Source organism: Prevotella sp. oral taxon 317 str. F0108 (assembly GCF_000162415.1).
Taxonomy (GTDB): Bacteria; Bacteroidota; Bacteroidia; order Bacteroidales; family Bacteroidaceae; genus Prevotella; species Prevotella conceptionensis.
Genome location: NZ_GG740077.1, coordinates 64,667 through 121,825 on the forward strand (window position 1 = coordinate 64,667; position 57,159 = coordinate 121,825).

The window sequence follows — 57,159 nt, forward strand, 5'->3', positions numbered from 1 at the left end:
AGCAACACATCACATTTATAACTATGGAAAGAGACGTAAACATTATGCTTGCTACCTATGGCAAGTACTTCCCAGAAACTAGTTTGCCACAAGTGCGCGAGATTTTCGAGCACATGGACGACTCACAAGCCGCTACTTTGGCTTGCATCCAGTTTAAAGACCCCATCACTTCGCTTATTATCTCGATATTGGCTGGAACATTAGGCGTAGATCGTTTCTATCTAGAACAGATTGGCATCGGTATTGCAAAACTACTTACTTGTGGTGGCTTGGGCGTATGGGCACTTATCGATCTGTTCCTTATCATGGATGCAACGCGCCAGCAGAATCTGCAAAAGCTGATGAGCATCATCTAATCGTTGACGGCAAGGAAAGAATTTAAAATCCTCACCTTATTATATATATTAGGTGTGGCTTGGCTGTTGCTGAACGTGGTTTGGCCGACAAATGTAGTTGTCTGTCCGATACGTTCAGTAACAGGTATGCCATGTCCCGCCTGCGGAACAACGCGCGGATTGGTGCATTTGCTGCATGGCGAGCCGTGGCAAGCAGTGGTTTCCAATCCCAATGTGCTGCTTGTTGCGCCTGCCGCCTTGGTTTTTACGCTCAGTCTTGTGGTCGGTTGGTTGTGCCGAAAGCCTTTTGCGCAACAGATTTATGCACAAGTACAGCAGGTTTTAAGTCGCAAGCGTGTGTTTGCCGCGTTTGTGGCGTGGGAGTTATGTGTTTGGGCGTTCCTCCTTTTCAGGCATTTCAACTAGAACATTGGGGCGTTTCAATAAGATGTTCTCGCACTTTTATGTACCTTGAAAGACGTAAACTTGGGGCGTTGGCCACTTGAAAGTGTGGCGCAGCGCACACATTATTAGGCAATTACCCAGCAGCAGGCCCTGCATTTCCCATTATTTTTTGTTATCTTTGCAAGGCAATTAAACCCAACAAAGAGATGAAAGAACTTGCCTTGAAGTATGGTTGCAACCCCAACCAAAAGCCGTCGCGCATCTTTATGGCCGACGGCAACTTGCCCATTAAGGTGTTAAGCGGCCGCCCCGGATACATCAATTTCCTTGATGCGCTTAACAGTTGGCAGCTAGTAAAGGAACTGAAAGCGGCCATCGGACTGCCTGCCGCGGCCAGTTTCAAACACGTGTCGCCTGCCGGAGCAGCCGTTGGCCTGCCGCTTACCGACACGCTGAAACGCATTTACTTTGTAAACGATGCACAAATGCCGCTCTCGCCCTTGGCATGCGCATACGCTAGGGCGCGCGGAGCCGACCGAATGAGTAGCTTTGGCGACTTTATCGCGCTGAGCGACACATGCGATGAGTCGACGGCTTTGCTCATCAAACCCGAAGTTTCGGATGGCGTAATCGCTCCCGACTATACCCCAGAGGCGTTGGCCATACTGAAAGAGAAGCGGAAGGGTACGTACAACGTGTTGCAGATAGACCCTGCCTACACGCCCGAACCGCTTGAACGGAAACAAGTGTTTGGCATAACCTTCGAGCAGCGACGTAACGACATAAAGTTAGACGACCCGAAATTGTTTGAGAACATCCCCACACGGAACAAACATTTTACGCCAGAGGCTCTTCGCGACCTCATCATTGCGCTTATCACCCTTAAATATACGCAAAGCAATTCGGTGTGTTATGTTAAGGACGGGCAAGCCATCGGCATTGGTGCCGGTCAGCAAAGTCGCATACATTGCACGCGCTTGGCAGGCAGCAAGGCAGATGCGTGGTGGCTGCGCCAACATCCCAAGGTGATGAATTTGCCCTTTGTAGACGACATTAGGCGTGCCGACCGCGATAACACCATCGACCTTTACATCGGCGATGAGAGCGAAGACGTGTTGGCAGACGGTACGTGGCAGCAGTTCTTCAAAACCAAGCCCGAACCCCTTACGCTGCAAGAGAAACGCCAATGGATTGCCCAAAACCACGGCGTTTGCTTGGGTAGCGATGCTTTCTTCCCCTTCGGCGACAACATCGAGCGTGCCCACAAAAGCGGCGTAGACTTTATTGCGCAGGCTGGCGGCTCTGTTCGCGACGACCATGTTGTGGCCACTTGCGATAAGTATAACATCGCTATGGCTTTTACGGGCGTAAGACTTTTCCACCATTAATCCCCAAAACGTTTTGCACATGGACATCGACGAGATAATCTCTGGTGGCGGAATGACTTTCCGCAAGGGCTCTTCTGGCGGCGGCAAGAAGGAGGATAAGGTGAAGACCAAGGCCAAGAAGAAGAAATACATCACGGGCGCGCATGGCAGCGGTTCGGCCAAACAAAAGGCAAAGTATCGCGAACAACGCGCCAATAGGCATAAGAAACGGTAAAGGTGTGTTTCCTCGGGCGTAGAAAATCAAGGTGAGAAAGGCTGCCTCTCTGCAAACGGCGGACAGCTTAATCAACGAAATGTAGGAGTTAGAGAAACGAACAAAGCGCCATTCGATGGGCAACAAATCATTGTTGTCCCATCGAATGGAGCTTTGTTTCATTTTGCCAGCAAGGTGCTGCTTTGAGTTTATGCGGTGATTGAGGTGGTGAGTTGTTGAGCTTATTAAGTTCTTTTCTCGTTCCTCGAAAAGTGCGTTTTCTCGCCATGACCATGTTCGAGCAAGCTCGACATTGTTCATCTGGCTTAACGAAAACGTTCTTTTCTCGTTCCTTGAAAAGTGCGTTTTCTCGCCATGACAATGTTCGAGCAAGCTCGACATTGTTCATTTGGCTTAACGAAAACGTTCGTAGTATTTTAAGTGTTGGTGTTTGGCTGTCTTCCTAACTCACCAACTTAAAGCCTAAAAAACTTTAGAAACTCACCACCTCAAACCTCATCACTACTTTTCAGCGTGCGAACCAGCAGTCGTTGGCCAGTTCGCGTTCTGATACATGTTGCTGTTGGCCACGCTGCGATCGGGCGATGCCGTTTGCAAGTCGCCCACACCAATGGGGGCGAGGTAATAGGCCTCGTGCCATTTGTAGCCGTCTTTTAGTTCGTTGCTAGCCTGCATAGAGCGGCTGTACGGACGCAAATACTTGCTCAGATCTTTGGAAGACACCACTGCATCTGCCGTTCCGTCGGCCTTGGGTGCGTTGCCTTTCTTGTCAAGATAGCTCTTGTACATTTCGTCCCAGAAGTTGGCCCCTTCGGGAATCCACTTCGTTGTGAGCATCTTGTCGAACGAACGCCAGCGTATCAGGTCTTGATAACGGAGTCCTTCGCTGAAGAGTTCGTTCATGCGTTCGCGCCTGATGTTGTACAAAGTGGTTGAAACGGGCGTTGTGCCAGAGTAAACCGACCAGTCGCCTTCCTGACTCAAATCAGTAGCGTCGATGGTTGTTTGGTAGTTGGTATCAACACCTGCGCGTTTCCTGAGTGCTTTCCAATAGCCTTGTGCCGTGGCATCGAGTGCACCAGTTAGTTCGTAGCATGCCTCCATATAGTTGAGCATAGCCTCGGCTGTGCGGAAGATGGGACAAGCATTAGTGCCTCGCAACTCGTCGTTCATGCTTTGCGCATAGTCGTAGGTGTAGTACTTTCTGGGTTGGTAGCCTGTTATGCAACGCGTTTCAACCACCGATGTGGTGATGTAACTCAGTGTGTCGCCAGGTGCGGCATACAGTTTTCGGAGCTTGCCCGCAGCGGGGTCGGTGTCTACCTTGTTGCTCTCTCCCCAAACGAAAAGTTGCAAACGCTCGTCGCGGTTGCTCTTGACGGCATCCAAGGTGTTGTCGCCTTTGTAGCCAGAGCCCGCGGCATAGATGGGTTTGCCGTTGGCCATGAGGAACGACTGGGTGAAGGCACGCGTAAATCCATCGTTACATCCCACCTTCGTACGCATGGGCACGTCGTGTGTTATGCTTAATGCGCTGCTGTATTGTCTCCACAACAACACCTCTGGCACTTCGGCTAGCGAGGGTTGGCTGAACATTTCGAAGTAGTTGTTCCAGTTTGCGGTTTGTCCGTCGTTTGGATTCATCTGATGGTTGTTGGCAGTTAGCTCAACCTTATCGGCCACTTGCTTGGCTGCGTTCATGGCCTCTTGCAGGAAGAAAGAAATCTCGCCGTCGATGTTGAACGTCTTACCTTGGTTGTAAGTCATGCGTGCGCCAGGCCAATTGGCATCGCCCGGCACGCGGCCCGAGCCTTTATGGTATTTCTCGAACGTTGCTTCGAACAGGGCGATACGCGACTTTAACAGCAAGGCCGCTTCTTTATTGACGCGTTGCCCTTTAAACACACTTCTGTTGTAGAGGTTATTTATGGCCGAATCTAGGTCGGTAAGTATAAATCGAGCCACTTCGTTGCGGGGAGTGCGTACGCTGTTTTGTACGATGGCGCTGTTCTCATCGGGCAAAACTTCTTTCACCACAGGCACGTCTCCGTAATTGGCCAGCAAATTAAAGTACGACAGGGCACGGAAGAAATAGGCTTCGCCGAGATAATTCTTCACGGCCGCATCCTTAGCCAAGACTTTTGCGGCAAGGCTTTTGTTAATCTTGTCGAGCAGGAAATTGTAAATGCGCACGCCGCCATAGTAACCTTGCAGCACCTTGCCCGAAGGCACTTCCCAATGCTTGTCGCTGTAAAGTCTGGTGTTTCCGTTTCCTTGCACAAAGATGTCGGTGTTGGCGTCTGAATGTGCCATGCCGTCGTTGTAACGCCCTTCAACGTGGAACATGTCGGTATAGGGGTTAGACAAATAGCCGGCGTAATAATTGTTAAGATAGGCAGCCAGCTGGTCGGCCGACTTGTAAAAGTCGTCGGGCGTGATTTGGTTCACGGGCTTGAGGTCGAGCGCATCGTTACACGATGTAGTGCCAAAGCAGGCCAAAGCCAACGCTGCACATGCGCCAATACTCTTTATGTTGATTTTCATAATGATACTTCTTAATAATGATTTAGAAACTTACGTTTACTCCAAAGGCGAAGGTTCTTTGCAAGGGATAGAGTTTACCCGAACCCCATCCGCCGCCTAAGCCCTCGGGGTCGAACACGCTTGAGAGTTTCGTGATGGTGAACAGGTTGTCGCACGAGAAGTAAATGCGGCAGTTAGACAGGCCTGCACGGCTGATAAGCGAGGTGGGCAAGCTGTAACCCAACTGTATGTTCTTACAGCGCATGTAGGCAGCGTTCTGCAAATAACGTGTTTGCGGTTCTTGGTTCTTTGTTATTCCACCCTCTACATAAGGTTTGGGATAGTATGCGCCCTTGTTGTCTTTGCTCCAATAGTCTAGGTGCTCTTTGAAAACGGTAGACTGCCATACGTTACCTGTTGCGCCCCAGAAGTAGGGTTGGCCTGCGCCGAACATCCAATCGCGTTTCATCACGCCTTGGAAGAAGATGGAGAAGTCGAAACCTTTCCACTCGGCGTTGAGGGTAATGCCGAAGTTGTAGCGAGGCGTAGAGTTGCCTATCACCTTTTTGTCGCCATGATCGCCCAAAGTGTTGCTGCCGGCGTTAACCACCCCTTCGTCAATCTTGTTCCCATTTTCGTCTACGCGGTCAACAAGGTTCTTGTACATCACGTCGCCTTCTCCCCAGTTGCTGCCCCAGTTGGGCTTGTTGCCTTTGAGCCATTCGGCCATTTCCTCGTTAGATTGTGCCAAGCCAACACTTTCGTAGCCCCAAATTTCATTAAGTTGCTTACCGTTGTAGTAGCCGTTGATGTTTTGGTTCTCGAACTTACCTTCGTAGGGGTATCTCAATATCTTAGAGGTTGCATCGCTTAGGTTGAGTTTCACGCCGTATTTCACTTGTGCAATTTGGTCGCGCCAACCTAATTCAAGTTCCCAGCCAGTAGAACGCATGTCGCAGTTGTTGGTTTTAGGAGCATCTGTTCCCAATACCGAGCCCAGGATGGGAGCAGGGCCAATCATGTCTTTGGTGGTGCGCACATACCAATCGAACGAACCCGTGAGTCTGTTGTTGAATGCGGCCCAGTCTAAACCAACATCCCATGTCTCGATGGTTTCCCAGGTCAACGATCTGTTGACGATGCTGGGAAGTGAAGCCGTGTTCTGTTTTTGGCCGTTGATAAGCCACGAGCTGTTTTGCGAAGCGAGAGATTGCTGTTGATAGAAGGGGTACCACGCCCAGAACGAGTCGTATTTTGAGCTGGTGTTGCCAAGTTGTCCCCATGATGCGCGCAACTTAAGTGTGCTGAGCTTGTCGGTTAGCTTTTTGAAGAACTCTTCGCGAGCAACGTTCCAACCCAACGAAACCGAGGGAAACCATGCCCAACGCTTGTCGGAGGTGAAACGCGACGAGCCATCGTAACGCATGTTGAACTCCAACATGTAGATGTCGTTGTAGTTATAGTTAAGACGACCGAAGTAGCCAGCCGTTGCACGATGCCAGTATCCGTCGGATGCCTTAAAGTTCTTTTGTGTCTGGCTTAGGAAAGCTCGCTCGTTCATCGTGAGGTTTTCGCCATAGCCGTTAACGTGGTCTTGGTTGTAGCGTTCGAAGTTCAAACCCAGCAGTCCCTTTAAGTTGTGTGGGCCAAAGCTGCGTGCATAATCGGTGTATACGTTCACGGCGTAATAGTTTTCGCGCCAACGGTAGTCGGTATAGTTGCTCACCGTTCCATATCCGCTGTCGCGCAGCATGGGTTTGTTGTCTGCATCATAGTTGTAGATGGGTATTCTGCTCGTGGTGCTCTTGTAGTTGTCTACGCGCAATGCACCTTCTGCATAGATGTTCCAGCCCGCTAACGGGGTAAAGATGAACTTCATCTGCTGGGTGAACTGGTCGTCGTTGGTGCGATGTATGCCACCGTTTTCCAATTCCTCTATTTCCATCTCGGCCATCCAGTGCCCATTGGGGTCTACAACGGGGCTAGTGGGCCAGCGACGGGCAATGTTGTGGTAGAACAACTCAGACATATATTGCGGACGTTCGTAGTCTTTGCGCGTCCATTTGGTGGAGTATTCCATTCTTGCCCATTCGGCCAGCTGTGCGTTCATCTTGCCGTTGATGGTGTAACGGTTCAACTCGTCGTGTCCGTGGCGTATCAAACCGTTCTGTAACAAGTAGCCGGTGCTTACCAACCAGTTGAACTTGTCGTTTCCCCCACTCATGCTTAGGTTGTGTTGCGTAGAGGGAACATTGCTCTTATAGTGTTCCTTAAACCAGTCGGTATTGGCGAATGCGCCCATGTAGTTGGCCCATCTGCTGTCACTGGTAGACCTTATCGTACCATAATATTCGGGCTTTTTGGGGTCGGTGTACTCGCCGTTCATATATTTCTTTATTCGTTCAACAGTTTCGTCGCTGAACTGATGGGGCGCACCTGCGTTCTCGCTGCCCACGTTCATATAGTTGGCCCATTCCAAAGAGTTGGCCATTCGGGGTAGCTGTGTGGCTGTGCTGAAACGTAAGTCGCCCGAATAGTTCACCCTTACCTTACCGCTCTTGCCGCTCTTGGTTGTAATCAAGATAACACCGAAGGCGGCACGCGTACCATAGATGGATGCCGAGGCTGCGTCTTTAAGCACCGATACGCTCTCGATGTCGTTGGGGTTAAGGGCGTTGATGTCGCCCTCGATGCCGTCGATAAGTACCAACGGACTGTCCGAAGAACCATTGCCGATGGAGCCTGTTCCACGAATGCGGATGCCCATCGAGTTGTTCAGCTCGCCGCCGGCGTTGTTGGGCGAAAAGTTAAGGCCGGGAACTGCACCCTGCAAGGCCTGTGTGGCATTGGCTACGGGGCGGTTTTCGATAACCTCCGAACCAACCATGCTCACGGCTCCCGTTACGTTAACCTTCTTTTGAGTGCCGTAACCCACCACAACAACTTCGTTCAAGTCGGTGGAAAGCGACTTCAAGGCAACGTCTATCGACGTGCGTCCATGCACTGCCACCGTCTGCGTTTCGTACCCGATGTACTTAAATTCGAGCGTGGCGTTTGGCGAACACTGTATAGAATATTGTCCGTCAAGGTTGGTAACACTGCCTACTTTCGTCCCTTGCACTTGCACCGTGGCACCAACGGCAGGCTCACCGCTAGTGTCGGTCACCGTTCCTGTCACGGTGATATGCTGTGCATGAAGGATAAAACAGAAAAACATCAGCATCGCCGTAATGGTTAGGCGCGGGCTGAAATGCTTACTACTTTTGTTCATTGCTAATTAAATTTAGGATATTTGTTTAAGAAATAATTTAAGTTATTGTCGTGATTTGTTTACTCTGATTTTATTTCTTCTGGGTTGTTGATTGATGCTTTTTCGTTAGAATGCCCAAAGTTATAAAACATATTTAACAATTTAGGGGGGGGTTAACAATGTTTAACGAAATATTTGAGATTTGATGGCGTGCTCTTTGCCCCCACTTTGCTTGTAGGGGTTAATGCAAACGTTGGGAACAGCGTTTGCAAATGCTTGGCGCAAGTCTTCTCTCACGCGCGTTATGAATAATGTTCAAGGGAACGTTTTCGTTAAGCCAAATGAACAATGTCGAGCTTGCTCGTACATTGTCATGGCGAGAAAACGCACTTTTCAAGGAACGGGAAAAGAACGTTTTCGTTAAGCCAAATGAACAATGTCGAACTTGCTCGGACATTGTCATGGCGAGAAAACGCACTTTTCGAGAAACGAAGAAGAACGTTTTCGTTAAGCCAAACGAACAATGTCGAGCTTGCTCGGACATAGTCATGGCGAGAAAACACACTTTTCGAGGAACGAAAAAGAAGGTTAATAGTATGCCGAAGTGGGGGGATGCCAGATGTTTTCGGGCTGGCAATGTGAGGATGAAGGCACAATGAGGTGGGGCAAACAACAACAAATTGCCTCCCTTTTCTGCGTAGATGAATGAGATTAGCTTTTAGTTCAGGATGTTCTGGGTGAACAACGACGGAAGGGAACGGTCCCTATTCCTTATTTTGCGGCCTTCTTTGTCGTAGGCAATTGCGGTGGGATGAGGTCGTATTCGCGCAAGAGGCGTTGAGTGCGTTCGGCCTTCGTCTCGCGGTGTTGGCCTTTTCCTATCCATTTAAAAAGGTAGCCGAGGAAACCGAGGATGTTGAAGTTCAGGTCGGAGGGTCGAATGCTCATGAGTTGATACTCTACTGAGGAGAAATCTAGCTTGAACTTGATAGGTGGTCTGTAGCCGAACACCACCACTTCTTTCAGCATGCGGTTGGTTAGTAACAGTGGAACGCTATCCTTGGGCGTGGTTTGGGCGGTTTGGATAGTGTCTTTGGGCATCATGCTGTCGGGCTTTGCCGTTTGGCAAAGGGCAGTGATAGGGAGCAAGGCCGTGACGAAAAGGCTAATGGTAAGTAGCAGTTTACGCATAAATAACAGGTTTATGATTGTGCTGCAAATATAGTAAATTTATCAATAAGGTTTGCTTGTTGAATGTGTAAAAGATGTTATGGCGAGGTTGTGTTGGGCAGGCGCAGGTACAAATTATCGGCTGTAAGCTTGCCGTTTCTTATATTTTTGTGGTAATTTTGCAGCAATTAGGCTGCACTCGGCAAACTGAAAGCCACGGGAGGAAGGCTTAACAACAAAGACATGTTGAGAATAAAGAAACTAGACATATTTATCTGTAAGCAGTTCGGGATGTTGTTTCTCGGAACGTTCTTCATCTGCCTTTTCGTGCTGATGATGCAGTTCCTGTGGCGTTATGTAGACGAACTGGTGGGTAAGGGGCTGACGATAGAGGTTCTGGCACAATTCTTTTGGTGGATGGGATTGATGATGGTGCCGCAAGCTTTGCCGCTAGCCATATTGTTGTCGTCGCTCATCACCTTTGGAAACCTGGGCGAAAGTTCCGAACTAACCGCCATCAAGTCGGCCGGCATCTCGCTTACGCGCACTTTTAGCTCGTTGGTTGTGGTGAGTTGCTTTATCTCTGCCACGTCGTTTGTGTTCCAAAACAACATCGGCCCCTATTCAACCATCAAGCTTTCGCAGCTGCTTGTGTCGATGAAACAGAAGAACCCGGAGCTGGAAATACCCGAAGGGGTGTTCTACGATGGCATTCCTAACAGCAACATCTACGTGCAAAAGAAAGACGTAAAGACGGGTAAGTTCTATGGCATCATGATTTACCGCATGAGCAATAGCTACGAAGACTCGGAAATTATATTGGCCGACTCGGGCATGTTGCAGACAACGGCCGAGAAACAACACTTGTTGCTTACGTTGTGGAACGGCGAATGGTTCTCTAATCAAGCGCAAGAGGTGGGTAGGGATGCTGCCGCGCCCTTCCGAAGGGAGACTTTCTTGGAGAAGAAAACGCTCATAGACTTTAATGGCGACTTTGATATGACGGATGCCGCTTTGTTCTCGGGCGATGCTCGTGGAAAAGGATTGGCAAAGCTGTATCGCGACCTCGACTCGCTGCAACATAACAACGACAGTATTGGGCGCGTGTTTTATAATGAGGTGCAGATGAGCTATTACAACACGTCGGGCCTCAGTCGAACCGACACTTTGGCCGCCATAAAGGAGGCAGGAAAGAAGACTTTTAACGTGGATAGTGCCTTTGCCCGACTGAATAACGACGGAAAGCGAAGTGTGTTGGGCATAGCCCGTTCGCAAGTGCAGGCCGTGGATGCCGACTTGGAGTTTAAGGCGATGGTGACGGAAGATGCTAACCGCATGATAAGGCAGCACAAGATAGAGATGTACAAGAAGTTTGTGTTGTCCCTGTCGTGCCTAATCTTCTTCTTCATCGGCGCCCCGCTTGGCACAATCATCCGTAAGGGCGGGTTGGGAATACCCGTTATCGTGTCGGTGTTGGTGTTCATCGTGTATTACATCCTTGACAATTCGGGCTATCAGATGGCGCGCCGCGGCATCTGGGCCATTTGGTTTGGCGAACTGTTGGCCACGATGGTGCTTGTGCCGTTGGCTGTGTTTGTAACCTATAAGGCCAACAAAGACTCGGCGGTGTTTAACTTCGACGCTTACCGAAACTTGCTGATGAATCTTTTGGGCATGCGCCAGAAACGCAACATCATGGCGAAGGAGGTGATAATAAACGAGCCAGACTATGGCCGCGATGCAGAACTGTTGAGCGAAGTTACGGAAAGGGCGCAGGCCTATGCCGAGGCACATAGACTGAAAACGGCTCCTAATGTAAAGCGCGTGTTCTTCGAATATCAGGCGGATAACGAGATGGAGGAGATTAACAGACTGCTCGAAACGGCGATAGACGACTTGGGAAATACCCGCGATAAGACCATTTTAAACCTGCTGAACGAATATCCCATCATGTCGGTGAAGGCGCATACGCGGCCGTTTAACCGGCAATGGCTCAACACTGCGGCTGCCATATTGGTTCCCGTTGGTTTGGTGTTGTACATCAGAATGTGGCGATTTAGGCTGCGCTTGCTAAAAGACTTGCGCGTGGTGGTGCACAACAACAACCAAATTATCGCGCAGATAGGGAAACTTTGAGTAGTTAAGTAGTAAGGAGTAAGTGGTAAGGAGAAAGTAGTAAGGAGTAAGGAGTAGGGGGGAAAGTAGTAAGTTATATATATAAGGAGTAAGTTGTAAAAAGAGTAAGTAGTAAGGAGTGACCCCGTATTTTCCTTTGGAGAGCGTTGGGGAGTCTTTACAATAACGAAACAATATTAATATAAACAAACATGTCAGAAATAAAACTCAATAGCGTAGAAGAGGCAATAGCGGACTTTAAAGAAGGTAAGTTCGTGATTGTTGTAGACGATGAAGACCGCGAAAACGAAGGCGACCTCATCGTGGCTGCCGAAAAGATAACGCCCGAAATGGTGAACTTCATGCTGAAACATGCACGTGGCGTGTTGTGCGCACCCATCACCTTGTCGCGTTGCAAAGAGCTGAACCTGCCCCATCAGGTAAACGACAACACCTCGGTGCTGGGTACGCCGTTCACCGTTACGGTGGATAAGCTGGAAGGTTGCTCAACGGGCGTGTCGGCACACGACCGCGCAGAAACCATCAGAGCATTGGCCGACCCCAAGTCTACGCCCGAAACGTTCGGCCGACCGGGGCATATCAATCCCCTTTACGCCCAAGACAACGGCGTGCTGAGGCGCAGTGGGCACACCGAGGCGGCAATAGACCTTTGCCGAATGGCTGGCCTGTATCCCGCAGGAGCGTTGATGGAGATAATGAACGAAGACGGAACGATGGCCCGATTGCCCGAATTGAAGGTGATGGCGGATAAGTATGGCATGAAACTGATTAGCATCAAAGACATGATTGCCTATCGCCTAAGAACCGAATCGCTTATCGAAGTGGGGCTAACCGTAGACATGCCCACTAAGTATGGCCATTTCCAACTTACGCCTTTCCGACAGATTAGCAACGGATTGGAGCATTTCGCACTGACCAAAGGCGAATGGAAAGACGATGACGAGGTATTGGTTCGTGTGCATTCGTCGTGTGCCACGGGCGACATTCTTGGCAGTCTGCGTTGCGATTGCGGCGACCAACTGCACCATTCGCTTGAAATGATAGAGAAAGAAGGGCGTGGCGTGCTTATCTATATGCAGCAAGAGGGTAGGGGAATTGGACTGATGAACAAGATTGCCGCCTACAAACTGCAAGAGCAAGGTTACGACACGGTTGACGCGAACGTGCATTTGGGTTTCAAACCCGATGAACGCGACTATGGATGCGGTGCGCAAATGCTCCGTCATCTGCGTGTGCACAAAATGCGGCTTATCACCAACAACCCCGTAAAGCGCGTGGGATTGGAGGCTTATGGGTTGGAAATAACCGAGAATGTACCCGTTGAGGTGCATCCCAACAAGTACGATTACAAGTACCTTAAAACCAAACAAGAACGTATGGGCCACAACTTGCATTTGTAAGCAGAGGCGGCGTGTGCATGCCGTTTGCCTTTACGAAGAAAGCATTCTCCGTTCGGTTGTGCGGTTGTTCCCCCTTGCTTGTGGGGTTCCTCCCGCTTGCTTGTGGGGTAGCTCTCGCTTGCTTGCAGGTTGCTCTTTCTTGTTTGTGGGGCGTTCCCCCTTGCTTGTAGGTTGTTTCCTCTTGCTTGTGGGGCGTACCCTCAACTTTGGGTGACGTTACCGCAAGCTTGTGGGTTGTTCATTCATCCTTGAGTACCGCTCCCGCTCGGTTGTGCGGTTGTTCCCTCCTTGCTTGCAGGTCGCCCTTTCTTGTTTGAAAGTCGTTCTTCCTTGCTTAGGGGTAGTTTCTTTTCGTTTTGGCCGTTGCTCCCTCTTGCACAGGCATACAATTCGAACGTTTTCGATAAGCCGAACGAATAATGTCGAGCTTGTTCGAACATTGTCATGGTGAGAAAACGCACTTTTCGAGGAACGAGAGAAGAATGTTTTCGTTAAGCCGAACGAACAATGTCGAGCTTGTTCGAACATTGTCATGGTGAGTAAACGCACTTTTCGAGGAATGAGAGAAGAACGTTTTCGTTAATCCAAATGAACAACGTCAAACTTGTTCGAGCATAGTCATGATGAGAAAACGCACTTTTCGAGGAACGAGAAAGAACGTTTTCGTTAAGCCAAATGAACAACGTCGAGCTTGTTCGATCATTATCATGGTGAGAAAACGCACTTTTCGAGGAATGAGAGAAGAACGTTCCCATTAAGTCGAATGAACGATGTCGAGCTTGTTCGAACATTGTCATGGTGAGAAAACGCACTTTTCGAGGAACGAGAGAAGAACGTTTTCGTTAAGCCGAACGAATAATATCGAGCTTGTTCGAACATTGTCATGGCGAGTAAACGCACTTTTCGAGGAATGAGAAAGAACTCAAAAACTCATCAACTCGCCAAATCATCAATTCGAAAACTTAAAATCTTTGTTTTTTATTTTACAACGACACGTTATTTTCCACTTCGTTCTAGCGAAAATCGGGGTTAAAAAGTAGGTAAAACACTACTTTTTCTTACATTTCACTTCTCCCAGCGTGTCTGTTTTTAAGAAAAAACCTGCATTTTGCACGCTTTTGCCTTTCCAGAATGGTTGCCAACTCATCATTTTTCAGGTCCAATTACCCGCTTTTAGACCCTAAAATCCCACTTTTTAACCACTATTTTGCCCTTTTCAGCCATGTTTTTCATGATTCTAAAAGGTTTTGTTTATACCATTGCGGTGCATTTTTATGCGTTTTGCCTTGTATTTAGCACCATTTTACCTTGCATTTAGCATCAAAACGCACTACGTTTAGCACCAAAACGCACTGCATTTAGCACCAAAATACACTGCGTTTAGTAGCAAAACGCACTACGTTTTGCCGCAAAAAGCCCAAAAACGGGTGTTAATGGCGATGTCTTTAAATAAATATTCACTTTGACTGCATGTACAACCAGCCTCTTTTTGCACCAAAACAAACCTCCGCGAGAATCGATTTTTTGCGACAAGGTAAGCGATTGGTGGACAGAAAGGGCACTTATTGTGTTAAATTTTCTGCCGAAAACTAGACAAAAACAATTGTGCCGCGTACACGCGCGTAGGTAATGGAACGGAAAGAACGTACGCATACAACCAGCAGCGCAAGCGGTTGCAGGGCAGTCCACGCACGACCAACGAAGGCAGCATCATACAGAGGCAGAGGCATGCTGTCATCAACAGCCGACTTTCAACTTGTAGAAAACACACGGAACGACTTCCGCCCAACCCCTTGTTGATGCACAACCACATTTTGCCACATACAAATGGTGCAGCAATTAGCCAACAGCGATTGGAGCTCGAAAGCCATTTACTTTCAGCAACAACTGCGCAACGTTGCCATGCGCTTAAACTCAACAAATACACAAGCAGCATGGTGATGGCCTGCTTACCGGCGCATCAAACGCCGCCAAGATGCAAACTATCACAAGCTGTTTGCCCAATCAAGTTGGTATCTTTTATGGTTGCCAAGGTTTGGGCTGCCTAAACCAAACCCACCCAGCTAAGCGCAGGCAGGCCCCAAATCCACACAAGCGCGTAAGCTTTAAACGCACAAGTCCATTAACGAACGTTTTCGTTAAGCCAAATGAACAATGTCGAGCTTGCTCGAACATTGTCATGGCGAGAAAACGCACTTTTCGAGGAACGAGAAAAGAACGTTTTCGTTAAGCCAAATGAACAATGTCAAGCTTGTTCGAGCATTGTCATAGCGAGAAAACGCACTTTTCGAGGAACGAGAAAAGAACGTTCCCAACAAGTCAAATGAACAATGTCGAGAGCTTGCTCGAACATTGTCATGGCGACAAAACGCACTTTTGGGGGAACGAGAGAAGAACGTTTGACATGGCATCTCTACCAGTTGGTCATAATGCAAGGTGTTGTTTGCCCACCCAAATTCCAAGTGCTGTGTGCGTGATGCTTGCAAAACTTCTCATGGTTGTATGGATTGAAACAACGCTATGGTGCTGTGTCAAATCGTAACCGTTTGTCTTTGCAGGCCTGACAGTTTGTAAGCTTATCGCCTATTCCTGTCGTAATCATGTCGGTCGAAACTCCATCAAGTCTTAAAAAGTATAACCCCATGTCGGAATCCTCGTTCGGCATGAAACGATGACAAATAAAAGAAAAAACACTTTTTTTGTAAAATAAAGTTGCTTTTGTTTCGTTAGCTGTGATATAATAAGTACATTTGCAAAATAAACCTTCTAAACAAGAATATGTATGGCACAATTATCTGACAGACTTAATCGGCTATCGCCTTCGGCAACACTCGCTATGTCGCAAAAAAGTAGCGAAATGAAAGCTCAGGGTATCGACGTGATCAACTTGAGTGTGGGAGAGCCGGACTTTAATACACCCGACCACATCAAGGATGCGGCCAAAAAGGCTGTGGACGAGAACTATTCAAGATACTCGCCTGTACCTGGTTATCCCGAACTGAGAAAGGCTATAGTAACTAAGTTGCAGAAGGAGAACAATCTGGAATATGGTCTTAACGAGGTGATGGTGTCTAACGGGGCTAAACAATGCGTGTGCAACGCGGTGATGGCCTTGGTGAACAACGGCGATGAAGTGATTGTACCTGCACCATACTGGGTGAGCTATCCGCAAATGGTAAAGCTTGCCGGAGGTACACCCGTGTATGTGAACGCCGGTTTTGAACAGAACTTTAAGATTACGCCACAACAGTTGGAGGCTGCCATCACGCCTAAGACGAAGATGCTTATCTTGTGCTCGCCCAGCAACCCAACAGGTAGCGTATATTCTAAAGAGGAGTTGAAGGCTTTGGCAGAAGTGATACGCAGGCACGACGACCTATATGTGCTGGCCGACGAGATTTACGAACACATTAATTATGTGGGACGCCACGAAAGCATCGCCCAGTTCGACGGCATGAAAGAAAGGTGCATCATCGTTAATGGCGTTTCAAAGGCTTATGCCATGACGGGATGGCGCATTGGCTACATGGCCGCGCCCGAATGGATAATAAAAGGATGCAATAAGCTGCAAGGACAATATACTAGCGGCCCATGCTCGGTGAGCCAAAAGGCGGCTGAGGCTGCTTATACCCTAGACCAAGGTTGTGTGGAGGACATGCGCTTGGCTTTTGAAAGGCGTAGAAACCTCGTTGTGAAACTGGCAAAGGAGATAGAGGGCCTGGAGGTGAATGTTCCCGAAGGCGCGTTCTACCTCTTCCCCAAGTGTAGCAGCCTCTTTGGTAAGCATACCGATGGCTATGTGATAAACAACGCTACCGACTTGGCCATGTATCTGCTGGAAGTGGGCCATGTGGCAACCGTTTCGGGCGACGCGTTTGGCGATCCGGAGTGTATTCGGCTTAGCTATGCCACAAGCGACGACAATCTTCGCGAGGCAATGAGGCGAATTAAAGAAACGTTAGCAAGACTTGTATAATATTGAGAATTGTGACAAAAAGCCGTTTTTTTCCTTTATAATGGTGCGTTTATGCTATTTAGCAGACTTGTTGGTAACTTTTCGTCGTTAAAACTTCTTAATTGTATTTCATTTTATACATTAATGAGTATCTTTGCGTGACCATTAAGGACAAAAGCCCAACAACAAATCAGCATTTGGACGAACGTCTATACTATAAGGAACAAAATAAACTTAAATATTTATTAACAACTAAAATTTAAAAAATTCAATTATGGCAACACAGAAAACAGCCAGCCCTGCTAAAAAGTCTCAGGGCTTTCAAGGAATTAGAGCAGCATTTTGGGTAATCGTTTGCTGCTTCATCATCGCTGCATGCTTCTTCAAGTTCTACTTGGGTAGCCCGGCTCACTTCCAAGGTGGAGATAACGAAGGACACCCACTCGACATTTGGGGAACGATATACAAGGGCGGTCTTGTGGTTCCTGTAATCCAGACTTTGTTGCTCACCGTGCTCGCACTCTCTGTTGAGCGTTGGTTGGCATTGCGCACCGCATTTGGAACGGGTTCGCTCACCAAGTTCGTTGCTAACATCAAGGCAGCCCTTAACGCCAAGGACTTCAACCGCGCACAACAACTTTGCGACAAGCAAAAGGGTTCGGTAGCCAACGTTGTTTCGGCTTCGCTGCAAGCTTACAAAGCTATGGAAACCGTTCACGGCATTAAGCTTTCGCAGAAGATTGCTAAGATTCAACAAGCTCACGAAGAGGCTACACAACTTGAAATGCCTACCTTGCAGATGAACCTTCCCATCTTGGCAACCCTCGTAACGCTGGGTACACTTACCGGTCTTCTTGGTACGGTAACGGGTATGATCAAGTCGTTCCAGGCTCTGGCTGCCGGTGGCGGTGGAGACTCGCTGGCTCTGTCTGCTGGTATTTCTGAGGCTCTTATCAATACGGCCTTCGGTATTACCACTTCGTGGTTCGCTGTTATCTCTTACGGTTTCTTTACCAACAAGATCGATAAGCTGACCTACGCACTCGATGAGGTTGGTTATTCTATCGCTCAGACCTACGAAGCCAACCACGCAGACGAAGCTTAATTTTTTGCTAACCCTTTAAAATTTTATCACTATGGGTAAAGTAAAAATTAAGAAGAAATCCACTTGGATCGACATGACCCCGATGAGCGACGTCATGGTGCTCCTTCTAACGTTCTTCATGTTGACGTCTACTTTCGTCAAGAACGAACCCGTGAAGGTGGTTACCCCTGGCTCGGTGTCGGAGATTAAGGTGCCCGAGAAGAGTGTGCTGAATATCCTTGTCGATAAGACGGGCAAGATATTCATGAGTATGGACAACCAAAACGATACGCAGGCCGTACTCGAAGGCATGAGCGAGCTTTATGGAATGAAGTTCACACCACAGCAGGTGAAAAAGTTCAAGAAAGACGCCATGTGGGGAGTTCCGATGAACTCTATCCAACAATATCTCTCGCAATCGGAAACCGAAATGGCTCAAACACTCAAGAACTATGGCATTCCTACCGACAGTATCGACGGTAAGGAAAGCGAGTTCCAACTTTGGGTGAAAGAGGCACGTAAGGTTAATCCCGACGTGAAGCTAGCTATTAAGGCCGACGAGAAAACGCCCTACGCCTTGGTGAAGAAGGTGATGTCCGAACTCCAAGACTTAAGCGAAAACCGTTACTATCTCATTACATCGTATAAAAAGGTGGAGGATTAAAGAATGGCAGAATTAGTTGAACAAGGAAAAGGCGGCGGAAAACAAAAGAAAAAAGACGTCCGCGTCGACTTCACCCCTATGGTGGACATGATGATGCTTCTTATTACGTTCTTCATGCTCTGTACCTCTTTGGCCAAGCCGCAGACGATGGAATTGAGTATGCCTAGTAACGATAAGAATATCCAAGACGATGATAAAACCGTGACCAAAGCTTCGCAGACCATCACGATCTACGTGGCCGGTAACGACAAGATTTATCACGTGGATGGTTTGCCTAACTACAACGACCCTTCAACCATGAAGGAAACGACATGGGGGGCCAAAGGTATCCGTGACATATTGATTAACCATCAAACGGAAGACGGTACTATTCCTGTGAGGCAAATTATGGCTGCTAAACAGAAACTTGATAAGAAGAAACTTGAAAACCCCAAGTTCACCCAAGCCGAGTACGACAAGGAATTGTCTAAACTCAAAGCTGGTGAAGTGGATGGACAGAAAATACCAACGCTGACCATCATCATCAAAGCTACTGACAAGGCTTCTTATAAGAACTTGGTGGATGTTCTCGACGAAATGCAGATTTGCAGTATAGGTAAATACGTTATTGACAAAATCAATCCCCAAGACAGCGAACTGCTGAAGAAAAAGGGTATTGAATAAAACGATAGCCTATTAATGATTAATTAAGAAAGGAGAAAACTATGTCAAAGATTGATTTGGTTGACGGCGACTGGGTAGACCTCGTGTTTGAAGGCAAAAACCAAGCGTATGGTGCGTATAAGCTCCGTAAGGGAACCACCAAACGCAACATCCTCGCCATGATCTCTATCCTTGCTGCTGCAGTATTGGTGTTCTCGGTTGTTGCCATCAAAAGCGTAATCGAGGCTAGCCGAGGAAAGGTTGACGCCACTCAGGTTACGGAGTTGTCTGCTCTCAACCAGCCAAAGAAACAGGCTGAGGTGAAACAGAAACCCAAGGTTAATACCGAACCTGAGAAGGTTGTTGAGCGCGTGAAAAGTTCGGTGAAGTTCACCGCACCCGTAATTAAGCGAGACGACCAGGTGAAACCTGAGGATGAAATTAAAACACAAGAAGAAATCATGTCTACCAAGACAGCTATCGGTGCGCTCGACGTGAAGGGTAACGACGATGCTGCTGGTGAAGTGCTCAAGATTAAGGAAGCTGTGGCACAGCCCGAACCCAAACCCGAAGTTGAAACGAAGATCTTCGAGGTGGTTGAGCAGATGCCTCAATTCCCTGGTGGCGATGCCGCATTGATGAAATTCTTGTCGGACAACGTGAAGTACCCTGTCGTAGCACAGGAGAACGGCGTACAAGGACGTGTTGTTATCTCGTTCGTTGTGGAGCGCGACGGCTCTATCACCGACGTGAAGGTGGCTCGTTCGGTAGACCCCTCTCTAGACCGCGAGGCAGCTCGCGTTGTTAAGAGCATGCCCAACTGGATTCCAGGTAAGCAGAATGGTTCGGCTGTACGTGTTAAGTACAACGTTCCTGTTTCATTCAGACTGCAATAGCATTTTATGAGAAAAAGCATAACATCTTACACAATCGTAGGATTAGCACTGTGTAGCTTTGTTCTTGCCGCTTGTGGAGAAAGCAAGCGCAAGAACGGCCGCACGGACACATATTCGTCAGGGGTGATTAGTTTCGCCTCTGACGAAAGTTTTAGTCCCATCATCGACGAGGAACGCGAGGTGTTCCACGCTGTCTATCCTCAAGCTACGGTCAATCCCATTTACACAACCGAGGGCGAGGGTATCACACTTTTGCTTAAAGACAGCGTCAGCCTCGTAATCACTAGTCGTGATTTCAAGAAGAAGGAGTACCAGAGCCTTTACGATAAGCAGTTCCGTCCACAAACCATCAAGTTGGCTTACGACGGGTTGGCGCTCATCGTAAACAAGAACAATGTCGACACTTGCATTTCTGTTAAGGACATCGCACGTGTACTTCGCGGCGAGGCGAAGAATTGGAGCGACATCTTCCCCGGTTCAAAGCGGGGCACCATCACGGTGGTTTTCGACAATAAGCGGTCTAGCACCGTACACTTCGCCGAAGACTCCATACTTGGCGGAAAACCCATCACCAACCCCAATGTCGTTGCAACGAACAAAACGGCCGACGTGGTGGACTATGTTGAGAAGACCCCGAATGCCATCGGCATTATCGGCAGCAACTGGCTCAACGACAAACGAGATAGCACCAATCTCACTTTCAACAAGAATATTCGTGTAATGTCGGTAAGTAGAAAAGACAAAGGCACACCAGCCAACAGTTGGAAACCTTACCAATATTATATATATAACGGTAATTATCCATTGATACGCACCATCTACGCTCTTCTCAACGACCCTTATCATGGGCTACCTTGGGGATTTGCGCAGTTTATGGCATCGCCCAAAGGGCAGCTTATCATCCTTAAATCAGGATTGTTGCCTGTGCAAGGTAACATAACCATAAGGGATGTTAATGTTAATCAATAGATAAAACAATTGGAGCCTTCTGTCGTCTAAGAAGGTATAGGCATGCTTGCGGCAGGTTGCGAACTTGCCGTAACGCATCCTTTACGTTGAACTTTCTCATGTTGCTCGCAACGTATGCACAGGGGTAGAACAACGAACAACTGACAAATGCGCAAGCACTGATGCAAGGCATGCGCTAGCTGTCAGCTTAGAAAGTAACGAACGCAAACAGTAAAGCGTTTTGCAGAACACGCTAAGAGTATTATAAGAACGTAGGATTATGAAAACAGTTAAATATCTTTTACTAGGTGCGTTGGTGGTAGGTATCAGCGCGCCGCTCATGGCGCAAGACAACAAGTCTACCATCGACGCCATCTCTAAGGTAATTCTCGCCAACCCCGCTGCGGCAAAAGACCAAGTTAAAGAAGTGTTCAAAAAGAACAAGAAGAACGCCGAGGTGCTGGCTGGTATTGGACGCGCCTATTTCGAGGCCAAGGATACGGCAAATGCCAAGCAGTATGCCAACCTGGCTATCAAGGCCAACAAGAACTACGGTCAGGGTTACATCCTCTTGGGCGACATCGAGGTGTTGAAGGATGATGGCGGTGCCGCTGCTGCATGGTACCAACAAGCCATTTATTTCGACCCAAAGAACCCCGAAGGATACTTCAAGTATGCCAACATCTATCGCGGACGTAGTCCCGAAGAAGCTGTGGCAAAGCTTAACGACTTGCGTGCGCAACGCCCCGACGTGGCTGTTGATGCTTTAGCTGGCCGCATCCTCTATGCCTCTAACCGCATGGAGCAGAGCTTGCAATATTACGATAAGGTAACCGACAAGAGCAAACTCGAAGATGTGGATATTACCAACTATGCTACCGAGGCATGGATGCTGCAAAAGCGTGATAAGAGTTTGGAAATGGCGCTGTACGGACTTTCGCGCAACCCACGTAAGGCCGCCTGGAACCGTCTTGCTTTCTATAACCTTACCGACATGGAGCGCACCGCCGAGGCTTTGAAGTATGCCGATGCACTTTTCAACGCCTCTGACAGTTCTAAGTTCACGGGTTTCGACTACACCTATTATGGTACGGCTCTGAAGAACGACAAGCAATACGACAAGGCTATCGAGATGTTTAACAAGGCGATGGAAGAGAACAAGGGCAACGAGGAGTTGATAAACAGCAACCGCAAGGCTCTTTCCGACCTCTATCTGTCGAAAGAAGACTTTGATAAGGCCACCGCGTATTACGAGGAATACCTCAAACATGCCGCAAAGACTACGGCTAGCGACATGGCAGGATTGGCTACCATCTACATGAACTTGGCTGCAAAGCAGACGGGCGACGAGCAGAAAGCTTCGTTTAAGAAGGCCGATGATGTTTATGCGCGTCTGGGAGAGAAGTTCCCTGCCAACATCGACTTCGCCAACTTTATGCGTGCTCGCATCAATTCCAATCTCGACCCCGAAACCAAAGAAGGTCTTGCCAAGCCTTTCTACGAGGCTATCGTAAACTCTTTGGCTAGCAAAACCGACCGCGACAAGGCCGACAATGCCCGCTTGACTGAGGCTTATCGCTATCTGGGTTATTATTACCTTGTGAAGAACGATAAGGCAACGGCCGACGGATATTGGAAGAAGGTGTTGGAGATTGACCCTGAAAACGAAACGGCTAAGCAAGCTTTGGGCGTTAAGTAAGTATTTGTCAACAAGGGAGTGGTAAATAGGTTGTTTATAAAATGCTCAAGCGTAAGAAGTGAAATAATACTTACGCAGAAGTGTTCGATTTCTAGAACAAACTTATAGCCAAACTTATAAGTTATCATTGGGGTGTGTCACATTTGTGTGGCTTACCCCTTTTTCGTTTTATCCTTTTACTTTTAGGAGTTATGGAGTTAAGGAGTTAAGCCAAATGCTTTCTAGTGAGTAGTTAAGGAGTTAAGGAGTTAAGGAGTTAAGCCAAATGCATCGGTGGCGTTAGTCATCTTTCCACTTTTTAGGAATTAAGGAGTTATGGAGTTAAGCCAAATGCTTGGTTGCAGAGTGGATGATAATCCTTGTCAACTCGTTAACTTGTCAACTCGTTAACTAACATCCTGGTTAAGGAGTTAAGCCAAATGCTTTCTAGTGAGTAGTTAAGGAGTTAAGGAGTTAAGCCAAATGCTTTTTAATGAGTAGCAAAGGAGTAAGTGGGCAATGAAGTTATGCCAAATGCATCGGTGGCGTTAGCCATTTTTTCACCTTTTCACCTTTTCAACCTTTCACCCTTTCCCCTTTTGCCCCTTCACCTCTTACCAAGATTTTCCTCTTTAATATTGTTTCATATTTTATTTTTTTGTAACTTTGCTGCGACACCATAAACGTTTAATCCATTAAGCAAAAGCAAGTTTTTGCGTTGATTGTCAATGTAATCTGCCCACCAACATATACGCCAATGAAATCAAGATGCAGCATATTAGTCCTTTCTCTGTTTGCTTGTGCGCTTTCGTATGCACAAGGTAAAGTCAATACAAGCGACAGCTTGTCTATCGACTCGCTTTATCGCGACCTGCCCGAAGTGATTGTCAAAGGCGAACGCCCCACTGTTAAACTTGAAAGGGGCAAGCTAGTGTATAATATGCAGCTGCTTTTAGAGAAACTCCCTGCCGACAACGCCTACGATGCCATCACCAACATACCAGGCATTAGTGCAGCCGACGGCAGCCTAAGCTTGGTTGGCGCAAACGTAACACTCATTATCGACGGAAAGGCCAGCACCCTAAGCCAAGCCCAAGCCATAGCAAAACTTAAAAACATGCCTGCCTCGCGACTGTCCAAAGCCGAAGTAATGCTTTCGGCTCCTGCACAATATCATGTTCGCGGAGCTGCAATCAACATCATAACCAACGACTACGGCGGACAGCACCACACTTCGGGGCAGCTGCAAGCCACGCTCAACAAGTCGAAATATGCACGAGGCTATGGTCAGGGCAACCTGTTGTATGCCAACGGCCGCTTTACACTCGACCTGAATTATACCTTTACTGGCGGTAAAGGATATGCAGAGGCAGAACACTATGCCCAACATCCGCTGAACGGAACGCGCGTGGCCTACAACGACAAAACAAGCAACATCAGCAGCGGCACATCCCACGACATCGGCATTGAGCTTGGCTATCGCTTTGCCGAACGCCACAAGGTAGAAGTGGCCTACACCGCAGATGCTAACTTCATCGACAGCAATAACACGACAACGGGCAGCAGCGTATCTGCGCAAAGCAGCGAGGGACACAATCTGCTGCACAACATCGGCCTATATTACACCCTGCCTTTCGGACTGCGACTTAACGGAACATATACCTATTATAGTTCGCCACGCAACCAATCTCTCAATGGACAATTGGGCGCAGATAGGCGAGTGGTGGCTGCAAAGAGCGACCAAACTATCCGAAAATGGCTATTCACGGCCGACCAAGTACACACCTTAGGGCACGGATGGCAGTTAAGCTATGGTCTTGAATGGCAAACCACAAACAACAAAAGCTATCAAACCACACTCAACGATGCTGGCATAGTGATACCAGAGGCCACCAGCGAGGTGAACATTGATGAGCAACGTTTTAATGGTTACATAGGATTTAGCAAACAGTTTGGGAAAGGAGTCAGCCTAGAAACAACCCTAGCCATAGAGAACTATCATACGCCGCAATGGAACGACTGGCGTGTTTTCCCCACACTGAACGCGGCATGGCAGGTAAACAGCTACCATACGCTGAACCTATCGTTCAACTCTAACGCCACTTACCCAAGCTATTGGAGCACGATGAGCCAGATTTACTACTCCTCTGCCTATTCTGAGATATGGGGAAACCCCTTGTTAAGGCCCTCCAAAAGCTACGACACGTCGCTGTCTTGGCTCATCAAAGGCCGTTACACCCTTGTGGCATTTGCCCATATCTGCAACGATTACGCTATACAATTGCCCTATCAGCTTAGCAATCGCATGGCGGTGGTGATGCAGGATGTTAACTTCAACCACCGCAACATCTTTGGCTTGCAGGCAATGGCGCGTTTTTCGGCAGGCTCATGGCTCAATGGCAACGTTTATGTTACAGGCATGTTCATCAGCGATAAGAACAACCACTTCTTCGATTTGCCTTTCAATCGCCAACGTTTCTCCATGCGGGCGGGAGGCAATGTGTCGGCTCTGTTGAGCAAAAAAACTAATGTGCGCTTTTCCGTTAGTCCCACGTTCCAGTCCCGCGCCATTCAAGGGGTGTACGACATCAATGGCATGTTCTCCTTAAATGCCTCCATGCGGTGGGCATCTGCAAATGGAAAATGGAATGCAGTGTTGTCGGGGTATAACCTAACCAATCGCCGAATGGTCACACATTCGGGCTATGGCAACCAAGATTTCGGCTTGCGGGTGGTGCAAGATTGGACAACCCTTGCGCTCAGCGTTATTTATAAGTTCGGCAACTACAAGGCCAAAACGAAGAAAGAAGTTGATACTTCCAGGATGAGAAAGTAAACATCCGCCCGTCCCCCATACACTCTTCCAAGGGATAACGCCCCCTACATCCCCGCTCTGTGCGAATAGAGTAGGGGATAGGGTAGTTCTTTTACCAATTATAGTCAAACAGAATTGCTTTTGGAAAAATGTTGTTAGAAGAACGCAAGGCGTTCGTAGCATGGCATCAACAAAACCCGCACGCAGAGGAGAATGAGGACTTTTGTTTGCTTACGATGCAGTTGTGGCTTTCCAAATCCATTTCTCCATAAATAACCTTTTCATCGTCTTAACAATTTACGTAGTTCCTCTGCATCATATGTTGTTAGTCTGCATACTATCTATATAGCAATGGTATGCAAACCTTCTAATGCCCTTGCGCGGGTACGTATGCCGCACCCACGCAAGGTATTGTTTCGTTTTTATACATACGGCACCATATATCTCACTTTACTTTTTGCGCCAATATGTATCAAACGTGTTGGCTTTACTTCTCACTCGATGTCGTTCGTTCGGGTATATAGAAGTGTTCCCAAGACACATCCAACACTTTCACATCAAGACACTTACGTACAATGGCCTCCATCCATGCAGGCCCAGCATGGCTGGCAGCATCCCAGAAGGCACTTGACTCCCAACGAACGTCTAAGATTATGCGTATGATATAAACCTCCTTATCCTTCATCGCTTGCTGAACGGGCTTGTTAAAGAGAGATAGACCATAGACGTAGGTCTTTCCCTTATACTCTGCCCATGGGCTCGTGCTCTCTGTCCCAATGTTCCTTATTTTAAAGGCACTACCCCTTATAACATCAAATAGCTTTTTGGCGGGTTGGCCAACAAATTCGTTTCTCCGTGCATCTAAGATAGGCAAGAAAGCCTCGAGCATCTTATTTTCCCTTTCGCGTTCTGCATCCGTTTGCGTGTTTTGAGCGTACATGGTTATGCCAAAGCATAACGATACCATCAATAAAAATAACCTTTTCATCGTCTTAACATTTAATGGGTTTGTAACTAACCTTCTCCGAACCGTATGTGGTATAGTCGGGTTTATCTGTTATATGGCATTTCACGATACTGATACCACCATCGAAGTGGTTAATGATTGTACTTAATCTGGCAATGGCTGTTTCATTACTTGATTTAAAGGTATTAAGATGTTCATACTGTTTCAATATCCTATCACATTTTCCGCCCATTTTAAAATCATTATTTTCTGCCACTTCGTACTCAATCTCCTTGAACATGGCTGCCGCTTTCTTTCTATCGTTGATAATCAATGCGTAATAGGTGTTCTCGTCTATGAAAACAAATGAACCACGCATATTAGGACACTCTTGACTAGCCGCGTCGGAACAGAGATTTAACAAATCCTTAGCTGATGGAGGAGTAAGATTAGGATGGTTGTGGAGCGTATATTTCGTGTAGAAATTTGCAGTGTATGGCGCACGATCTACAAGTCCTCCTCCTTCGGGCTCCAACATGTAATGACGATTATCATCATAAACATTAATAACACAAACATGCTCCACATTACCATGTTCTTTAACAAGCTTTTTAAACTGAGACAGGTCTATGTAGTTCTTTTTCTGCCCTTTATAAGGCTTCAGTGAGAACAAACTGTCCAACATTTCCTTCATGGCTCTCTTAGCCTCGTTGGAATAAGGTAGTGAGTCGCACTCTTCTGGAATCTTACTCTTCGGAAATATTCCTAAACCCAAGTTACCTGTATAGGGTCCATTATTGGTTTCAGGTCTACTTTCACCAACAATTCCTATCGTTCCACCACGCCGGTCCCAATAAGTAGCTCCATCCACACGATAAGTTGCCTGAAGAAAAAAAGAGAAAGAGTGTGTAATAGCTATACCCCGAAGTATATTTCCATAGTACATAACATAGCTCCTGGGGTCTGAACTTACATTATAAAGCTGTTCACAAGGTATGGTTATCTCTATCTTATTAAGATACCATCCTTTCTCAATCCTACAAACATAAGGATTAATCATTGTTTGTCTCAAAGCTTCTTCCGCCCATCGTTCCACGGTATAATGGTATAAACCATGACTATCTCCATCCGGTTGCCCAACATAGTTCGCCGAATAGTCTATTGTAATAATAACTCTAGAGCCATTAAGGTAAGGATTGTAATAACGCGTTTCAGGCAACTGTTCCTGCGTTAATGGCATCATGCTGTCTTTAAGAAACTCGTACGCTTTAAGGCTATCGTCTACTTGCAATCCCTTATCAGATAAGATAGTAAAATCATTAGAATAGAGGAAACGCTGCGTTATTGGGATGTCGTTGTTGAGCGTTTCAGCAGTAACCACTTGTGGGCTTTTAAGTTTGTTGTTCAGTTCAACGCGTTCGTCATCCAGCTGTGTAAAACCAACAGGATAATACAGCGCACCACTTATCGTTCCTTCCGTGCCGAAAGGTACAATAAACACCATGCCGTGCATCGAACTGTTGCACAAGCGAACGTCCTCGAAGTACACCTGCTTGCCTTTTGTCAAGCTTTGAAACACTGGTTGCTGGTCGGTCGAGGCGTTTAATGCGTCAATAAACCGTTGGGCCTCTCTGTTTGTCACCTCATCTGGCAACGACAACCCCGCATCGTTTTCTAATTGGTTGCAGGCGCAAACCAACAAGACGCATAACCAAATCATTGGCGAAACAATGTTCGTCTTCTTTACGTTTCGTGTCATCATAACTGCTTCATTTAGATTTCATGTTAATGTTAGTGAGATATATTTGCATTAACTTATGCTCCAACTCACCCCTTTAAAGAACATTTTAATCAGGAGAAGTACAAGTTGTTACTCCTTATTATAGATGTTGCTTAATTGTTGGGATAACTCTCTTGCAATAAAACAATTGATGATTATACCGCTGTATAAGCTTGAGGTTGACTAACAAGCTACTTATGTCTGCAAATTTAAGAAAAATATCGGTTCGTTTTACAAATGCGCTTATGTTTCTTAACATAAAAAGAAAGGCCATGCCCACATCCTCTTATGAGTATGGCCATGGCCTTTAAGCATGTGTTTCGCAACTTGCAAATAGCTAAGTTGCAATATAAAAAGATGTGAACGAATCTAAGAAACCCTACATCTTGGTAACAATACCCCCCTCTGTCGCCTCGATAAACTGCACGAGGTTGCGTATTTCAGGGCCGTCGGGCACTTGCTCTTTCACCTGGAGCACCGAGTCGAACACGCTTGTTTGCCCGTGGAACACCAGTCGGTAGGCGTTAGCGATGTGCTTAATGTTCTTCGGGTCTACGCCATCGGCTTTCAGCATCACGGTGTTTACCCCGCCATAAGCCAGCGGTTTGCCGCCAAGGATGATGTAAGGGGGCACGTCTTTCGAGAAAGTTGTGCCTGCTTGTATCATGGCGCGGTCGCCAACACGCGTCTTGGCGTTCTCGATAACGCCCGTAGAGAATATCACGCCGTTGCCAATTTCGCAGTCGCCGGCAATCTTAGTGCCGTAGCCGAACACGCAATCGTTGCCCACCTGCGTATCGTGCGAGATGTGCGCACCCTCCATCAAGAAGTTGTGATTGCCGATAACGGTTTTGCAACCCTCGTGCGTAGCGCGGTTGATAACCACGTTTTCGCGGATGGTGTTGTCGTTGCCGATGATGAGGAACGACCTTTCGCCCACGAAATTGAAGTCTTGGGGCAACGCTCCCAACACCGAACATTGATAAACACTGTTTCCACTGCCCATGCGTGTGCCGTTAAGTATGCTTACGAAGGGGTGGATAACGCAGTTGTCGCCTATCTCCACATCGTCTTCTATGTAGACGAAGGGGTAAATTTTGCAGTTGTCGCCTATCTTGGCGCGTGGCGACACCTCTGCTCTTGAACTTATATCGCTTGACATCTGTATGAGTTTTAATTAGTTAACGAGTGGACAAGTTGATGAGTGGACAAGTCAATAAATTAACTTGCATCCCGCTACCTCACACTCCTACTTTCCACCTCCCAACGCCATGTAGAGGTTTACAACCGCTTGCATCTTATAAAAGTCGTCTTGAACCTTCGAGAGTTCCACTTTCAGCAAGGTTTGTTGGGCGGTAATCACTTCGAGATAGCTACCTCTGCTCTCGGTGAGTAGCATCTTAGTATCTTCCACATTCTGACGGAGCGTAACGATTTGCTTGGCCTCTATGTCGCTCTTTTCGGCCGATGCGTTGTACAACACCAAGGCGTTGCTCACCTCGTTGCCTGCACTTAACACCATCTGTTGCCAAGTGTTGTAGGCACGTTCGTATTGTATCTTGGCCACTTTAAGGCCCGCGATAAGCTGTCCGCGCTGGAAAATGGGCTGCGTTAAGCTACCCACAGCCGAGAGCAACAGCTTGGCCGGGTTGGTTATACCCATGCCGCCGCTGTTGGTATAGCCGCCTTGCGCACTCAATGTGAGCGTTGGATAGAAACGGCTGCGGGCTGTTTGCACATTGTAGAAACACTGTGCCAAGCTCATTTCGGCAGCATGAACGTCGGGACGGTTGTTAAGCATCTGCAAAGAGATGCCCGTTGAGAAGTTGGTTGGCAGACTCTGACCATCGAATTTGCCGCGGGCAATGGTGCGCGCCGACTGTCCGAGGAGCAGCGAGAGGGCGTTTTCGGCCTCGCGCAGCTGACGTTTCAGCCCCACCTTTTGTGCCTGAACCGAGTAGTAATTGCTCTCGGCACTCTGCACACCCGTAGAACGAACGTTGCCATATTCCTTTTGCAGTTTCATGGTTTCCCATGTATCCTTGGCCAATACCTCCATTTCGTCTATCAGTTCCAGCTCCTTATCGAGCATCAACAGCGTGTAATAGAGGTTGGCTACGTTGGAAATAAGCCTTGTACGAGCGGCAAGTTGATAGTCTTTCATGCCTATCAAGGCCATTTGCGAACTGCGCTTGGCCGAGAGAAGTGTGCCGAAGAGGTCGATGGTCCAACTGGCCGACACGGGCAACGAGTAGGTTTTCACGGCCGCATGGCCGTCCCACGAGCTGATAGTTCCCTGCGGAGTGAAGGCAAACGAGGGCAAGAAAGACAGCTGTGCCGACTTTAATTGCGCCTCGGCCATCTTTACATTGAGGGCCGCATTCAGCAAGTCGTAGTTGTTTTCAAGTGCCGTGGCGATGTGCGACTGCAACTGCGGGTCGGTAAACACGCTACGCCAGGGCAGGTTTCCAAAGCTAGCCGTATCGCTAACGGCCAGCGTGTCGGTATCTGAAAGGGGCGAGCGAACCACGCCTGCGGCCTTAACCGCAGGGCGTTCGTACTTGCCATAGAGGCTCTTGCAGCCCGTTAGGGCTAGGGCTGCAAGTGCCAGGAGGATGAAATTCTTTATCTTCATTGTTTTGCTTTCACGTCTTTTTCTATCGCCATTTGGCGTGCATACTGTTTCAACTCGTTCTTTACCTCGCGGTTTTCTTCGTCGCCAAACTCCAAGGGTGTGAACTTCTCTTGCAAGTATTGGAAGATAACGAAGAGCGCGGGCACAACAAATATCTGCAACATCATACCGATGAGCATACCGCCAACGGCAGCCGCACCAAGCGTTTGGTTTCCGTTTTTGCCTACACCGCTGGCAAACATCATAGGCAAAAGACCGATAACCATAGCTAAACCGGTCATCAAGATGGGTCGCAAACGCGATGCCGCACCCAAAATGGCACTGTACTTAATGGCCATACCCGTGCGCCGGCGTTCCAAAGCGAACTCAACGATAAGGATAGCGTTCTTTGCCAAAAGGCCTATCAGCATGATAAGCGCAATCTGCATGTAGATGTCGTTCTGATGTCCGAAGAGTTGCGTAAAGATAAACGCACCCGCTAAACCGAAGGGCAACGAAAGAATTACCGACAAAGGCAGCAGATAACTTTCGTATTGGGCGGAGAGGATGAGGTAAACGAACACCAAACAGAGGGCGAATATAAGCGCCGTGGTGTTGCTTTGCTCGTGTTCCGAACGCGTCAGACCTGAGAAGTCGTAGCCATAACCCGTTGGCAGGTTCTGTGCAGCCACCTCTTCAATGGCTTTGATAACCTCGCCCGAAGAATATCCGTCGGCAGGTGTTACGTTGACGTTGATGCTGGTGAAGAGGTTGAAACGCCGCACGTTAGATGGGCCATACACACGTGTAAGTGTGCAATACTCGCTTACGGGAACCATGCCTTGTGCTGTGCGCACGTAGATGTTGGTGATGTCGCTGGGTTTCATCCTACTGGCAACATCGCCCTGAATCATTACGCGATACAGCTTACCAAAGCTGTTGAAGTTGGATGCGTACATACCGCCATAGTAGCCTTGCAGCGTTGAAAGCACCACGCGCGGGCTAATGCCGCTTTGCTTACACTTGGCTACGTCCACGTCTACCATATACTGCGGGTAGTTGGGGTTGTAGGTAGTCATGGCGTTCATCACCTCGGGCCGTTCGTTCAGTGCTTTCAGATAGTCTTGTGTCACCTTAAAAAAGTGGTCCAAGCTGCCGCCCGTCTTGTCTTGCACGGTGAAAGTAACGCTGTTGGCAAGTCCGTAACCAGGAATCATCGGCGCACCGAAGGCTATAATTTGTGCGCCTTTGATGCTCGAAATCTGCTTATAGATGGTGCCAAGAATCATGTTAGAGCTGCGCACGTCTATAAAGAAACGCATAATGCCGTCGCCCTGCCACAAGCCCGAAAGCTTATAGAAGAACCCGCCCGTACGTTCTTCAAACGGTTTAAGCTTAAGCACGAACGTAGCTTGGTCGGAACCTTGGCCTGCGATGAAGTTATAGCCCGCAATTTGTTCGCGACTCTGTATCATGGGGTTGTTGGCCAGCATCTCATCCACTTGGTTAACCACCTCTTGCGTACGCTCTTGGCTTGTGGCCGGCGGCAGCGAGATGGTTACAAAGAGCGTTCCTGTGTCTTCGTTAGGCACAAGACCCGTCTTGGTTGTGCTCATTGTGAACACCAAAACCACAATACCCACCAACACGGCCACACCAGTAACGATGCGATGCCTGATGATGTTCTCTACACCCTTGCGGTATTTGCCCAACACCTTGTTGAAAGCCACGTTGAAACCAGCATGGAAACGGTCTACAAAACTCGTCTTCCGCCCATGTTCGCCCTCGGCATGGGGCTTCAAGAAGATGGCGCAAAGCGCAGGCGAAAGGGTAAGGGCGTTGATGGCCGAGATGATGATAGACACGGCCATCGTTACACCGAACTCGCGATAGAACGTTCCCGACGTGCCGCTGATAAACGAAACGGGGATAAACACGCAGGCCATAACCAGCGTAATGGAGATAATGGCGCCCGAAATCTCGTTCATGGCGTCGATGGCGGCCACCTTCGAACTCTTATAGCCCATATCCAGCTTGGCGTGCACGGCCTCAACCACCACAATGGCATCGTCTACCACGATGGCAATGGCCAGCAACAGGGCCGAGAGCGTTAGCAAGTTGATGGAGAAACCGAACATCCACAAGAAGAGGAACGTACCAATGAGCGACACGGGCACGGCGATAAGCGGGATGAGCGTTGAGCGGAAGTCTTGCAAGAAGACGTAAACCACGAAGAACACCAGCACAAAGGTGATGATCAGGGTCATTACCACCTCTTCTATTGCGGCGAAAAGGAATTCGGTAACGTCGTAGTTTATCTTATATTCAAGACCTGGGGGGAAGGTTTTGGATTGCTCTTCCAACACCTTCTTCACGTCTTGGGCAATCTGTGTGGCGTTAGAACCGGCAATCTGTTGCACCATACCCATCACCGAGGGGTAGCCGTTGTTCTTCATCGTTACAGAATAACCCAGTGCGCCCAGCTCAACCTTGGCCACGTCTTTCAAGTAAAGCGTCTGGCCTTGCGTATTGTTGCTGATGATGATGTTGCCGTATTCTTCGGGCGTTTTGAGCCTTCCCTTATAGCGCATCACGTATTCGAAGGCCACGTTGCTTTGCTCGCCAAACGAACCTGGCGCGGCCTGAATGTTCTGTTCGGCAAGGGCAGCCGTTATGTCGCTAGGCATCAGCCCGTATTGTTTCATCTTGTCGGGCTGCAACCAGATGCGCATAGAATAGGTACCCGAACTAAACGACTGCACGTTACCCACACCCTGCACACGCTTAATGGCCGGTTGGATGTTGATTTCGTTGAAGTTGGTGATGAACTTCTCGTCGTAACGTCCGTCGGAAGACGTGATGGTGTACATCACAACGTTACTCGTCTGCCGTTTCGAGGTGGTAACACCCACCTGCGTAACCTCTGCGGGCAACAGTGCTTGTGCCTGCGACACGCGGTTTTGCACGTTCACGGCAGCCATGTCGGCGTTAACGCCCTGCTTAAAGTAGATGGTTATCATGGCCGTACCGTCGTTTGTGGCGGTACTCTCCATGTAGGTCATGTTCTCCACGCCGTTGATGCTCTCTTCAAGAGGCACCACCACGGAGTTGAGAACCGTTTGCGCATCGGCTCCCTGGTAGTGCGCCATCACCGAAATGGTGGGCGGTGCGATGTCGGGATACTGCGCAATGGGCAGCGACACGATGCCAATTAAACCCAGCAATACAAGAAACACGGAGATAACCGTGGAGAGTACTGGGCGTTGTATGAATCTTGTAAATGTCATATCTTACTTATTGAGCATTTAAGTTTCGTGAGTTTATTTCGTTTTTTCGATGCTTTATGCCGAGGGCGAACAATGCCCCCCCCCTAGAACCGCTTTTATCCGTATGATGCTTGTCGGGCTAATGCCAACGGCAAACAGCAACGGCGATGCGCATTTAGCTTGGTTTGCGAGGTCCGAAACGGGTATTTGCTTATGCCGCAACAGGCAACACACCTGCGTACTATCCATATTAAGCACAAAACAACGCATCGTAAAGCAAGGCTCACCGTGCCAAAACTCAAAGCCTAAGAAACTGATAAACTAATAAACTTATAAACTAGAAAAACTTAAACAACTATTGTTCTACTTCTTCTTCATCATGTCGATAAATCCCTTTGCGCTAGTCTGGTTTTTGCCAAGCTTAGCAGCATCCGACACCTTTTTAAGATACTCTTCCTCGGTAAGCGGCACAATCTTCATGGTGTCTGTAAGCGTAGTTAGTCCGCGGGTAACAATCTTGTCGCCGGCTTTCAAGCCGCTAGTAACCACATAATTGTTGCCGTCGTTTTGTGGGTCGACCGTAATTTCGGTGTACTTCACGCGGTTTTCGGCGCCCAACTTGTACACAAACACCTTATCTTGTATCTCGGTAGTTGCGCTTTGGGGGATAACCAGGCTGTTGGTGCTAACGCGCGGCACGATAATAGTGCCCGATGCACCACTTTTAAGCAGGTGTTCGGGGTTGGGAAAACGTGCTATAAGCGACACGGCACCCGTGGTTTGACTGATAACACCGCTCATCTTTACCACCTTACCCGTGTGTTTGTACATCGTTCCGTCGGCCAATTTCAGCTTTACTTCGGGGTAATCGCTAATGGCGGCGTGCGTTCCGCCCGCTTGTTTCGACATGTTCAACACGTCTTTCTCGTTCACCGAGAAATACACTTCGATGGTAGCCGCATTCGAAACGGTTGTCAATGGCTCTACGCTTTGCGCGCTAACCAACGCTCCCACCTTGTAAGGCAAGCTACCCACGATGCCGTTAGCCGGACTTTTCACAAAGCAAAAGCCCAACATATCTTTTGCCGAAGACAGCGAGGCCTGTGCTTGCGCCACGGCAGCACGCGCGCTTTCGTAGGCGTTCTGCGCCGTTTGCAGTTCGTACGAACCGATAACGTTGCGCTCGAAAAGTTTCTTGCTGTTGTCGAAAGTAAGCTTGGTGGTGTTAAGCTGCACCTTAGCCGAATTAAGTGCGGCCTGCGCTTGGCGCACAGTTGCCTGATACGTGGTGTTGTCGATGACGAAAAGCAGCTGCCCTGCCTTAACCACCTGCCCTTCTTGCACGCAAAGTTTGGTGATAAAACCCGACACTTTGGGCCTTATCTCCACGTCTTGCACACCCTTAATAGAGGCCGGATAAGTTGTTTCCGTCTCCGAACCTTGCGTGCCTACCGTCATTACGGGATATTCGTTGTTGTCCATTTTCATGTTGCCCTTGCCGCCACATGCAGCCAAGAGTGCAACACAGGCCACCAACATTAACCATTTCTTTTGTCTCATACTCTATTATCTAAATACTATTCTGTTTCTATTTTCAGCCAAATTGCTATCCTAATTGCAAAAACCCGACGCGCATATTGAGTTTTTGCACTGCAAAGTTACAAAGAAATATCAACCCATTTCAGTGCAGCCCACACCATTTAACTATAATTAGCACAGCGCAAACCTAAGGGTTAAGCAGTCGGCGCAATATGCCAATGCAGCATCATCGAACCCAACTCGCCTTGCTGATAATTGGCGATGGCAAGTGGGTATGGCGGTAAGCGCACTGCGTATGATGGTTTTTGGTTGACAAGCTGACGAGTAATCCTCCATTCTTTGTCCACTTTTCAGTATAATTTTTAACATTATGAGTGCCTGTTTTGTCCACCAACCGTCCCCTTGACCGCAAATAATCGATTCTCGCGAAGGTTAGTTTTTGCGCAAAAAAGGGTTAGTAAGCGAATGCGGCAAAATGAATTTTTATTTAAAAACGCCGCCATTTGCACCAGTTATTGGGCTATTTGCTGCTAAATGCAGTGCATTTTGGTGCTAAATAGAGTGCGTTTTGATGCTAAATGGAGTGCATTTTGATGCTAAATGGAGTGCATTTTGGTGCTAAATAGAGTGCGTTTTGGTGCTAAATAGAGTGCGTTTTGATGCTAAACGCAAGGCAAAATGCTGCTAAATGCGAGACAAAAAGCATAAAGATACACTGCAATGGTATAAATAAAACCTTTTCGAGTCGTTAAAAATATGGCTGAAAAGGGCAAAATAGCCGTTAATACGTGGGATTTTAGGGGCAAAAAGCAGATAATTGGGACTGAAAAAACTGCGAACTGGCAACCAAATAGAAAGGCAAAATGGTGCAAAATGCACGTGATGTTGTCAAAAATGAGCCAAAAAACAAATCCGCAAGACTGCAATTTGCCCCTAATTGCTAGCTTTAACGCTCATTTTTTCGCTAGAAGGGGCTGGCGAAGCGATAGTGTTTTGTAAAGTTTAAATAACGCATTTAACTAAAATTCGACCACAGAAAAAGGTTGAACGATGACCTTTAATCACCTAATTTGGATTAAACGGAATATACACGTGTGCACAGGACTGCGCGCATGGGTATGGAACTCAGACCATCGTAAACTTGATTTTTCAGGAGTTTCAGGTGCTCCTGGGGCTGTCCTTATGGCAGACCGCGAACTATGCGGGAAGGCCGCAAGTAAGCGTAATAACGTTTTTCTTATGCTTTTATAAATTTAATATGCCTCAAACATAACGAAAACACACGAACGCACCAAGGAAAAACACCTGTAAGATTGCAGGAATGTAGGATACGGTAAATGAACCCCTCAGGTAAAAAAAAACAAGGGATACCACAAATACTTTGGACTTAATGAAAAGCACAATATACTATTTATAATGCAAACTAATAATTAAATAGTTTGGAACATACTCGCCAATTCATTATCTTTGCCACAGATAACTATGACAACGTAAGTAAAGAAAATCATGAACATCAAAGCTAACAGGCCATTGCAGGGGCTATCCAAACATATCGTGAGGGAAAGGCCCGGTAGACGCAGCGGTATAGAAACGCTAACAAATGTCTGTGGGAGCATGCGGTTCTCTGGGTATCTGTTCGGCTCGGACGTGCAAGACATGCGCGCCGATTGGCGAGTTGTAGGAAACGACATGAGGAAAGCAATGCACAGATATGGAAGATAAGCGACAACGCCAACAACAGCAAAAACCAAAAAAACATACCGCAACCCAAAGAGCATGAAGAACCCGTAGACTTGTATGAGGTGTTGCAGTCGGTGGAACTCGAAAGGCGAGACGTCACCATAAGGGCATTTTGGGCAATGGAGGAGCATAAGGCATACAGCGGACCGCTACCCGCTCCCGAAGACTTCGGAGCATACAAGGACGTGTTGTCCGATGCACCAGAACGTATCCTTGCCATGGCAGAGAAACAAATACAACACCGTATCAGCATGGAAGAGAAAATCGTATCGTCGGGACTCTCCGAAAGCAAGAAGGGACAAAACCTTGGCGCCATTATTGTATTGGCGTGCATCGCAAGCAGCGTGTATCTCGGCATGAACGGACACGACATTTTGGCAGCGGCGTTGGTGGCCATCATAGCAGCGGTAGGCACAATCTTCGTATTGAAGAAAACTCCACGCAGCGGTGGCAAAGGGATTTCCTTGAAAGAGGAAGATACCGAAGAATAACGTTTCGAGCTATAACAAATACGGCTTGATAATCAAGTAGGAGGTAAATGCTAATAGTAGGTGTTTACCTCCTACGTTAGTATTTGCCGACCACTCACACCACCGTACGTGCCGTTCGGCATATGGCGGCTCCTATTTTGTCTCCACGAATCTTCCGCTGAGCCGTCCAAAGCCGGCGCTATGGGCATGAGATAGGGGCAAAAACAAAAAGGAGTTGCGAACCTTGCGGCTGCAACTCCTTCTTGTTATGTCGGGATTACTGGACTCGAACCAGCGACCTCGCGCCCCCCAGACGTGTGCGCTACCAACTGCGCTAAATCCCGAACATTGCCTTTTAAGCGTGTGCAAAGGTAGGCAATAAATTGTTAATGGCAAAATTTTTATGCCGTTTTTTCGACGTTAAACGTGAAATTATCGCTTTTTTATCGTATTTTTGCGGTGGCGCAGTGCCTCTTGTCTGGCCATTTGGACAGCTGGTGCAGGTTGCCGTCATGTCTAATCCAATATAAACGAAGCAATGAAACAACGTTTGTTTTCACTTTTTATGGTGGCTGCCGCCCTCGTGCTGCTAAATGCTTGCGACAAGAAGGACGACCGAACAACAATCCCTAAACCAGAACCCGAGGAGCCTATAAAACTGGGCGTGCTGCCTGTTGTGTTCCACGTTTTCTATGCCGATGAGAACGATGCCACGCAAAAGGTTCCTGCCGAAAGACTGCGGCAAGTGCTAGATAATGTTAACCGATTGTACCAAGGGGTTTATAGTGGAGCGGGGAATGCTAACATACGTTTCTTGCCAACACCTGTTGACAAGGCGGGTAAAAGGCTCGCTGAATCTGGTGTGGAGTATATCAAGCTGGAAAAAAGCGAATATCCCATCGACCCTTACGTGCTGATGAACGACAAATCGGGCAAGTATAAGCAGTATATGTGGGACCCAAACAGATTTGTTAACGTGTACGTATACCATTTTAAGCAAACTAACACGAACGGAACAACGCTCGGCATCAGTCACATGGCGATTTCTGCGAAGGGCGAACACGAGCTGGAAGGGCTGCTTGCGGTGCAAGCTAGGCACCTAACTCTGGATAATTTGCCAACCCCTTTCTGCGTTTCGGTGAACAGCAAGTTTGTTAATGATGAGTCGAACCGCTATAAAGATTGGCCCAACTTGCACTTTCTTCGTATCAACTCTGCCGACTTCAACGTTACACTCGCCCACGAACTGGGACATTATTTAGGACTATTCCACGTGTTTGGCGAAGAGGATGGGGAGTATATAGACGGATTTAAGGATACAGATTACTGCAAAGACACGCCCACATATAACAAGGTGGCGTACGATAAGTTCTTGGCGGAATACATTCGAACGCACTATGCCCAAGCCGCAGACCTTAAAGAGTTATTGAAACGTACAGGTAGCGATGGCAAAACGTTCGACTCTAACAACATTATGGATTATGCTATAAGCTTGGGTCACACCTTTACGCAAGACCAAACCGAACGCATGCGCCACGTACTTAATTATAGTCTGCTGATACCAAGGCCGGGTTCAAGAAGCAGAAGTGTTGATGCGCACGGCAAACCTAAGGGCGTTGTGGATGTTAAGTTTAGGGTGATAGAGTGATTTAAAGGTGAAAAGGTGAAAGGGTGAAAGGGTGAAAAGATGGCTGCGCCTTTTAAAGGTGAAAGGGTGAAAAGATGGCTGCGCCTTTTAACGTTGCCTAAGCGGTTTCTAGATTTCTAGTTCATTCTAGCTTTCGGATAAGTCAGACTAGTCTGACTTGTCCGACTTGTCTGACTTGTCCTATTAGCCTGACGCCACCTATACATTTGGCTTAACTCCATAACTCCTTTAACTCCTAAAACTTAACTCCTCAAAAACCGCTACTGGGCTGTGGCATTCCTTATGCTGTATCAGTACAAAGCACCTTGTACTGGCACTACGAAATGCTTGTAGCATCTGTACGAAAGATTATTCACAGCACTACAAATGCTTTTGTGTTGATACGTTGATGGCAAAGCGGGCCATGCAAACAAGTTTATAAAACCAATTCCCTTTAACTATATATCGCCGCTAAACAGCAAACAGACAACACTTTATTACCATTTTTGTTGTAAGTTGTTTTCTTTTTGCTTAATTTTGTTGTCGAATAACAACTGCTTACCTAGGTACGCTTTGTGTGGCGCATATTTTGTTTGCTGCAAACTAGGTGTTCTTTGTGGGGTCATTAAGGTGCTAAACATTCGCTTGGATGGCGCAAACTCCATATGTTTAGGCAATAAAAGGCATACGAAGAAACCTAAAATTTAAACTACAATGAGAACGAAAGAAACTGGCAGCACTGCGTTTAAACCACCAAGCAGCGAAAACAGATGAACTTAAAGGCCTAAATTGACTTAACTATATTTTATTTATCTTTAAACATGACTGTAATGAACGAAAAGCAGAAAAAGCCGCAGGCCTTTTGGCGAATGTGCTTGGTTGCATTGATATGTATGCTATCCAGCACACTTTATGCGCAAAACATCACGGTGACAGGAACCGTGAAAGACCCAATGGGCGAACCTGTTATCGGTGCTTCGGTGTCGGTGCAAGGCACGCGCGCGGGCACCGTTACCAACATCGACGGACATTATTCCATCGAATGTTCGCCGCAAGCCACGCTCGTATTCTCGTATCTTGGTTTCAAAGCCAAGAGTGTTGCCGTGAACGGACGTCAACAGGTGGACGTGGACTTTGAAGACGATGCCACCGCACTGAACGAGGTGGTGGTTACGGCTTTGGGTATCAAGCGGCAAACCAAAGCCCTTGGATATGCAGTAACCGAACTGAAAAGCGACGAGCTGGAACGCGCAAACACCGTTTCGCCCGTAACAGCACTTCAAGGAAAGGTGGCTGGCGTGGAGATTAGCCAGTCGGACGGTGGCATGTTCGGTTCTACCAAGATACAAATAAGGGGTGCATCCACGTTGAACGCCAACAACCAACCCATCTTTGTGGTAGATGGCGTGATACTAGACAATGCCACAAGCGACTCGGGCGATGCCGATTGGAACACCAATACAAGCGACTATGGTAACCAACTGAAGAACCTCAACCCCGACGACTTCGAGAGCGTGAGTGTACTAAAAGGTGCTGCTGCAACGGCCTTGTATGGTTCGCGCGGTTTGAATGGAGCCGTGGTTATCACCACCAAGAGTGGTAAGGCAGGCAAAGGGGTAAGCGTACGTTTCTCGCAAACCGTGGGTTTGGAAACGGTTTATCGCTCGCCCGACTTGCAGAACAAATACCTTTTGGGCTCGTTCCCTGGCGGAGTGGACTACGATGAGTACTATACGAAGACTGGTAACACATGGGGCGACAACATGTCGTCGTTTGCAAGAAACTCAAAAGGCGACTATTCGTTTATCGAACAATATGGCAATGTTGCATGGGGACCTGAAATATCGTGGGCCGAAGGCAAGCAGTTTGAGCAATACGACGGCACAATGGGGCCTGCGCGCATCTTTAAGAACAATTATAAAGATGCCTACGACACAGGCATTAACACCAACACCAACGTATCGCTGCAAGGTGGAAACGACAGAACGCAATTCTACGCCTCGGCATCTTACAAATACAATAAGGGCACAACGCCACGTAACACCTTCAATCGTTTCTCTTTCCTAGGCAAGGCCTCGCAGAAGGTGGGCGACATCATGACCGTAGATTTCAGTATCAACTTCACCCAGTCGCAGCCACGAAACGCACCTTTGAACATCGGTGAGTACTTTGCAAAGGGTACTTTCCCCCGCGAATACGACGTTAACCGCTATCGCCACCTGTACAAAGGCGAACACGGCGGATTGGCTGACGGGAAATATGGCGACCAATATCGCGCTGTACCAGGCAGGGACCTATGGTGGAACATCTACGAGAACGACTATCGGCAGACCGAAACGGTGTTCCGTCCTGTACTCAATCTCAACGTGCAAGCCTTGCCTTGGCTGCAACTGTCGGCTGGCGGCTCGCTCAACTACTATGCCGTTAGTGGCGAATATAAAGCACCAGGCAGTGGTTATGCCAACGAAGGAGGTAGCTACGCCTTGTCGCACACCCAAACCACGCAAGAGAATTTCTATCTGGCAGCTAACGCCAACTATCAGATTAACGACGATTGGGAAGTGCACGGCTTTCTACGCGAGGAGTATTTCAACCAATACGCACAGCTGCATTCGGAAAGTACCAACGGCGGATTGATTGTGCCTAACCAATATTTCATCAAGAACTCTAAGCTCCAGCCCGACATTGATACCCACAAGTTCAACACCAAACGTATCGTTTCTACCATCTTTATGGTGGGCACAAGCTGGAAAAACCAACTGTTTCTCGATGTAACGGGACGTAACGACTGGTCGTCGGCGCTTGTATATAGCTACGGCCGAGGTAACTTCTCGTACTTCTATCCTTCTGTGTCTGGTTCGTGGATTATCACCGAAAGCTTTAAAGACACCCTGCCCAAGTGGGTTAGCTTTGCCAAGGTGCGCGGTTCGTGGGCACAAGTGGGCAACGACACATCGCCCTATTACATCAACTCGGGCTACGAAATTGCCACCTATCAACGTGGTGACAAGAAGGTGTACGGCATGAAGATACCCGACAAAATGAAGAGCACCGACTTGAAACCCGAACGTAAGAACGCGTGGGAAGTGGGTCTCGACTGGCGTTTCCTTGACAGCAGAATTGGTTTAGACTTTACTTATTATAAGGAGAACACGCGCAACCAAATCATGACCATTGATGTACCAGGCCCTTCGGGTGTAAAACAAAAGCTCATCAATGCGGGTAACATACAAAACTCGGGTATAGAGGTTGCCCTTAACACCACTCCCTATAAGCGCGGCGATTGGCAATGGGACCTTAACCTAACCTACACGCGCAACCGAAATAAGATCGTTGAGCTAAGTCCCGATGTTGCCTCGTACATCAATTTGGATGGCTCGGCAACCTACGGTAACTACCGCATCGCATCCGTTGCCAAAGTGGGATCAGACTATGGTATGCTTATGTCGGACTCGTGGATAAAGACCGACGAGAAAACGGGAAAACCCATCATCGGTTATACCAACAACTATCGTACGGTTTATTACAAGCGTGGCGGAACTGTTAAAGAAGTGGGCTCGATGTTGCCCGACTTCCTTGGCACGGTCAACACCACCCTGCGCTGGAAAGACCTCAGCCTGTATGTGCTCTTCGATGCCCGCTTTGGCGGTTATGTAGCATCGTACAACTCGCGCTACTCCACAGCATACGGATTCTCAGGCGAGTCTGAAAAATATCGTAAGGGCATGACTTGGACTAGCAGATACGACAATGCTAAGGGCAAGACATTTACCGATGGATTTATTCCCGATGCCATTTTCGACCAAGGAACAATCGTAACAGCACCCGATGGCACGCAGCATGACGTTAGTGGCAAGACTTACCAAGAGGCTTACGAAAAAGGCTATGTGGAACCTGCACACATGCAAGGGCACGGTTACTTTAAGAACAGCTGGGGCCAGGGCGTCATCAACGACGACTGGTTTAAGAAACTAAACTACATTGCTTTGCGCGAAGTAACCTTATCTTATAACGTTCCGCGCAGACTATGCAGCTATATCGGAGCCAAGAGCTTGGCGTTAAGCCTAACGGGGCGCAACATTGCCTACTTGCTTAACACTGCACCCAACCACGAAAACCCCGAATCGGTTCGTGGAACAGGAGCCGCACAGTTCCGTATGCGTTCGTTCATGCCCTACACGGCTAGTTATCTCTTCACACTAAACGCCACATTCTAAACGCATTCTCATCATGAAACAGAATATTTTCAACTTCAAATCCCTAGCAATGGGTCTATGCACGGCATGCTTGGCCCTAACAGTGGGATGCAGCGAAAGCGATTATGCCGACATCAACACCGACCCTTCGAAGGTTACAAAGGGCGATCCCATCTTCCTCTTCACACAAGCACAGGTGGAGTATCAGCCGTTCGACTACCTGCTGTGGTTCTACGATGGTGCCTACACCTCAAAGTTTGTGCAGGCATATACGCCCGCGGCTAGCTTCAACGACCTCTTTAACAATATGGCCGAATTAGGCGGCGTGGGTTCGCAGAGCATCAAGGTTAAGCTTTACGAAAACGAAATAAACAGTGTTCTATCCAGCATGCCTGCCGATAAAGCCGCGCAATACACGCACCTGTCGGCTATGGCCAACGCCCTATCTGTGTATATGGCGCTCTTCGACACCGACCTCTTTGGCTCTATTCCCTACTCTGAGGCCGCAAGAGCAAGGCTTGATGGTACGCTCACCCCAAAATACGACAGTCAGCCGCAGCTTTTCGACCAATGGCTAAAAGAATTGGATGCCGACTTAGAGAAACTTAAAACCACATCCCCCCAAATAAGCATTGGCAATAACGACCTTGCTTACAACGGCAATGCGGAGAAGTGGGTGAAGTTCATCAACGGAATAAAACTGAAAATCGCCGTTCGCTTGTTGCATCAAGACAAGGCGCGAGCCATAAAAATTGCCGAAGAGGTGGGCGCTGCCGACGCTAATGTGATGCAAAGTATCACCGACGACTATGTGTATAACAAGGGTACAGGTGGCGATGGAGGCAACAACACCTATGGAACGGACAATAGTGTGAACTTAGGCGTAGGCAGTAAAAACGTTATCGACTTTATGCGCCGCAACAAAGACCCGCGTATGCTCGTGATGTTTACCAAGAACGACTTCAACTCGGAGGTGATTCAGGCCTTCTTTGATGCGCAAGCTAGGGGCGACAAAGACTGTGCCATCCCTAAGTACATCCTCGACCAAGTGAACTATACCACTGATGCGAAGGGGCACAAACATTTTGTTAGCTGGAAAGGCGACGGCGAACCGTGGGTACGCTATCATGGCCTGCCCATCGGCATTAAACTTTCTGACAACGCGGACTATACGGGCGAGAACAACTACTTTGTGGCTACACGATGGAAAGTAACCGATGGTGATAAGTCGAAGACTTATTCGCCACTGTCTTACTTCAACGAGGAGCTTGTGCGCGGACGAGTAGATTATACATTCCCCACGGCTCCCAAAGGTAAGGTGGTACAAGATGTAGAAGACAATCCGCTATACGAAATGACAATCTCTGCCGCAGAAATGAACCTCTACTTGGCTGAGTTTAAACTGCTGGGAGCTAACTTGCCACGCACAGCAGCCGATTATTTCAAGACTGGCGTTGAGGCTTCGGCACAGGCTTACAGCCGCATGGCCACGCTCAACAAAATCCCTTATTACGATAAGGCGCATTGCAACGACCCGCTAGACAAGCCCGTTACCTACGAAGCCGATGCCATCAAGACCATGATGGCCAATGCCGACTATCAGCTTACGGGCAATCGCGATGCCGACTTGGAGAAGGTGTACATCCAGCTCTACCTCCATTTCTACTATCAGCCACTCGAACAGTTTGTTACCGCCCGCCGTTCGGGTGTGCCAAAGGTGGGTAGTACGCTCATTCCTTGGGTGGCCTTGAAACCCAGCAAAGACATTCCACGCCGTTTCTATATCGCTCAGCCCGAACCCTCCGACAAGATGAGGGCAATCATCGAGGCTGCCATGCACGAACAAGGGTTCAGCTTTACCGACGGACAAAACCCCGATGTGCTTAATGCCGAAAGGGTGTGGTACGATAAGGGTGCACCTAACTTTGGCGAAGGACCGAATTATTAAGATGAGCGTGTGAGCGTGTGAGTTTATAAGTTGATGAGTTGACAAGTTAACAAGTTGATGAGTTGGCAAGTTGATAAACTCACAAGTAAACGCACGATAGCATTATTTAAAGGAGAGCCACTGCTGCTAGTGGTTCTCCTTTATTATATACTGTGTCGCTAAATCAAACCACCGAATTGGGAATAAGCCTCAACTTAGTCATTTACCTTCACCATCTTAATTGGCTGCAAACTCGCAATGTAGGCCGAGAGGGTGGAGGGGAGAGGGCGAGAGGGACTGCCCCTAGTGCCACACACCACAAAAAACGATGTGCCAACTATGATAAATCCTGCTCTTTTAATTCTTGCAATTCAGTTTTATCTGGGTTCTCCATCTTGGCAAGCCTTCTTGCATGATTCATTATCATGTCTTCAAAAATGTTGCGAATGAAACGGCCATTAGCGAAGTGGCTATCTTTTGCATCAACAGTTGCGTTTATTCTCTCAAACAATTTCGTCAATGCTAACTCCGTAATGGTGTAATCTTCTTTATTGCACATTAACTTAAAGATCTCCATAAGCTCGTTAGGAGTGTAGTCCTCAAACTCAATGAACGTGTTGAAACGTGATTTTAGCCCGGGATTAGATTCGAAGAATTTAATCATAGGTTCTGTATAGCCTGCCACAATGACAACTAAGTCGTCTCGATAGTCTTCAAGTGCTTTGGTTAGTTCTGTAAGGCATTCACGTCCGTACGAGTCTGTATGCTCGTTTTCTGTAATGCTATATGCCTCGTCAATAAATAGCACTCCTCCCCTAGCTCGTTCGATAACATGTTTTACTTTATGCGCAGTCTGACCTTGAAAGCCTGCGATCAAATCGGTTCTAGACACCTCTACAAAGTGTCCTTTGGACAATATTCCTATTTGCTTATATAACCTACCTACAATACGAGCAACAGTTGTTTTCCCTGTGCCAGGGTTGCCGGTAAAGGCAAGGTGGAGCGTACTTTTTGGAGAGCTTAAACCTAGCCCATTCCTTAACTTTTGAACCTTTTGAAAACAAATTAAATCACTTACCTTTGATTTTACATTGTCTAGTCCAACAAGGTGGTCTAGGTCGTTAAGCAGCTCATCTAATGTTTTTTCAGTTTCCCCATCGCTGGGTTTCACATTACTCTTACAAATCTTTTCAATACTCCTAATGCCATGTAGCATAAACAGACTATCTTTTAGTGCAATTGCAATCCGTCTTATTCTGCTATCTTCACTTTTTCCAAACTCAGTTATATATACAACAAGTTCAACGATGTCTTTTCGCTCAGACAGCTTTATTACTCTCGTGGCACATTGATAAATTCTACCTTTGCTATGTGTTACAGCGTCTAGGCTGGTGGCTGTTTCTAAAAGGTTTTCCTCATACTTATTTTCTATACTCATAATAATCCGACTAAGCGTAAGACGAGTTGGATAATTGATAGAGAAGCAGCTCCTGCCGCAATGGCGTAAGCTGTTTTTATTTTGCTACTAACGATACGCTCGTCTTGTTCAATTCTCTTGTTGATGTCATTAAAAGAAGATTGTTGTTCCTCTCTGTTTCTATAAAATTCTTTTGTCAGTGTTATCTGTTCTTGCTTATTCGCAAGTATACTTGCTTTCTGTCTTTCCACATCCTCCCAAAGACTATCTATGTCGGCAAGGTGCTTGTAAGATTGCAGTTCTGAATGGTAGTTTTGCAATATCAACAAATCCTTTTGTGTTTGGTCTTTCGTCTTGTCTAGCTGTTTACCAATCTCGTTTAATTGATTTTGAAGTTCCGACAAAGAAGACTTTAAACTTTCTAAAGTACCAACATCAACAAGCGAATGGATGGTACGACCTATAATATCCAGCTGCGAAGTGGTAGATTCCTTAAAATTCTTGAGCACCTGTACTGTTGCTTTCAAACCCTCGATGGTTTTGTTGATGTCCTTCTGAGCCAGCATAGCCTGTTCACTGGCTTTGTTGGCAGACTCTATCGCCCCTAGAATGCCTCGAATGTATTCTTTGTCAAGTTGGTTAAATGCGTTATATACTTTATGAAACTCTCTATATAGAGTGCGAAACCGCTCGTTAGCCTCAATAAATGCACTTTGTATATTCGACACTAATTCATTGGCTTCCTTGCCCGTCACATTGTGTGCATTCCAACCAATTAGGTTTCCTTTTGTTTCGAAAGTTGGTAGGGTAATTGCCCTAGGTGTCGTCTGAGCCAATTTGCCTATCTCACTTAACTGTTTTTTGAAGTTATGTCCTTCTATTGATTTGTTTTCCATTCGTTTAAATGCTTTTAAGTGTATTGAATATTTCGTCAATATCTTCATTGTTGCGTAAATGTTCCTCTGCCTGGGAGTCCGAATTAGACAATATGTGCTCTACCATATCTCGCATTCCTTTTGCACCCTCCTTATGCCTGTCTTTAATATTTGAAAAAGTTTGGTGTTCAGTCGTTTTAAGGTTCTTTTCCGAAACATTTAGGAGTGAGGTTTGTGTATTAAGTATCTCGTTCTTCTTTTCCAATTGCTGCAATTTGTTTTGCTCCTTTTGCCTCTTGGCAATTAGCCTATCAATGAGATTAAGTGCCAATGCACCAACAAGACCACTACCCAATGCCCCAAAGAAAATTCCCAGTAGGCTAGCTAGGCTTCCCAACAATGGGATTTGAACTGCAAAGATCGGTATGCTAGTTAAGGCTTTCTCTATAACTTCGCCAAGAGCTATTGCGCCTACTGCGGTAAGCCCTGCAATAACAATTTTTCCTACTTCAAGCATTTTAGTCCCAAACGATTTATCTTTGTTTGCAGGGTTTTTAAAGTACTGTATAGCTTCTTTGACAGATCTATAACCTTGCTTTAAAAACGTCCAGGCCTTTTTAAGCATGCCGACAATTGGACCACAAATTGCAGTAATTATTGTTGATAAAACAGTATCACGAGCTGTTGTTAGATGCTGTTTCATATTAGAGATAAAGTTCTTGATTGCTTTCTTAACAGACTCGGTGAATGTACTAATCTCACGCTTGCCTGAACGAAACCAAGAAATAAGTTCTTTTATTATGTCTTTAATCAGAGCTGCCAACAATCCCATCAAAACCGACCGAAGAGCCTTACCTCCTATGCGGAAAGCTTCTGCTTTTTGAGATTGTTTACCTGCTTCGATGGAATGTTGTTCTGCTGTGCTTTTACGTTTCCCATATTCTTCACGAGCCTCTTCGTCATCTTTTCGATACTGAGCTTCCAACTCTGGACTCAAGTAATCGTCAGCCATGGGGTCTGCAAATTGTTCTGATGGTTTTTGCCCCTTTGAGTTACGGTAATCAAGCCATTCTTTTGTTGACATACGTCCTTTCGAACGATTATGACTAGATTTCATCTCATGAAGATTTGATTCGCTGTTCGCAAAATCTATCTGTTCCTGTTCTGACATGTGTGCATTAGCTGCCGCATCGCAAATTATCTCACCAGCAGGAATAGTGTGGTCCATGTCTGTTCCCTTCTCGACAGAACCCGTTGGTCGGCCCTTGTCAAATGGTGCTCTTGCCCCTTTAACTAGATTGGCTTCCTCTCTACCTGATCTTGTAGTGTGGGTTACAACATTACCATTCTCATCATGTTGCAGTTTCGATTGCCAACTATCATATCTTTCTTGGAAGTCAATACTGCTATTATGGCTTGCTATTTTACCGTTAGCAAAATTCTCTGTGGTTTGAATATGAGCAGAGCTTCGTAAGTCGAGTGTTAATCCGCGATTCTCCTTAATAAAGTCCTCTCCTGCAATATTACCAATCTGGTTGATGAATTGATCCCAAACCACATTCATAACAGTTTCGCCAAGTGTATCAGGACTACCTATCTTTTCAAAGTCTTCCTCTAACCCAGACAATTCTGACATATGCGATGCGAGTTCACGTTCAAGTAGAGTTTCATCCTCATAAAGAGATGCTTCATCGTCATTAGACCATTGTTGCAGTTCGTTATAATTATCATTCATAAATTTATATCTTTGATGTTAATGTTTCTGTTGACATTACTTTCTCGATTATGGCGTGGCCATAGATATAATAAGGGCTTGACTTACATCATGTGTTGTCGTGGCGAGTTTTATGAAATTATTTTTAATGTTGTGGGGCGAGTTTTTAGTGTTTGTTGCGTGCGGTAGCTACATACGATAACAAAAAGCGCGGAGACTACCGTCACCCGTCCCGCGCATATAGGCTCTCGCATTGCCCTTACAGTAGAACGAGCAACTGCAGAGCCCCACGCCGATGCGCTATATATGACCGCTCCACACAACAAAGGCCATGCGCGTGGCAACAGGCCAACGGCATTCTCTGGTGTAGAGGGCATGATAATTGCATCATTGAGGACATCTACTTGTTGCCTCGTCTCTGACTGCAAGTTCGAATTTGCGAGATTCATATACGCCAAAGACAAGACGTGGGTAAACGTCTTTCCATTATGTATGTGCCGTCTTGGCGGTCGTCATCCGCAAGCGGATGGGCGATGTCGCAAAGGACGGCATTGCAAAAATACTAAAAAAGTTTTAAACAAATGATGGATAGGATGGAAATTTTGTTTGAGCTGTCTTGACTTTTAATGTTTCATTGAGAGGAGCTGGTTGTCTTTGTGATGCCAGCACAAAATAAACACTCCTCTTCATGCGCGAAGTGCAGGACAGCAAACTCGCTGGCTTATAAACTCACGAAAGCCTAACAAATCCCGAAAAAATCGATCCACGGCCTCATCAACTCACCAACTTGCAAACTTATCAACTCATAACCTCACCACCTATCCAACTTGCAAACTCATCAACTCATTAACTCAAAAACTTTCCAACTTATCAACTTACCAACCTATCGACTCGAAAAATCATCACCTCGCCAACTCAAAAATACACTGAATCGCCACCTCAACAACTTACAAACCCATCACCTCACCACCTTTCCAACTTGCAAACTCATCAACTCATTAACTCAAAGCCTTTCCAACTTATCAACTTATCAACCTATCGACTCGAAAAATCATCACCTCGCCAACTCAAAAAACACTAACTCGCCAACTCATCAACTTACAAACCCATCACCTCACCACCTTTCCAACTTACAAGCTCATTAACTCAAAAACTTTCCAACTTATCAACTTATCAACCTATCGACTCGGAAACTCATCACCTCGCCAACTCAAAAAAACACTAACTCGCCAACTCATCAACTCAAAAACTCACTACCTCGCCAACTTAAATCCTTATTATTTTTTTTACAATTGGCCTCAAGTTCTCGTTCCGTTCTAGCGAAAATCTAGGTTGAAAAGTAGGGAAATAAGTACCATTTCTAACCTTTCACGCCTTCCTGTTTGTCTATTTTTAAGCAAAGAACCTGCATTTTGCACCATTTTGCCTTTCTAGTTTGGTTGCCAACTCGTGTTTTTCCAACTCCAATTTTCCACTTTTAGCCCCCAAAACCCTACTTTTTAACCGTTGTTTTGCCCTTTCGAGCCATGAAAAACATGGCTCGAAAGGGTTTTATTTATACCATAGCAGCGGATATTTATGCTTTTCGGCTTGTGTTTAGCTGCATTTTGCATTGCGTTTTGCACCATTTTACCTTGCGTTTAGCATCAAAACGCACTGCATTTAGCACCAAAACGCACTGCGTTTAGTACCAAAATGCACTGTGTTTTGCGGCATATTGCACTACATTTTGCTATAAATAGCCCAAAAGTTGGTGCAAATGCCGACTCCTTTAAATAAAAATTCATTTTTCCAACGTTCACATGCTACCCTTTTTTGCATCAAAATAAACCTTCGCGAGAATCGATTTTTTGGGGCCTGGTGGACGATTGGTGGACAAAAAGGGCACTCTTGATGCTAAATTTCTTGCTGAAAAGTGGACAATGTTTGAGTTGACGAGTTGACGGGTTGGCAAGTTGACGAGTAGACAAGTTAACGAGTGGACAAGTTGACGAGTTGACGAGTTGACGGGTAGACCAGTGGACAAGTTAACCAGTTGACGAGTTAACCCGTTGACGAGTGGACAAGTAGACGGGTTGACAAGTTAACGAGTTGACGAGTTGACAAGTTGACGAGTAGACGAGTTGGCAAGTAGACAAGTTGGCCAGTTGACCAGTTAACCAGTTGACGAGTGGACAAGAGGACGAGTTAATCGTTCTTTTCTCTTTCCTCGAAAAGTGCGTTTTCTCGCCATGGCAATGTTCGAGCAAGCTCGGCATTGTTCATTTGGCTTAACGAAAACGTTTATCTCTTCGTGTTGTGACCTAAATGCGTCCGTTTTGACATAAGAACATAAGAAACATAAAGAAGTGGTCTTTCCGTTATTTTAGTTCTCTTTTTGCATTAGCGCAATCGTTTGCATCGTAAAGATAAACATTTCCCCGTTTTAAGGGCGAACCTCTTGCGAATAATGCCTAACTTTATGCCGAGTTTACTAACCCCTTAGTCTATGAATTTATATTTCAATATTGATTACCAGACCGTCTTCGGAGAAGAATTGGTGCTGAACATCGTTACTAATAACGACAAGGGCGAATGCCTAACAACGCAATACCGCATGAACACCGTCGACGGATTGCGCTGGATTTGTTGTATAAACAAGTTGCCCGACGCTTGCCAAAACGTCGTGCAGTACTTCTATTGTGTGGATAGTGCGGGTGTGACAAGGCGTAAGGAGTGGGCCTTGCAGCCGCATCGTCTGGCACTTGGCGCGCTTAAAGCCAACGCCTACCACGTTTACGACCAGTGGAATGCCATTCCCGAAGATGCCTATCAATACACTTCGGCTTTTGCCCAGTGCCTAAAACGCCGCAACCTGCAACCCATGCCCGCATCTGATTACGAGCGGACGTTGCGCTTGGTGGTGCGCGCGCCACAACTGCGGGCCTCGCAACGCCTCGTTTTAGTGGGCGACGACCTGGCACTTGGCGCGTGGGCACTTGGCGGAGCCTTGCCCATGACCGAGGTGAGCGATTGCGAATGGGCAGTAGACCTCAATCTCGACGAACTGAAAGGCGAAGAAATAGCCGTGAAGTTTGTGGTCGTTGATGCCGATAGCCGCGTTGCACCGCTTTGGGAAACGGGTTACAACCGCGAGTTGCAGTTGCCTCAGGTGGGCAAAAACGAAGTTTGCGTGTACCAATTGCATCAGGCTTTCTTCGAACTTTGGGACGAACGCTTTGCCGGAACCCTTGTTCCCGTGTTCTCGTTGCGCACCAAACGCAGCTTTGGCGTGGGCGACTTTGGCGACCTTAAAGCCATGATAGACTTCGTGGCGCATACCAACCAACGCGTGTTGCAGGTGTTGCCCATCAACGACAGCACCACAACGCACACCTGGACCGACTCTTATCCATATAGTTGCATCAGCATTTTCGCCCTTCATCCGCAGTATGTAGACCTCAATGCGCTGCCGCTGTTGAAGAAAGAAGACGAACGCATGGCTTTCGAGGCCTTGCGACAAGAGCTTAATGCGCTGTCGCAGATTGATTACGAGCGCGTGAACAACGCCAAAACAGCTTATCTTAAACAGCTGTTCGAGCAAGAAGGCAAGGAAATGATGAAGGGTGAGGACTTTAAGAAGTTCTTTGAAGAAGAATGTTATTGGCTTGTGCCCTACGCCCAATATTGCCATCTTCGCGACCTCTACGGCACGGCCGACTTTGCACAATGGCCCGACCACAACACTTGGGACGAGGCCGAACGCAAAGCCCTCTCAACGCCTACGACCAAGGCTTACAAAGAGGTGGCTTTCCATTACTTCGTTCAGTATTTGCTTTACACCCAAATGCGACATGCCCACGAGCATGCTCGCGCCAAGGGCGTGATACTGAAAGGCGACATACCCATTGGGGTAAACCGCCACGGTTGCGACGTGTGGACCGAACCACATTACTTTAACCTCAACGGACAAGCAGGCGCGCCGCCCGACGATTTCTCGGTTAAAGGGCAGAATTGGGGTTTCCCAACCTACAACTGGGACGAGATGTTGCGCGACGATTGCGCCTGGTGGGTGCGCCGTTTCCAAAACATGGCGAAGTTTTTTGATGCCTACCGCATCGACCACGTGTTGGGTTTCTTCCGCATTTGGGAAATTCCCGTGTCGTGTGTAGACGGCTTGTTGGGCCAGTTCTCGCCCTCGTTGGGCATGAGTCGCGAGGAGATAGAGGCCTATGGGCTGCCTTTCAACGAAGAGGCATTCACCCGTCCGTTCATTAGCGATTGGGTTCTCGACCGCATGTTCGGCGAAAACGCCGACAACGTGAAGGCAACTTATCTGCAACCCCTGCACGACGACATCTGGCAACTGCGCCCCGAATACGACACGCAGCGCAAGATTGAACAGGCCTTTGAGGGCAAAAACGAGGAGGCCGACCGCTGGTTGCGCGATGGACTCTTCGCCTTGGTGAGCGATGTGCTTTTCGTTCGCGACCGCAAAGACCCCTCAAAGTTCCATCCGCGCATCTCCGTTCAGCACGATTTTGTGTACGAGGCACTTTGGGATAAGGATAAGGACGTGTTTAACCGCATATACAACGACTACTATTATCGCCGCAACAACCAGTTTTGGTACCACGAGGCAATGAAGAAACTGCCCAAGTTGGTTGAGGCCACGCGCATGCTTGTGTGTGCCGAAGACCTTGGCATGGTGCCCGATTGCGTGGCGTGGGTAATGAACGAGCTACGCATTCTGTCGCTCGAAGTACAGTCGATGCCCAAAGATCCACGTGTGCGGTTTGGCAATCTCTCCACATTCCCCTATCGCTCGGTTAACACGTTCAGCAGTCACGACATGCCAACACTGCGCCAGTGGTGGGACGAAAACTGGGAACGGACACAAGAATACTACAACACGATGCTCTATAATGGTGGTCCTGCGCCGCATCCGCTTTCTGGTTTGTTGGCTCGCGACATTGTGTTGCGCCAGCTTTTGTCGCCCTCCATGTTGTGCATTCTCAGCATTCAAGACTGGTTGTCCACCGACGAAGACCTGCGTTTGCCCGATGCTGATGCCGAACGCATCAACATTCCTGCCAACCCGCACCATTATTGGCGTTATCGTATGCACCTCAATATCGAAGACTTGATGGCTAACACACCCTTCTGTACGGCCGTTAAGGATATGGTTCAACAAAGCGGACGCTGAAAGAGTGAAAAGGTGAAAAGGTGAAAAGATGGCTACGCCTATCTGTCAACTTGGCCACTCGTTAACTTGTGCACTTGTCAACTCGTCAACTTGTCAACTTGTGAACTCGTCAACTTGGCAACTTGTCAACTTGTGAACTCGTGAACTTGTTAACTTGTCCACTCGTGAACTTGTCCACTCGTCCACTCGTGAACTTGTTAACTCGTTACCTCGTCCACTTGTCAACTCAATAACAATAACAACAACGATATGAACATAAAAGGATTTATCATGGCTGCCTTGTTTGTTTGCGCCCAAGGGCTTGACGTACGTGCGCAAGACATGAACGAAATGACTTACTCGCCCCGCGAAACGGTGTTTAAGCTTCACGCACCTGCCAATGCTAAGCGCGTATTGGTAAGGATTTATGCGGAAGGACAGGGGGGAAAGCCACTACAAACCTTGCGGATGAAACCCGCAGGCAAAGACATGTGGAGCGTTACGGCCAAAGGCGACCTCAAAGGGCGTTTCTATACCTTCGACGTTCCTGCCTTTAACCTGGGCGAAACGCCGGGCATCTTTGCCAAGGCTGTGGGTGTAAACGGTAGGCGAGGAGCCATTATAAACCTCGATGAGACAAATCCTGAGGGATGGAAGGCCGACAAACGACCGCCGTTGGCATCGCCTGCAGACCTCGTTATCTACGAACTTCACCATCGCGACTTTTCCGTTCATCCCTCGTCGGGCATCAAAAACAAGGGCAAGTTCTTGGCCTTAACCGAAGAAAAGGCCATTAACCACCTGCGCCAACTGGGCATTAACGCCGTGCATATTCTGCCTTCGTTCGACTTTGCCTCGGTAGACGAAACGCGATTGGATAAGCCGCAGTATAATTGGGGCTACGACCCGCTGAACTATAACGTGCCCGAGGGTTCGTACAGCACCGATCCTTATCGCCCCGAAGTGCGCATACGCGAGTTTAAACAGATGGTGCAAGCACTGCATAAAGCAGGCATCCGCGTTATTCTCGACGTGGTTTACAACCACACCTACGACCTATCGGGCAGTGCATTTCAACGCACCTGGCCCGACTACTTCTATCGCAAACGTGCCGATGGAACGTATTCCGACGGGTCGGGTTGCGGCAACGAAACGGCCAGCGAGCAGCCTTTGATGCGCCAGTTTATGATAGAGTCGATGAAACATTGGGCGAAGGAGTACCACATCGACGGGTTTCGCGTAGACCTGATGGGTGTTCACGACATCGAAACGATGAACCGTATTCAGGCCGAAATGCAAAAGATAGACCCCTCCATATATATATATGGTGAGGGGTGGAGTGCAGGCACGTGCGCCTATCCGCAAGAAAAACTGGCCACGAAAGCCAATACTGCGCAGATGCCGGGCATCGGAGCGTTTAGCGATGAGCTGCGCGACGCACTGCGCGGACCATTCTCCGACGACCGCAAGCCTGCTTTCTTGGCCGCCCTTAATGGTAACGAAGAGAGCTTGAAATTTGGCATCGTGGGCGCGATTGCTCATCCGCAGGTAGACATGAGCCAAGTAAATTACAGCAAAAAGCCGTGGGCCAACCAGCCAACGCAAATGATAAGTTACGTTAGCTGTCACGACGACATGTGCCTAACCGACCGCATACGCAACTCGATACCTGGCATAACCACTGCCGAACTGATAAAGCTCGACCTCCTGGCGCAAACGTTTGTGTTCACTTCGCAAGGTGTTCCGTTCATGCTTTGTGGCGAAGAGATGCTGCGCGACAAGAAGGGTGTGCACAATAGTTTTTGTTCGCCCGACTCAATTAACGAGCTTAACTGGACCAATCTCGAACGTTATCCGCAGGTGTTTGCCTATTACAAGGGTCTTATTGCCTTGCGCAAGGCTCATCCCGCGTTTCGTTTGGGCAACGCCGAGTTGGTTCGTAAGCATCTCGAATTTATCAAAGCGCCTGCCAATGTGGTGGCTTACCGCTTGAAAGACCATGCTGGTGGCGATGCCGCAAAAGACATCGTGGTGCTGCTTAATGCCAACCGTGAGGCACAAGTGGTGGATGTTCCGCAGGGCGATTATCGCGCTGTGGTGTGCGATGGCGTGGTGAACGGCGATGGTCTGTGCACGATGAAAGGCGGAAAAGTTACTGTTGATGCGCAGTCGGCATTGATATTGATGAGCGGCCTCACTCCCAACCCCTCTCCAAGGGACTAGGGGAGTGATATGCCTAGCCGATTAAGGGTGAAAAAAACGAAAAGATGAAAAGATGAAAAGATGGCTAATGCCCTCAAAGCTACGTATGGCTGTTCGCTTTTTGGTATCCTCAAATGGCCCTATTTTTCACAGATGTCCTCTAAAATCCCTAGTTTTTT

The 57,159-nt window shown here is 47.6% G+C and carries 33 protein-coding genes and 1 tRNA gene; 20 read left to right on the plus strand and 14 right to left on the minus strand.

All coding sequences use genetic code 11. From position 1 onward, the window contains the following. Positions 1-23 precede the first annotated feature (23 nt). From HMPREF0670_RS13750 to HMPREF0670_RS13765, 4 genes are all read left to right on the plus strand, one after another. Positions 24-356, plus strand: coding sequence for a TM2 domain-containing protein (locus tag HMPREF0670_RS13750; RefSeq protein WP_044078358.1), 333 nt, complete (start codon positions 24-26; stop codon positions 354-356). Between the two features lie 3 nt (positions 357-359). Further along, positions 360-761 carry a DUF2752 domain-containing protein gene (locus HMPREF0670_RS13755; RefSeq protein ID WP_044078359.1) on the plus strand — a complete coding sequence of 134 codons (402 nt, stop codon included), beginning with the start codon at positions 360-362 and terminating at the stop codon, positions 759-761. Between the two features lie 185 nt (positions 762-946). Next, the gene (locus tag HMPREF0670_RS13760) at positions 947-2,128 is read left to right on the plus strand and encodes a phosphoribosylaminoimidazolecarboxamide formyltransferase (protein ID WP_009231758.1); all 1,182 of its coding nucleotides are present in this window, start codon (positions 947-949) and stop codon (positions 2,126-2,128) included. Positions 2,129-2,147: 19 nt separating this feature from the next. Continuing rightward, complete coding sequence (locus HMPREF0670_RS13765; RefSeq protein WP_009231759.1) at positions 2,148-2,342, plus strand: hypothetical protein; 195 nt, start codon at positions 2,148-2,150, stop codon at positions 2,340-2,342. A 501-nt stretch (positions 2,343-2,843) separates the two neighbouring features. Here the strand turns inward: HMPREF0670_RS13765 and HMPREF0670_RS13775 are convergent. From HMPREF0670_RS13775 to HMPREF0670_RS13790, 3 genes are all read right to left on the minus strand, one after another. Then, complete coding sequence (locus HMPREF0670_RS13775; protein WP_009231760.1) at positions 2,844-4,886, minus strand: RagB/SusD family nutrient uptake outer membrane protein; 2,043 nt, start codon at positions 4,884-4,886, stop codon at positions 2,844-2,846. A 22-nt stretch (positions 4,887-4,908) separates the two neighbouring features. Then, positions 4,909-8,088 (minus strand): TonB-dependent receptor, encoded by a 3,180-nt coding sequence (locus HMPREF0670_RS13780; protein WP_316928773.1) that lies wholly within the window; start codon positions 8,086-8,088, stop codon positions 4,909-4,911. Between the two features lie 798 nt (positions 8,089-8,886). Beyond that, entirely contained in the window at positions 8,887-9,306 is a 420-nt protein-coding gene (locus HMPREF0670_RS13790; protein WP_009231762.1) for a hypothetical protein, read from the minus strand. A gap of 222 nt (positions 9,307-9,528) precedes the next feature. Between HMPREF0670_RS13790 and HMPREF0670_RS13795 the strand changes: the two genes are divergently transcribed. The 10 genes from HMPREF0670_RS13795 (at position 9,529) to HMPREF0670_RS13845 (ending at position 25,524) form a co-directional block, all read left to right on the plus strand. Beyond that, on the plus strand, positions 9,529-11,421 hold the full coding sequence (locus tag HMPREF0670_RS13795) for an LptF/LptG family permease (RefSeq protein WP_009231763.1): 1,893 nt from the start codon (positions 9,529-9,531) through the stop codon (positions 11,419-11,421). Positions 11,422-11,612: 191 nt separating this feature from the next. Continuing rightward, a complete protein-coding gene (locus tag HMPREF0670_RS13800) occupies positions 11,613-12,821 on the plus strand; it encodes a bifunctional 3,4-dihydroxy-2-butanone-4-phosphate synthase/GTP cyclohydrolase II (protein ID WP_009231764.1) in 1,209 nt (402 codons plus the stop codon). 2,782 nt (positions 12,822-15,603) lie between these two features. Further along, entirely contained in the window at positions 15,604-16,797 is a 1,194-nt protein-coding gene (locus HMPREF0670_RS13810; protein WP_009231765.1) for a pyridoxal phosphate-dependent aminotransferase, read from the plus strand. 253 nt (positions 16,798-17,050) lie between these two features. Then, positions 17,051-17,881: a MotA/TolQ/ExbB proton channel family protein gene (locus HMPREF0670_RS13815; RefSeq protein ID WP_009231766.1), complete on the plus strand. Its 831-nt coding sequence runs from the start codon at positions 17,051-17,053 to the stop codon at positions 17,879-17,881. A 31-nt stretch (positions 17,882-17,912) separates the two neighbouring features. Next, positions 17,913-18,524 carry an ExbD/TolR family protein gene (locus HMPREF0670_RS13820; RefSeq protein ID WP_009231767.1) on the plus strand — a complete coding sequence of 204 codons (612 nt, stop codon included), beginning with the start codon at positions 17,913-17,915 and terminating at the stop codon, positions 18,522-18,524. A 3-nt stretch (positions 18,525-18,527) separates the two neighbouring features. Continuing rightward, on the plus strand, positions 18,528-19,187 hold the full coding sequence (locus tag HMPREF0670_RS13825; RefSeq protein WP_009231768.1) for an ExbD/TolR family protein: 660 nt from the start codon (positions 18,528-18,530) through the stop codon (positions 19,185-19,187). Positions 19,188-19,228: 41 nt separating this feature from the next. Then, the gene (locus tag HMPREF0670_RS13830; protein WP_009231769.1) at positions 19,229-20,062 is read left to right on the plus strand and encodes an energy transducer TonB; all 834 of its coding nucleotides are present in this window, start codon (positions 19,229-19,231) and stop codon (positions 20,060-20,062) included. A 6-nt stretch (positions 20,063-20,068) separates the two neighbouring features. Further along, positions 20,069-21,031 (plus strand): PstS family phosphate ABC transporter substrate-binding protein, encoded by a 963-nt coding sequence (locus HMPREF0670_RS13835; protein WP_009231770.1) that lies wholly within the window; start codon positions 20,069-20,071, stop codon positions 21,029-21,031. 259 nt (positions 21,032-21,290) lie between these two features. Further along, positions 21,291-22,709 (plus strand): tetratricopeptide repeat protein, encoded by a 1,419-nt coding sequence (locus tag HMPREF0670_RS13840; protein ID WP_009231771.1) that lies wholly within the window; start codon positions 21,291-21,293, stop codon positions 22,707-22,709. 736 nt (positions 22,710-23,445) lie between these two features. Continuing rightward, positions 23,446-25,524 (plus strand): outer membrane beta-barrel family protein, encoded by a 2,079-nt coding sequence (locus tag HMPREF0670_RS13845; protein WP_009231772.1) that lies wholly within the window; start codon positions 23,446-23,448, stop codon positions 25,522-25,524. 466 nt (positions 25,525-25,990) lie between these two features. On the opposite strand, the gene HMPREF0670_RS13850 is transcribed toward HMPREF0670_RS13845, so the two are convergent. The 7 genes from HMPREF0670_RS13850 to HMPREF0670_RS16510 form a co-directional block, all read right to left on the minus strand. Beyond that, on the minus strand, positions 25,991-26,491 hold the full coding sequence (locus HMPREF0670_RS13850) for a hypothetical protein (protein WP_044078363.1): 501 nt from the start codon (positions 26,489-26,491) through the stop codon (positions 25,991-25,993). 4 nt (positions 26,492-26,495) lie between these two features. Next, positions 26,496-28,211, minus strand: a complete 1,716-nt coding sequence (locus HMPREF0670_RS13855; RefSeq protein WP_044078364.1) for a hypothetical protein — start codon at positions 28,209-28,211, stop codon at positions 26,496-26,498. A 397-nt stretch (positions 28,212-28,608) separates the two neighbouring features. Then, positions 28,609-29,391, minus strand: coding sequence for an acyl-ACP--UDP-N-acetylglucosamine O-acyltransferase (lpxA, locus tag HMPREF0670_RS13860; RefSeq protein ID WP_009231775.1), 783 nt, complete (start codon positions 29,389-29,391; stop codon positions 28,609-28,611). Between the two features lie 87 nt (positions 29,392-29,478). Beyond that, the gene (locus tag HMPREF0670_RS13865) at positions 29,479-30,864 is read right to left on the minus strand and encodes a TolC family protein (RefSeq protein ID WP_009231776.1); all 1,386 of its coding nucleotides are present in this window, start codon (positions 30,862-30,864) and stop codon (positions 29,479-29,481) included. Further along, entirely contained in the window at positions 30,861-34,130 is a 3,270-nt protein-coding gene (locus tag HMPREF0670_RS13870) for an efflux RND transporter permease subunit (protein WP_044078365.1), read from the minus strand. The genes HMPREF0670_RS13865 and HMPREF0670_RS13870 overlap by 4 nt, the downstream gene beginning before the upstream one ends. Before the next feature lie 342 nt (positions 34,131-34,472). Then, positions 34,473-35,669 (minus strand): efflux RND transporter periplasmic adaptor subunit, encoded by a 1,197-nt coding sequence (locus tag HMPREF0670_RS13875; RefSeq protein ID WP_009231778.1) that lies wholly within the window; start codon positions 35,667-35,669, stop codon positions 34,473-34,475. Positions 35,670-35,819: 150 nt separating this feature from the next. Further along, on the minus strand, positions 35,820-36,017 hold the full coding sequence (locus HMPREF0670_RS16510) for a hypothetical protein (protein WP_139145451.1): 198 nt from the start codon (positions 36,015-36,017) through the stop codon (positions 35,820-35,822). Positions 36,018-37,315: 1,298 nt separating this feature from the next. Between HMPREF0670_RS16510 and HMPREF0670_RS13885 the strand changes: the two genes are divergently transcribed. Beyond that, a complete protein-coding gene (locus HMPREF0670_RS13885) occupies positions 37,316-37,879 on the plus strand; it encodes a DUF2335 domain-containing protein (RefSeq protein WP_009231779.1) in 564 nt (187 codons plus the stop codon). 250 nt (positions 37,880-38,129) lie between these two features. Here HMPREF0670_RS13885 and HMPREF0670_RS13890 read toward each other — a convergent pair. Next, positions 38,130-38,202: transfer RNA gene (locus tag HMPREF0670_RS13890), tRNA-Pro, on the minus strand. Between the two features lie 194 nt (positions 38,203-38,396). Here HMPREF0670_RS13890 and HMPREF0670_RS13895 point away from each other — a divergent pair. The 3 genes from HMPREF0670_RS13895 to HMPREF0670_RS13905 all read left to right on the plus strand — a co-directional run bounded on the left by HMPREF0670_RS13895 (position 38,397) and on the right by HMPREF0670_RS13905 (position 45,629). After that, complete coding sequence (locus HMPREF0670_RS13895; protein WP_009231780.1) at positions 38,397-39,506, plus strand: zinc-dependent metalloproteinase lipoprotein; 1,110 nt, start codon at positions 38,397-38,399, stop codon at positions 39,504-39,506. Positions 39,507-40,315: 809 nt separating this feature from the next. Further along, a complete protein-coding gene (locus tag HMPREF0670_RS13900) occupies positions 40,316-43,702 on the plus strand; it encodes a SusC/RagA family TonB-linked outer membrane protein (RefSeq protein ID WP_009231782.1) in 3,387 nt (1,128 codons plus the stop codon). Between the two features lie 13 nt (positions 43,703-43,715). After that, a complete protein-coding gene (locus HMPREF0670_RS13905) occupies positions 43,716-45,629 on the plus strand; it encodes a SusD/RagB family nutrient-binding outer membrane lipoprotein (RefSeq protein ID WP_157579659.1) in 1,914 nt (637 codons plus the stop codon). Positions 45,630-45,945: 316 nt separating this feature from the next. On the opposite strand, the gene HMPREF0670_RS13910 is transcribed toward HMPREF0670_RS13905, so the two are convergent. The 3 genes from HMPREF0670_RS13910 to HMPREF0670_RS13920 are packed head-to-tail and all read right to left on the minus strand — an operon-like array spanning position 45,946 to position 49,635. After that, a complete protein-coding gene (locus tag HMPREF0670_RS13910) occupies positions 45,946-47,046 on the minus strand; it encodes an AAA family ATPase (protein WP_044078367.1) in 1,101 nt (366 codons plus the stop codon). Then, positions 47,043-47,921: a hypothetical protein gene (locus tag HMPREF0670_RS13915; protein ID WP_009231785.1), complete on the minus strand. Its 879-nt coding sequence runs from the start codon at positions 47,919-47,921 to the stop codon at positions 47,043-47,045. Before HMPREF0670_RS13915 ends, HMPREF0670_RS13910 begins: the two co-directional genes overlap by 4 nt. Positions 47,922-47,925: 4 nt before the next feature. Further along, complete coding sequence (locus tag HMPREF0670_RS13920) at positions 47,926-49,635, minus strand: hypothetical protein (RefSeq protein WP_009231786.1); 1,710 nt, start codon at positions 49,633-49,635, stop codon at positions 47,926-47,928. 2,467 nt (positions 49,636-52,102) lie between these two features. On the opposite strand from HMPREF0670_RS13920, the gene HMPREF0670_RS13925 reads away from it, so the two are divergent. Then, positions 52,103-54,799, plus strand: coding sequence for a 4-alpha-glucanotransferase (locus HMPREF0670_RS13925; protein WP_009231788.1), 2,697 nt, complete (start codon positions 52,103-52,105; stop codon positions 54,797-54,799). A gap of 249 nt (positions 54,800-55,048) precedes the next feature. Further along, positions 55,049-57,001, plus strand: a complete 1,953-nt coding sequence (pulA, locus tag HMPREF0670_RS13930) for a type I pullulanase (protein WP_009231789.1) — start codon at positions 55,049-55,051, stop codon at positions 56,999-57,001. Positions 57,002-57,159 lie beyond the last annotated feature (158 nt).

Coding starts and splice junctions, on each gene's coding strand:
- HMPREF0670_RS13750 (WP_044078358.1), top strand. CDS start 24: ATGGAAAGAGACGTAAACATTATGCTTGCTACCTATGGCAAGTACTTC.
- HMPREF0670_RS13760 (WP_009231758.1), top strand. CDS start 947: ATGAAAGAACTTGCCTTGAAGTATGGTTGCAACCCCAACCAAAAGCCG.
- HMPREF0670_RS13765 (WP_009231759.1), top strand. CDS start 2,148: ATGGACATCGACGAGATAATCTCTGGTGGCGGAATGACTTTCCGCAAG.
- HMPREF0670_RS13775 (WP_009231760.1), bottom strand. CDS start 4,886: ATGAAAATCAACATAAAGAGTATTGGCGCATGTGCAGCGTTGGCTTTG.
- HMPREF0670_RS13780 (WP_316928773.1), bottom strand. CDS start 8,088: ATGCTGATGTTTTTCTGTTTTATCCTTCATGCACAGCATATCACCGTG.
- HMPREF0670_RS13790 (WP_009231762.1), bottom strand. CDS start 9,306: ATGCGTAAACTGCTACTTACCATTAGCCTTTTCGTCACGGCCTTGCTC.
- HMPREF0670_RS13795 (WP_009231763.1), top strand. CDS start 9,529: ATGTTGAGAATAAAGAAACTAGACATATTTATCTGTAAGCAGTTCGGG.
- HMPREF0670_RS13800 (WP_009231764.1), top strand. CDS start 11,613: ATGTCAGAAATAAAACTCAATAGCGTAGAAGAGGCAATAGCGGACTTT.
- HMPREF0670_RS13810 (WP_009231765.1), top strand. CDS start 15,604: ATGGCACAATTATCTGACAGACTTAATCGGCTATCGCCTTCGGCAACA.
- HMPREF0670_RS13815 (WP_009231766.1), top strand. CDS start 17,051: ATGGCAACACAGAAAACAGCCAGCCCTGCTAAAAAGTCTCAGGGCTTT.
- HMPREF0670_RS13820 (WP_009231767.1), top strand. CDS start 17,913: ATGGGTAAAGTAAAAATTAAGAAGAAATCCACTTGGATCGACATGACC.
- HMPREF0670_RS13825 (WP_009231768.1), top strand. CDS start 18,528: ATGGCAGAATTAGTTGAACAAGGAAAAGGCGGCGGAAAACAAAAGAAA.
- HMPREF0670_RS13830 (WP_009231769.1), top strand. CDS start 19,229: ATGTCAAAGATTGATTTGGTTGACGGCGACTGGGTAGACCTCGTGTTT.
- HMPREF0670_RS13835 (WP_009231770.1), top strand. CDS start 20,069: ATGAGAAAAAGCATAACATCTTACACAATCGTAGGATTAGCACTGTGT.
- HMPREF0670_RS13840 (WP_009231771.1), top strand. CDS start 21,291: ATGAAAACAGTTAAATATCTTTTACTAGGTGCGTTGGTGGTAGGTATC.
- HMPREF0670_RS13845 (WP_009231772.1), top strand. CDS start 23,446: ATGAAATCAAGATGCAGCATATTAGTCCTTTCTCTGTTTGCTTGTGCG.
- HMPREF0670_RS13850 (WP_044078363.1), bottom strand. CDS start 26,491: ATGAAAAGGTTATTTTTATTGATGGTATCGTTATGCTTTGGCATAACC.
- HMPREF0670_RS13855 (WP_044078364.1), bottom strand. CDS start 28,211: ATGATGACACGAAACGTAAAGAAGACGAACATTGTTTCGCCAATGATT.
- lpxA (WP_009231775.1), bottom strand. CDS start 29,391: ATGTCAAGCGATATAAGTTCAAGAGCAGAGGTGTCGCCACGCGCCAAG.
- HMPREF0670_RS13865 (WP_009231776.1), bottom strand. CDS start 30,864: ATGAAGATAAAGAATTTCATCCTCCTGGCACTTGCAGCCCTAGCCCTA.
- HMPREF0670_RS13870 (WP_044078365.1), bottom strand. CDS start 34,130: ATGACATTTACAAGATTCATACAACGCCCAGTACTCTCCACGGTTATC.
- HMPREF0670_RS13875 (WP_009231778.1), bottom strand. CDS start 35,669: ATGAGACAAAAGAAATGGTTAATGTTGGTGGCCTGTGTTGCACTCTTG.
- HMPREF0670_RS16510 (WP_139145451.1), bottom strand. CDS start 36,017: ATGTTAAAAATTATACTGAAAAGTGGACAAAGAATGGAGGATTACTCG.
- HMPREF0670_RS13895 (WP_009231780.1), top strand. CDS start 38,397: ATGAAACAACGTTTGTTTTCACTTTTTATGGTGGCTGCCGCCCTCGTG.
- HMPREF0670_RS13900 (WP_009231782.1), top strand. CDS start 40,316: ATGAACGAAAAGCAGAAAAAGCCGCAGGCCTTTTGGCGAATGTGCTTG.
- HMPREF0670_RS13905 (WP_157579659.1), top strand. CDS start 43,716: ATGAAACAGAATATTTTCAACTTCAAATCCCTAGCAATGGGTCTATGC.
- HMPREF0670_RS13910 (WP_044078367.1), bottom strand. CDS start 47,046: ATGAGTATAGAAAATAAGTATGAGGAAAACCTTTTAGAAACAGCCACC.
- HMPREF0670_RS13915 (WP_009231785.1), bottom strand. CDS start 47,921: ATGGAAAACAAATCAATAGAAGGACATAACTTCAAAAAACAGTTAAGT.
- HMPREF0670_RS13920 (WP_009231786.1), bottom strand. CDS start 49,635: ATGAATGATAATTATAACGAACTGCAACAATGGTCTAATGACGATGAA.
- HMPREF0670_RS13925 (WP_009231788.1), top strand. CDS start 52,103: ATGAATTTATATTTCAATATTGATTACCAGACCGTCTTCGGAGAAGAA.
- pulA (WP_009231789.1), top strand. CDS start 55,049: ATGAACATAAAAGGATTTATCATGGCTGCCTTGTTTGTTTGCGCCCAA.